Origin of the sequence: Georgenia sp. 311, assembly GCF_006151955.1 — a bacterium.
Taxonomy (GTDB): domain Bacteria; phylum Actinomycetota; class Actinomycetes; order Actinomycetales; family Actinomycetaceae; genus Oceanitalea; species Oceanitalea wutianyii.
This window is the reverse complement of record NZ_VDFS01000044.1, coordinates 12,873-66,180: the sequence shown is the minus strand read 5'-3', so window position 1 is coordinate 66,180 and position 53,308 is coordinate 12,873. Positions and strand designations below refer to the sequence as shown.

47 protein-coding genes, 2 tRNA genes and 1 pseudogene are annotated in these 53,308 nt (G+C 72.9%); 20 read left to right on the top strand and 30 right to left on the bottom strand.

Annotated elements, in window-relative coordinates; translation table 11 throughout:
* Positions 1 to 104: 104 nt before the first annotated feature.
* The 5 genes and pseudogenes from FHE66_RS09500 to FHE66_RS09480 form a co-directional block, all read right to left on the bottom strand.
* Positions 105 to 791, bottom strand: a complete 687-nt coding sequence (locus FHE66_RS09500; protein WP_139072718.1) for an HAD family phosphatase — start codon at positions 789 to 791, stop codon at positions 105 to 107.
* Positions 788 to 1,246, bottom strand: a complete 459-nt coding sequence (locus FHE66_RS09495; protein WP_139072717.1) for a PTS glucose transporter subunit IIA — start codon at positions 1,244 to 1,246, stop codon at positions 788 to 790. The genes FHE66_RS09500 and FHE66_RS09495 overlap by 4 nt, the downstream gene beginning before the upstream one ends.
* Positions 1,243 to 1,503: pseudogene (locus FHE66_RS09490) on the bottom strand (glucose PTS transporter subunit EIIB); the annotation flags it as partial. The pseudogene FHE66_RS09490 and the gene FHE66_RS09495, both read right to left, overlap by 4 nt.
* A gap of 76 nt (positions 1,504 to 1,579) precedes the next feature.
* A complete protein-coding gene (locus tag FHE66_RS09485; RefSeq protein WP_139072715.1) occupies positions 1,580 to 1,831 on the bottom strand; it encodes a PTS transporter subunit EIIB in 252 nt (83 codons plus the stop codon).
* Positions 1,828 to 2,601: a GntR family transcriptional regulator gene (locus FHE66_RS09480; RefSeq protein ID WP_139072714.1), complete on the bottom strand. Its 774-nt coding sequence runs from the start codon at positions 2,599 to 2,601 to the stop codon at positions 1,828 to 1,830. Before FHE66_RS09480 ends, FHE66_RS09485 begins: the two co-directional genes overlap by 4 nt.
* Before the next feature lie 205 nt (positions 2,602 to 2,806).
* On the opposite strand from FHE66_RS09480, the gene FHE66_RS09475 reads away from it, so the two are divergent.
* Positions 2,807 to 4,198 carry a PTS transporter subunit EIIC gene (locus FHE66_RS09475; RefSeq protein WP_255303674.1) on the top strand — a complete coding sequence of 464 codons (1,392 nt, stop codon included), beginning with the start codon at positions 2,807 to 2,809 and terminating at the stop codon, positions 4,196 to 4,198.
* Positions 4,199 to 4,491: 293 nt separating this feature from the next.
* Here FHE66_RS09475 and malQ read toward each other — a convergent pair whose 3' ends face one another.
* Complete coding sequence (malQ, locus tag FHE66_RS09470; RefSeq protein ID WP_255303673.1) at positions 4,492 to 6,636, bottom strand: 4-alpha-glucanotransferase; 2,145 nt, start codon at positions 6,634 to 6,636, stop codon at positions 4,492 to 4,494.
* Between the two features lie 299 nt (positions 6,637 to 6,935).
* Here malQ and ptsP point away from each other — a divergent pair, with 299 nt between their 5' ends.
* The 5 genes from ptsP to FHE66_RS09445 are packed head-to-tail and all read left to right on the top strand — an operon-like array spanning position 6,936 to position 13,012.
* Positions 6,936 to 8,588 carry a phosphoenolpyruvate--protein phosphotransferase gene (gene ptsP / locus FHE66_RS09465; protein ID WP_255303672.1) on the top strand — a complete coding sequence of 551 codons (1,653 nt, stop codon included), beginning with the start codon at positions 6,936 to 6,938 and terminating at the stop codon, positions 8,586 to 8,588.
* A 32-nt stretch (positions 8,589 to 8,620) separates the two neighbouring features.
* Complete coding sequence (locus tag FHE66_RS09460; protein ID WP_139072723.1) at positions 8,621 to 8,980, top strand: globin; 360 nt, start codon at positions 8,621 to 8,623, stop codon at positions 8,978 to 8,980.
* Positions 8,977 to 9,885, top strand: coding sequence for an acyl-CoA thioesterase II (locus FHE66_RS09455; RefSeq protein ID WP_139072711.1), 909 nt, complete (start codon positions 8,977 to 8,979; stop codon positions 9,883 to 9,885). Before FHE66_RS09460 ends, FHE66_RS09455 begins: the two co-directional genes overlap by 4 nt.
* 57 nt (positions 9,886 to 9,942) lie before the next feature.
* A complete protein-coding gene (locus FHE66_RS09450) occupies positions 9,943 to 10,944 on the top strand; it encodes a DNA topoisomerase IB (RefSeq protein ID WP_139072710.1) in 1,002 nt (333 codons plus the stop codon).
* 40 nt (positions 10,945 to 10,984) lie between these two features.
* Positions 10,985 to 13,012: a hypothetical protein gene (locus FHE66_RS09445; RefSeq protein WP_139072709.1), complete on the top strand. Its 2,028-nt coding sequence runs from the start codon at positions 10,985 to 10,987 to the stop codon at positions 13,010 to 13,012.
* 273 nt (positions 13,013 to 13,285) lie between these two features.
* Here FHE66_RS09445 and FHE66_RS09440 read toward each other — a convergent pair whose 3' ends face one another.
* The 5 genes from FHE66_RS09440 to FHE66_RS09420 form a co-directional block, all read right to left on the bottom strand.
* On the bottom strand, positions 13,286 to 13,750 hold the full coding sequence (locus FHE66_RS09440) for a thioesterase family protein (RefSeq protein ID WP_139072708.1): 465 nt from the start codon (positions 13,748 to 13,750) through the stop codon (positions 13,286 to 13,288).
* The gene (ettA, locus tag FHE66_RS09435; RefSeq protein ID WP_139072707.1) at positions 13,750 to 15,432 is read right to left on the bottom strand and encodes an energy-dependent translational throttle protein EttA; all 1,683 of its coding nucleotides are present in this window, start codon (positions 15,430 to 15,432) and stop codon (positions 13,750 to 13,752) included. Before ettA ends, FHE66_RS09440 begins: the two co-directional genes overlap by 1 nt.
* A 127-nt stretch (positions 15,433 to 15,559) precedes the next feature.
* Positions 15,560 to 16,075 (bottom strand): single-stranded DNA-binding protein, encoded by a 516-nt coding sequence (locus FHE66_RS09430; protein WP_139072706.1) that lies wholly within the window; start codon positions 16,073 to 16,075, stop codon positions 15,560 to 15,562.
* A 111-nt stretch (positions 16,076 to 16,186) separates the two neighbouring features.
* Positions 16,187 to 17,704, bottom strand: a complete 1,518-nt coding sequence (locus FHE66_RS09425; RefSeq protein WP_139072705.1) for a GTPase — start codon at positions 17,702 to 17,704, stop codon at positions 16,187 to 16,189.
* Positions 17,701 to 19,308: a GTPase domain-containing protein gene (locus FHE66_RS09420; RefSeq protein ID WP_139072704.1), complete on the bottom strand. Its 1,608-nt coding sequence runs from the start codon at positions 19,306 to 19,308 to the stop codon at positions 17,701 to 17,703. The genes FHE66_RS09425 and FHE66_RS09420 overlap by 4 nt, the downstream gene beginning before the upstream one ends.
* 113 nt (positions 19,309 to 19,421) lie before the next feature.
* Here FHE66_RS09420 and FHE66_RS09415 point away from each other — a divergent pair.
* A tRNA-Arg gene (locus FHE66_RS09415) sits at positions 19,422 to 19,494 on the top strand.
* Positions 19,495 to 19,625: 131 nt separating this feature from the next.
* Positions 19,626 to 21,140, top strand: coding sequence for a SulP family inorganic anion transporter (locus FHE66_RS09410; RefSeq protein WP_218013676.1), 1,515 nt, complete (start codon positions 19,626 to 19,628; stop codon positions 21,138 to 21,140).
* Here the strand turns inward: FHE66_RS09410 and FHE66_RS09405 are convergent, their stop codons facing one another.
* The gene (locus tag FHE66_RS09405) at positions 21,141 to 22,556 is read right to left on the bottom strand and encodes an MFS transporter (RefSeq protein WP_255303669.1); all 1,416 of its coding nucleotides are present in this window, start codon (positions 22,554 to 22,556) and stop codon (positions 21,141 to 21,143) included. It abuts the gene before it with no gap.
* Positions 22,557 to 22,677: 121 nt separating this feature from the next.
* Between FHE66_RS09405 and FHE66_RS09400 the strand changes: the two genes are divergently transcribed.
* The gene (locus FHE66_RS09400; RefSeq protein WP_176554725.1) at positions 22,678 to 24,051 is read left to right on the top strand and encodes a nitrate/nitrite transporter; all 1,374 of its coding nucleotides are present in this window, start codon (positions 22,678 to 22,680) and stop codon (positions 24,049 to 24,051) included.
* 28 nt (positions 24,052 to 24,079) lie between these two features.
* Here the strand turns inward: FHE66_RS09400 and FHE66_RS09395 are convergent, their stop codons facing one another.
* The 3 genes from FHE66_RS09395 to FHE66_RS09385 are packed head-to-tail and all read right to left on the bottom strand — an operon-like array spanning position 24,080 to position 27,320.
* Positions 24,080 to 25,717 carry an ABC transporter permease gene (locus FHE66_RS09395; RefSeq protein WP_255303667.1) on the bottom strand — a complete coding sequence of 546 codons (1,638 nt, stop codon included), beginning with the start codon at positions 25,715 to 25,717 and terminating at the stop codon, positions 24,080 to 24,082.
* A gap of 8 nt (positions 25,718 to 25,725) precedes the next feature.
* A complete protein-coding gene (locus FHE66_RS09390; protein WP_139072700.1) occupies positions 25,726 to 26,649 on the bottom strand; it encodes an ABC transporter ATP-binding protein in 924 nt (307 codons plus the stop codon).
* A 14-nt stretch (positions 26,650 to 26,663) separates the two neighbouring features.
* On the bottom strand, positions 26,664 to 27,320 hold the full coding sequence (locus FHE66_RS09385) for a TetR/AcrR family transcriptional regulator (protein ID WP_139072699.1): 657 nt from the start codon (positions 27,318 to 27,320) through the stop codon (positions 26,664 to 26,666).
* 692 nt (positions 27,321 to 28,012) lie between these two features.
* On the opposite strand from FHE66_RS09385, the gene FHE66_RS09380 reads away from it, so the two are divergent.
* Positions 28,013 to 29,776 carry a family 43 glycosylhydrolase gene (locus FHE66_RS09380; protein WP_176554724.1) on the top strand — a complete coding sequence of 588 codons (1,764 nt, stop codon included), beginning with the start codon at positions 28,013 to 28,015 and terminating at the stop codon, positions 29,774 to 29,776.
* 419 nt (positions 29,777 to 30,195) lie between these two features.
* Here FHE66_RS09380 and FHE66_RS09375 read toward each other — a convergent pair whose 3' ends face one another.
* From FHE66_RS09375 to FHE66_RS09355, 5 genes are all read right to left on the bottom strand, one after another.
* A complete protein-coding gene (locus tag FHE66_RS09375; protein WP_139072697.1) occupies positions 30,196 to 31,356 on the bottom strand; it encodes a hypothetical protein in 1,161 nt (386 codons plus the stop codon).
* Between the two features lie 427 nt (positions 31,357 to 31,783).
* Entirely contained in the window at positions 31,784 to 32,464 is a 681-nt protein-coding gene (locus tag FHE66_RS09370) for a hypothetical protein (RefSeq protein ID WP_139072696.1), read from the bottom strand.
* 360 nt (positions 32,465 to 32,824) lie between these two features.
* Positions 32,825 to 33,472 (bottom strand): DUF6226 family protein, encoded by a 648-nt coding sequence (locus FHE66_RS09365; RefSeq protein ID WP_139072695.1) that lies wholly within the window; start codon positions 33,470 to 33,472, stop codon positions 32,825 to 32,827.
* 391 nt (positions 33,473 to 33,863) lie between these two features.
* Positions 33,864 to 34,595 carry a class I SAM-dependent methyltransferase gene (locus FHE66_RS09360; RefSeq protein ID WP_139072694.1) on the bottom strand — a complete coding sequence of 244 codons (732 nt, stop codon included), beginning with the start codon at positions 34,593 to 34,595 and terminating at the stop codon, positions 33,864 to 33,866.
* 71 nt (positions 34,596 to 34,666) lie between these two features.
* The gene (locus FHE66_RS09355; protein WP_139072693.1) at positions 34,667 to 34,966 is read right to left on the bottom strand and encodes a hypothetical protein; all 300 of its coding nucleotides are present in this window, start codon (positions 34,964 to 34,966) and stop codon (positions 34,667 to 34,669) included.
* 314 nt (positions 34,967 to 35,280) lie between these two features.
* Here FHE66_RS09355 and FHE66_RS09350 point away from each other — a divergent pair, with 314 nt between their 5' ends.
* Both FHE66_RS09350 and FHE66_RS09345 read left to right on the top strand, forming a co-directional pair.
* Positions 35,281 to 35,844 (top strand): DUF6817 domain-containing protein, encoded by a 564-nt coding sequence (locus FHE66_RS09350; RefSeq protein ID WP_176554723.1) that lies wholly within the window; start codon positions 35,281 to 35,283, stop codon positions 35,842 to 35,844.
* Between the two features lie 270 nt (positions 35,845 to 36,114).
* Entirely contained in the window at positions 36,115 to 36,390 is a 276-nt protein-coding gene (locus FHE66_RS09345) for a hypothetical protein (RefSeq protein ID WP_139072692.1), read from the top strand.
* Between the two features lie 12 nt (positions 36,391 to 36,402).
* On the opposite strand, the gene FHE66_RS09340 is transcribed toward FHE66_RS09345, so the two are convergent.
* The 4 genes from FHE66_RS09340 to FHE66_RS15535 are packed head-to-tail and all read right to left on the bottom strand — an operon-like array spanning position 36,403 to position 40,959.
* Positions 36,403 to 37,626 (bottom strand): ABC transporter permease, encoded by a 1,224-nt coding sequence (locus tag FHE66_RS09340; RefSeq protein WP_369692762.1) that lies wholly within the window; start codon positions 37,624 to 37,626, stop codon positions 36,403 to 36,405.
* A complete protein-coding gene (locus tag FHE66_RS09335; protein WP_139072691.1) occupies positions 37,623 to 38,342 on the bottom strand; it encodes an ABC transporter ATP-binding protein in 720 nt (239 codons plus the stop codon). Before FHE66_RS09335 ends, FHE66_RS09340 begins: the two co-directional genes overlap by 4 nt.
* Positions 38,339 to 39,892 carry a hypothetical protein gene (locus FHE66_RS15540; protein WP_255303666.1) on the bottom strand — a complete coding sequence of 518 codons (1,554 nt, stop codon included), beginning with the start codon at positions 39,890 to 39,892 and terminating at the stop codon, positions 38,339 to 38,341. The genes FHE66_RS09335 and FHE66_RS15540 overlap by 4 nt, the downstream gene beginning before the upstream one ends.
* Positions 39,893 to 39,912: 20 nt before the next feature.
* The gene (locus FHE66_RS15535; protein ID WP_176554722.1) at positions 39,913 to 40,959 is read right to left on the bottom strand and encodes a hypothetical protein; all 1,047 of its coding nucleotides are present in this window, start codon (positions 40,957 to 40,959) and stop codon (positions 39,913 to 39,915) included.
* A gap of 162 nt (positions 40,960 to 41,121) precedes the next feature.
* Between FHE66_RS15535 and orn the strand changes: the two genes are divergently transcribed.
* From orn to ribA, 4 genes are all read left to right on the top strand, one after another.
* The gene (gene orn, locus FHE66_RS09320) at positions 41,122 to 41,799 is read left to right on the top strand and encodes an oligoribonuclease (RefSeq protein WP_139072690.1); all 678 of its coding nucleotides are present in this window, start codon (positions 41,122 to 41,124) and stop codon (positions 41,797 to 41,799) included.
* A gap of 74 nt (positions 41,800 to 41,873) precedes the next feature.
* A tRNA-His gene (locus FHE66_RS09315) sits at positions 41,874 to 41,949 on the top strand.
* 78 nt (positions 41,950 to 42,027) lie between these two features.
* Entirely contained in the window at positions 42,028 to 42,705 is a 678-nt protein-coding gene (locus FHE66_RS09310) for an HAD family hydrolase (RefSeq protein ID WP_176554721.1), read from the top strand.
* 46 nt (positions 42,706 to 42,751) lie between these two features.
* Positions 42,752 to 44,152 (top strand): GTP cyclohydrolase II, encoded by a 1,401-nt coding sequence (gene ribA / locus FHE66_RS09305; RefSeq protein WP_139072688.1) that lies wholly within the window; start codon positions 42,752 to 42,754, stop codon positions 44,150 to 44,152.
* Here ribA and FHE66_RS09300 read toward each other — a convergent pair.
* The 3 genes from FHE66_RS09300 to FHE66_RS09290 are packed head-to-tail and all read right to left on the bottom strand — an operon-like array spanning position 44,129 to position 46,549.
* Positions 44,129 to 45,184 carry a glycosyltransferase family 4 protein gene (locus tag FHE66_RS09300; RefSeq protein ID WP_139072687.1) on the bottom strand — a complete coding sequence of 352 codons (1,056 nt, stop codon included), beginning with the start codon at positions 45,182 to 45,184 and terminating at the stop codon, positions 44,129 to 44,131. The genes ribA and FHE66_RS09300 overlap by 24 nt on opposite strands.
* Positions 45,185 to 45,571, bottom strand: coding sequence for a 6-carboxytetrahydropterin synthase (locus FHE66_RS09295; RefSeq protein ID WP_139072686.1), 387 nt, complete (start codon positions 45,569 to 45,571; stop codon positions 45,185 to 45,187).
* Positions 45,572 to 46,549, bottom strand: coding sequence for a zinc-binding alcohol dehydrogenase (locus FHE66_RS09290; protein ID WP_139072685.1), 978 nt, complete (start codon positions 46,547 to 46,549; stop codon positions 45,572 to 45,574).
* Positions 46,550 to 47,109: 560 nt separating this feature from the next.
* Between FHE66_RS09290 and FHE66_RS09285 the strand changes: the two genes are divergently transcribed.
* Positions 47,110 to 48,060, top strand: a complete 951-nt coding sequence (locus FHE66_RS09285; protein WP_139072684.1) for a DUF808 domain-containing protein — start codon at positions 47,110 to 47,112, stop codon at positions 48,058 to 48,060.
* 195 nt (positions 48,061 to 48,255) lie between these two features.
* Here FHE66_RS09285 and nadE read toward each other — a convergent pair whose 3' ends face one another.
* Positions 48,256 to 49,098 (bottom strand): ammonia-dependent NAD(+) synthetase, encoded by an 843-nt coding sequence (gene nadE / locus FHE66_RS09280; protein WP_139072683.1) that lies wholly within the window; start codon positions 49,096 to 49,098, stop codon positions 48,256 to 48,258.
* 148 nt (positions 49,099 to 49,246) lie between these two features.
* On the opposite strand from nadE, the gene FHE66_RS09275 reads away from it, so the two are divergent.
* Positions 49,247 to 50,779 carry an SDR family oxidoreductase gene (locus FHE66_RS09275; protein ID WP_139072682.1) on the top strand — a complete coding sequence of 511 codons (1,533 nt, stop codon included), beginning with the start codon at positions 49,247 to 49,249 and terminating at the stop codon, positions 50,777 to 50,779.
* A 16-nt stretch (positions 50,780 to 50,795) separates the two neighbouring features.
* On the opposite strand, the gene FHE66_RS09270 is transcribed toward FHE66_RS09275, so the two are convergent.
* Positions 50,796 to 51,266: an SRPBCC domain-containing protein gene (locus FHE66_RS09270; protein ID WP_139072681.1), complete on the bottom strand. Its 471-nt coding sequence runs from the start codon at positions 51,264 to 51,266 to the stop codon at positions 50,796 to 50,798.
* A 16-nt stretch (positions 51,267 to 51,282) separates the two neighbouring features.
* Between FHE66_RS09270 and FHE66_RS09265 the strand changes: the two genes are divergently transcribed.
* Together FHE66_RS09265 and FHE66_RS09260 are read left to right on the top strand one after the other, a co-directional pair.
* Entirely contained in the window at positions 51,283 to 51,627 is a 345-nt protein-coding gene (locus FHE66_RS09265) for a helix-turn-helix transcriptional regulator (RefSeq protein ID WP_139072680.1), read from the top strand.
* Positions 51,628 to 51,689: 62 nt separating this feature from the next.
* Positions 51,690 to 52,223 (top strand): DUF488 family protein, encoded by a 534-nt coding sequence (locus FHE66_RS09260; protein ID WP_139072679.1) that lies wholly within the window; start codon positions 51,690 to 51,692, stop codon positions 52,221 to 52,223.
* Between the two features lie 10 nt (positions 52,224 to 52,233).
* Here the strand turns inward: FHE66_RS09260 and FHE66_RS09255 are convergent, their stop codons facing one another.
* Positions 52,234 to 53,148, bottom strand: a complete 915-nt coding sequence (locus FHE66_RS09255; RefSeq protein WP_139072678.1) for a RimK family alpha-L-glutamate ligase — start codon at positions 53,146 to 53,148, stop codon at positions 52,234 to 52,236.
* Positions 53,149 to 53,308 lie beyond the last annotated feature (160 nt).

The window sequence follows — 53,308 nt, the reverse complement described above, 5'->3', positions numbered from 1 at the left end:
CAACTCCGCTGTCGCGCGGAAGTCGGCTCTCGCACACAACTCCGCTGTCGCGCGCTAATCCGCTGTCGTGCGGAAGTCGGCTCTCGCGGGAGGGGTGGGGTGGGTCAGGGGGTGGGTGCGAGGAGGGTGAGGTCGGGGACGACGGCGTCGGCTCCGGCCTGGGCAAGGACGTCGTGGCCCAGGCTCGTCGTCACGCCGACGACGAACCCGACGCCGGCGCCACGGGCGGAGGCGATCCCGGCGACCGAGTCCTCGGCGGCCAGGCAGTCGGCCGGGTCGACCCCGAGCCGTTCGGCGCCCAGGAGGAACGGCGCGGGCTGCGGCTTGCCGACGGGCGTGTCCTCCGCCGTGACGAGCCGGACCCCGAGGTCGGCGACGCCGAGCAGCTCGAGCGCCTCCTCGGCCCACGAGCGGAACGCCGAGGTCACGAGCGAGACCGGGAGGCCGGCTGCCCGCCACCCGCGAATGGCCTCCGCGGCGCCCGGGACGGCGACCGGCGGGTTGGCCTCGTGGTCGAGGTGGGAGAGCACGGCAGCGGTGAGCTCCCGCGGGTCCTCCCCGCGCCACGGCCCGTCGATGGCGCCGAAGGACTCGTGCCCTCGCCGCCCCATGAACTGGCCCACGACCTCATGGCCGACGTCCCAGCCCCGGGAGGCGAAGTAGGCGTGGAAGGCAGCGCGCTGCATCGGCTCGGAGTCGACGAGCGTGCCGTCGAGGTCGAGCAGCACGGCGGCACCGGGCCGGCGCAGGAAGGTGCCGACCCGGAGCCGCAGGTCCTCGACGGTCCTCACTCCCAGGTGAACAGGTCGTCTCCGGCCGCGACGTGCGCGCCGGGCTCGACCGCGAGCGTGAGGGAGTCCGCCGCGCCCTCGAGCGCGACGACGGGGCTCACCGGAGACCGACCGCCGGCCTTGACCTCCGCGGGGCTCCAGCTGACGAGCAGCTGTCCCTCGCTGACGGTGTCCTTCTCCTGGGCGTGCAGGATGAACCCCTCGCCCTCGAGCTGGACGGTGTCCAGGCCGAGGTGGACCAGGACGCCCTTGCCCTCCGCGGTGAGGATGACGAAGGCGTGCGGGTGAAGCTTGACGATGGTGCCGGCGACGGGGGCCAGGACGTCGACCTGACCGTCCCCCTCGGGCTCGACCGCGATGCCGGGGCCGACGATCGAGCCCGCGAAGACGGGGTCGGGCACGTCGGACATGGCGACGACGGTGCCCGCGACCGGCGCGAGGACGCGCACCGTCACCGAAGGTCCTCGATGTCCTCGACGATGTTGTCGGCCTCGGGGCCCACGACGACCTGGATGGCGTTGCCCTGCTGGACGACGCCGAAGGCCCCGGCGGCGCGCAGCGCGGCCTCGTCGACCTTGCTCGAGTCCTCGACCTCGACACGGATCCGGGTGATGCACGCCTCGAGGTCGACGATGTTCTCGTCGCCACCGAGGGCCGCGAGGATGGACTCTGCCTTGCTCATTGTGTGCTCCTCATCCACGGCCGCGGCCGTGTGTCGATGACTGACGCGCCATGCGTCGTCGCGTAGGGAAACCTTAACTGGTCCAGACGTGTGCGGCGTCGTGACCTCAGGCGTCGTCGGAGCGGCGCCACGCCTCCTCGCTCAGGTCCCCGAGGAGGGCGTCGAGCTCGGGGCCGACGACGACCTGGACGACGCGCCCCCGCTGGAGCGAGCCGTGCGCCCCGGCCGCACGCAGCGCGTCGGGGTCGACCTGCTGGGGGTCCTCGACCTCGACGCGAAGGCGGGTGATACAGGACTCGAGCTCGCGAATGTTGTCGATGCCGCCCAGGCCGGCGAGGATCGCGTGGATGTCCTTCACGCCAGTCCTTCCTTCGGGTTCGGTTCGTCCCGGGTACCGACCACCGCGGCGAGACGACGCCGGGAGGGCACCAGGGTGGGACCGGGCGCGCTGACCGGGACCCACAGCGAGTATCGGTCACCGCGGTAGACCGACACGCCGTAGTCCACGGCCAGATCCCCGGAGAAGGTGCGGCGGCGGATCTGCAGCCCGGCGGCGCCGGGGCTGATCCCGAGGTGCCCGGCAACCTCCTCGTCCAGCTGGACCGCCTCGATGACGTCCTCTCCCCACGTCGGGGCGAGCTCGCGCTCGGCGAGCGCGTCGTAGACGCTCGACGCGGGCTCGGGCTCGAGGAGGTCGGGCACGAGCGCGGCGGGCACCCAGTTCTGCTCCACCGCCATCGGCAGCCCGTCGGCCAGCCGCAGGCGGCGCAGGTAGTAGACGTCGGCCCCGACGGGCAGCTCGAGCGCCGCGGCCAGCTGGGGGGTCGCGGCGGTGAGCTCGGCGGCGAGCACGCGCAGGTCCGGCTCCATGCCCCGGCGCCGCATCTCCTCGGGGAAGGAGGCGAGCCGGAGCTGAAGGTCGACCTTGGGCTGGGCGACGAAGGTCCCACGCCCCTGGACGCGTTCGAGGAGACCCTCGACGACGAGGGCGTCCACAGCCTGGCGGACGGTCATTCGGGAGACCCCGAACTGCCCGCACAGCTCACGCTCGGAGGGGATGGCGTCACCGACGCCGAGCTCCTCGGCGATGAGCGAGCGCAGGTGTTCCCGCACCGTCAGGTACTTCATGGCCGTCCTTCCGACAGCGGATCGGACGTGCCTTCTGCGGCGCGCCCTACCGACGCTTGACACGCACGATCTTAGGGCGCTCTAGTATGCACAACTGGTCCAGACATCCTTCACGAGATGTCTACGACCCCGCCCGGGTAACCCTCCCGGAACGTAAGAAATCCCGACGGTTCCCCCACCGTCGCCCCTCGATGAGGAGCCTGACGTGACAGCAGCAACCGCCGGCGCCGCCGCGGCCCCGGCCAAGAAGGTAAAGAAGCCGATCCCCGGCTTCGCCCAGCTCCAGCGTGTGGGTCGCTCCCTCATGCTGCCCATCGCTGCCCTCCCGGCAGCCGGCCTCCTGCTCCGGCTTGGCCAGCCGGACCTGCTCGGTGTCGACGGCGTCGCCGGCTGGGCAGGCATGGGCTGGATGGAGCCGGTCGCAGCCGTCTTCGCCGCGGCCGGTAACGCCCTCTTCTCCAACCTCCCCCTCCTCTTCGCCGTCGGTGTCGCCGTCGGCTTCGCCCGCAAGTCCGACGGCTCGACGGCGCTGGCCGCCGTCGTCGGCTACCTCGTCCTCACCAACGTGCTCGGCGCGCTCGCGCCGATGGAGGCCCCGTGGGGCGGCACGTTCGGCGGTGGCGAGGCCGGCGCCGAGACCATCAACTACGGCGTCCTCGGCGGCATCATCATCGGCATCATCGCCGCGGTGCTCTACCAGAAGTACTACCGGATCAAGCTGCCGACCTACCTCGCGTTCTTCGGTGGGCGTCGCTTCGTCCCGATCGTCACGGCCGTCGCGGCGATCGTCGCGGCCGTCGTCCTCGCCTTCCTCTACCCGGTGTTCGACACCGTCATCACGGGCTTCGGCGACTGGGTCACCGACCCGGGCAACTCGGTTCTCGGCGGCTTCGTCTTCGGTACCGTCAACCGCCTGCTCATCCCGTTCGGCCTGCACCACCTGCTGAACAACCTGCCGTGGTTCCAGTTCGGCTCCTTCGAGAACGCGGCCGGCGAGGTCGTCCACGGCGACATCGCCCGCTTCTTCGCGGGCGACCCGACCGCTGGTGTCTTCATGACCGGCTTCTTCCCGATCATGATGTTCGCCCTGCCGGCCGCCGCCCTGGCGATCTGGCACACCGCCAAGCCGTCGCGCCGCAAGATCACCGGCGGCATCATGCTCTCGGTTGCTCTCACCGCCTTCCTCACCGGTATCACCGAGCCCCTCGAGTTCGCGTTCGCCTACGTCGCCTTCCCGCTGTACGTCGTGCACGCGCTGCTCACCGGTAGCTCGCTGGCGCTGATGAACGCGCTGGAGTACCGCAGCGGGTTCTCCTTCTCGGCCGGCTTCTTCGACTACGCGCTCAACTTCAACATCGCGACCGGGCCGCTGATGATCCTCGTCTTCGGCCTCATCTACGGCGCGATCTACTACGTCCTGTTCCGCTTCGCCATCACCAAGTTCAACCTCCGCACCCCGGGGCGTGAGGACGACGGCGAGGACGGCGCCGCGACGCCGTCGGTCTTCGACGAGGCCCAGGAGGCCGCCGCCGTCTCGACCGGCAAGCGCGACGCCGAGCCTGGGGCCGCCGGCGCCGAGCCGAGCAGCAACAGCTAGCCACGCGCAGCACGAAGGGCCCGGCACCGCGAGGTGCCGGGCCCTTTCGCGTGCCCGGGGACAACGCCGACGCCCCCGGACCGGGTCAGGCACCCACGAGAAGCCCCGGCACCTGCCACGGGCGGCGCCCACGACGGCGCCGGAACTCGCGCCGGGCACGACGGCGCGCGCCCACGCCGACGACGCCCGCACGCACCCCAGGCCACGGCGGCACCCACGCCCGCTCCGGCACCGGCGGCCACGCACGCGAAGGGCCCGGCACCGAGTGGTGCCGGGCCCTTAGAGCGCGAGCGTCAGTCGCGCGCGATCTCCTCGCGGACGACGTCGAGCAGGGAGCGCAGACGGGCGTTCTCGGCGAGGTCCTCGACGAGGACGACGTGCTCCGATCCGTCGGCCAGCGGCAGCTTCCAGTTCGGGTACTCCTCGTCGGTCCCGGGCTGGTTCTGGGCGCGCCGCTCCCCCACCGCGTCGACGAGCGCGACGCCGACCATGCGCGAGGGCGTACGGGTGACGTAGGCGTGCAGCGCCTCGACGAGCTGGCGCTCGGTCGGCTTCTCGGGCAGCAGCCCGTACTCACGCAGCCGGGCCACCATCCGGTCGCGCTCACGCCGCGCCTCGGCGCGGACGACCGGCACCGGCTCGGTGAGCAGACCCAGGCGCTCGCGCAGGTCGACGTGCTCCTCGGCGAGGTAGCCCGCCGTCGGCGGCAGGTCGTGGGTGTTGACGGTGGCGAGCACGAGCTCGCGGTAGTGCTCGGGCCGCAGCGGCCCGCCGTCGTCGGTCTTCTCGAACCACAGGACCGAGGTGCCGAGCACGCCGCGCTCGGCGAGGTAGTCGCGCACCCACGGCTCGACGGTGCCGAGGTCCTCACCGATGACGACGGCGCCGACGCGCTGCGCCTCCAGGAGCAGGACGCCGACCATCGCCTCGTGGTCGTAGCGGACGTAGGTGCCCTCGGCGGCGCCGTGGCCGTCCGGGATCCACCACAGCCGGAACAGGCCGAGGATGTGGTCGACGCGGATCGCCCCGGCGTGCCGCAGGACCGTGCGCAGCATGTCGCGGAACGCGGCGTAGCCCGTGCGGGCGAGCGCGTCGGGACGCATCGGCGGCTGGGACCAGTTCTGCCCCTGCTGGTTGTACATGTCCGGCGGCGCACCGACGCCGATGCCGCGCGCGAGGACGTCCTTCATCGTCCACGCGTCGGCCCCGCCCGGGTGCACGCCGACGGCGAGGTCGTGCATGACGCCGAGCGCCATCCCCGCCTCGGTGGCCGTGCGCTGGGCGTCGGCGAGCTGGGTGTCGGCCACCCACTGGAGCCACACGTAGTAGTCGATCCGGTCGGCGAGCTCGACGCGTGCCTTGTAGAGGGCGGGCGAGGAGAGGTCGTCCAGGCCCTCGGGCCACTCCTTGCCCTCGTAGCGCTCGGTGAGGGCGCACCAGAGGGCGAAGTCCTCCAGACCCTGCCCCTGCGCGGCGCGGAAGGCGTCCAGACGGCGCTGGCGGGCCGGTGAGCGGCCGGCGGCGTAGATGACCTCCAGCGCCTGGCGCTTGGCGGCCCACGCGGCGTCGCGGTCGATGGGGCTGGGGTCGCTGACGGAGCCGCGGACCTCCTCGGCCGCCCACTCGACGAGCGCGCGCTGCGGGCCCGGCAGGTAGGCGCACTCGCGGATGTCCTCGGGGCGGATGTACAGCGGGTTGACGAACCGCCGGGTCACCGGGAGGTAGGGCGAGGGAGTCATCGGGCCGACCGGCTCGGCGGCGTGGAGGGGGTTGATGAGCAGGAAGTCCGCGCCCTGGTCCCCGAAGAAGCTGCCGAGCTCGGCGAGGTCGGCGAGGTCGCCGACGCCCCACGACGCGCGCGAGCGCACCGAGTACAGCTGGGCCATGACGCCCCACGTGCGCTCGGGCAGCCCGGCCGGCGGGGTGAGCGCGTCCGGGGACACGGCGAGCGTGCAGCGGGCCAGCTCCTCCTCGCCGACGACGGCGACGACCTCGTGCCAGCCGAGCGGCAGCCCGGCGGGGATGCGGAAGGTGGCACGCCCGGTGCGCACGCCGTCGACGTCGCGCGGCTCGACCCACACCGGGAGCTGCTCGAGGTCCCGGCGCTGCCCGTCCTCGAGCGCCACGTGCACGGTCACGGGGGTCCCGTCCGGGACGTGGACGGCCAGCTCGTGGTCCCGGCTCTGCCGCAGCACGAGGCTGGGGGGCAGGACGGAGCGCCACGGCGCGAGCTCGACGTCGGACAGCGCGGTGGCGACGTCGTCCTCGCTGTCGACGACGACGCCGAGCGCCGCCAGCACTGCGCGGATGGTCGTCGCGGAGACGGTGCGGTGGTGACCGGTGAAGTCCCAGAAGTCGGTCGCGACGCCGTAGGCGGCCGCCAGCCGCTGGAGGTCGCCGCTCGGCAGGTCAGGTGCCGTCGGGGTTGCGGTGTTCACGTGCTCAGCTGCTCCTTGCCATGGTCCTCGGCACGCTGTCGATCTTGCCAGACTGGCACCCCGGTAGTCCCCCGGGACGGCACGCATCACACTTTCGGGCGATAAGGTCGACCGTACGGCGGGCCGGGCGGCGAGCCCGTCGAGACGCTCCGTCAGGGAGAATGTGACCCGGCACCGGCCCGTACCGGCACCTGCGACCACACCCCGCCAGGGGCGCACAATAAGCACAGCATGCACCACGCGACGGGAGCACGATCTTGAGCACTGAGCACGCCCGCACAAAGGTCCGGGGTATCGGCGTGAGCCCGGGGCGTGCCGCCGGCCCGGTGGCTCAGCTCGCCGGGGCGATCCCCGCCCCGGACGCGGCGGAGCGGCTGCCCGCGGAGGCGGACGTCGAGGCCGCGGCGGCGCAGGTCGCCGAGCACGCCACGAAGGTCGCCGACACCCTCAACGCGTCGGCCGCCGCCGCCCACGGCGAGGCCGCCGAGATCCTCGCGACGACGGCGCAGATGGCCGCCGACCCGACCCTCGTCACCGCCGCGCAGGCCAAGGTGCGCGACGAGCGCAAGACCCCGGCCCTGGCGGTGTGGGAGGCGGCCAACGGCGTCGCCGACCAGCTCAGCGCCCTCGGCGGGTACATGGCCGAGCGCGCGCGGGACGTCCGCGACGTCCGCGACCGCATCGTCGCCGGGCTCCAGGGCCTGCCGATGCCGGGCATCCCTCAGCTCGAGGAGCCGTTCGTGCTCGTGGCGCTCGACCTCGCGCCGGCCGACACCGCGCTGCTCGACCCGGCCAGGGTCCGCGCGATCGTCACCGCCGAGGGCGGCCCGACGTCCCACACGGCGATCCTCGCCCGCTCGCTCGGCATCCCCGCCGTCGTCGGCGCGGCCGGCGCGGTCGAGACGCTCGAGGACGGCCGCCTCGTTCTCGTCGACGGCGCCGCCGGCACCGCCGTCCTCGACCCGAGCCCCGAGGAGGTCGCTGCCGCCGAGGCACTCGCCGCGCAGGTGCGGACCTTCGACGGCCACGGGCGCACGAGCGACGGCCACCACGTCCAGCTGCTCGCGAACGTCGGCGAGCCTGCCGGCGCCGCCAAGGCCGCCGAGGCCGGGGCGGAGGGCGTGGGCCTGTTCCGCACCGAGTTCTGCTTCCTCGACCGCGCCGAGGAGCCGAGCATCGCCGAGCAGGTCAAGGAGTACCGCAAGGTGCTCTCGGCGTTCCCCGGCAAGAAGGTCGTCGTGCGCACCCTCGACGCCGGTGCCGACAAGCCGATGCCGTTCCTCACCGACACCGCCGAGCCCAACCCGGCGCTCGGCGTACGCGGCCTGCGCACCTCGTGGCGCAACCCGCGCATCCTGGACCACCAGCTCATCGCGATCGCCGAGGCCGCGTCCGCGGAGAGCGCCGAGGTCTGGGTCATGGCCCCGATGGTCGCCACCGTCGAGGACGCGGAGGACTTCGTCGCCGCCTGCGCCAAGCACGGCCTGGAGACCGCCGGCGTCATGGTCGAGGTGCCGAGCGCCGCGCTCATGTCCGGGCCGATCCTCGCCCGCGCCGCCTTCGCCTCCATCGGCACCAACGACCTCACCCAGTACACGATGGCCGCCGACCGGCTGCTCGGCTCCCTCGCCTCGCTGTCGGACTCCTTCCAGCCCGCCGTCCTGCGGATGATCGACGCCACCTGCCGCGGCGGCGACCAGCAGGGCCGGCCGGTCGGGGTGTGCGGCGAGGCCGCGGCGGACCCCGCGATGGCGGTCGTCCTCGTCGGCCTCGGTGTCTCCTCGCTGTCGATGTCGCCGCGCTCGCTGCCCGACGTCGCCGCCGTCCTCGCCGCGACGAGCCTGGAGCGCTGCCGTGAGCTCGCCCAGCTCGCCCTCGGCGCGGACTCCGCCGAGCACGCGCGGGCCCTGGTCCGCGGCCAGCTGCCGGTGCTCGACGAGCTGGGGCTGTGAGCGCCGCCGACCAGGTGACGGTCTACCAGGCCATGGGCGGGCGCCCGACCTTCGAGCGCCTCGTCCGCCGCTTCTACGAGGGCGTGCGCACCGACGACGTCCTGGCCCCGATGTACCCCGAGGACGACCTCGAGGGCGCCGTCGAGCGTCTGACGATGTTCCTCGAGCAGTACTGGGGCGGGCCGAGCACCTACTCCGACACCCGTGGCCACCCGCGGCTGCGGATGCGGCACGCGCCCTACGCCGTCACGCCGCTGGCGCGGGACCGCTGGCTGCAGCACATGCGCGACGGGGTCGACGAGCTCGGTCTGCCGGCCGACCTCGAGGCGCTCCTGTGGGACTACCTCCAGCGCGCCGCCTTCTCCCTCGTCAACACCATGGAGGCACCGTGAGCCCCGCCGAGGCCGACGTCCCGGACGCCGGTGAGCCCACCGAGGCGCTGGAGGCCGTCCTCGGTCTCCTGCGCCTGGAGCGCACCGGCCACGACCAGTGCACGGGCGGGTCGCTGGACCACCTGAGCGGCCGGGTCTACGGCGGTCAGGTGCTCGCCCAGGCAATCGTCGCCGCCGGCCAGACGGTCGCCGACGCCGGGCTGCCGGCCGAGCGGCTGCCGCACTCGGTGCACGGCTACTTCCTGCGCCCCGGCAAGCTCGACCGGCCGATCACCTTCGAGGTCGAGCGGCTGCGCGACGGCGGGTCGTTCAGCGCGCGGCGCACCCACGCGATCCAGGACGGCCTGCCGATCCTCTCCATGATCACCTCCTTCCAGGAGCGCCAGCCCGGCCTGGAGCACGCCGAGGAGCCGCCCGAGGTCCCCGGCCCGGAGGGGCTGGAGAGCTCGGCGGACCTGTTCGCGCGCTACGACCACCCGGCGGCGCGCTTCTTCGCCCGGCACGGCGCCTTCGACATCCGCCACGTCGAGGGCTCGATCTACGTGCCGCGGGGACGCTCGCCGCTCAGCCGCCAGGCGCTGTGGATGCGCTCGCGCGGCCGCGTCGACGGTGACCAGCTCCTCCACCGGGCGCTGCTCGCCTACGCGTGCGACCAGGTGATGCTCGAGCCGGTGCTGCGCCGCCACGAGCTCGTGTGGACCTCCCCCGGGCTGTCCGTCGCGAGCCTCGACCACGCGATGTGGTGGCACCGCGACGTGCGGGCCGACGAGTGGCTGCTCTACGTCCAGGACGCCCCGAGCGCCCAGGGCGGGCGGGGCCTGGGGCTGGCCAAGGTCTACAACCGGTCCGGCGCGCTCGTCGCCTCCCTCGCCCAGGAGGGCATGGTCCGCGTCCACGCGGCGTGAGTCGGCCCGGCGAGCGCGTCCTCGCCGGGACTCGCACAATGGCGCCGTGATGAACGCATGAGACTGCGTAAGGTCAGCGTCGACTCCCCCGGCCTCGGCCGCCGTCGGGCGGGCCGGGGCTTCGTCTACCTCGACCACGAGGGCCGCCGCGTCGAGGACCCCGAGATCCTCGACCGCTGCAAGAGGCTCGTCATCCCGCCGGCCTGGCGGGAGGTGTGGATCTGCCCCGACCCCGCCGGTCACATCCAGGCGGTGGGCCTCGACGACGCCGGGCGCCGCCAGTACCTCTACCACGAGGTGTGGCGGGCGCGGCGGGAGCGGGCCAAGCACCGGCACGTGCTCGAGGTCGCGGGGCGGCTGGCCGACGCGCGGGCGCAGGTCGCCGAGCACCTCGCCCTGCCCCGGCTCTCCCGGGACCAGGCGCTGGCCATCGCCTTCCGGCTGCTGGACCGCGGCGCCTTCCGCATCGGCGGGGAGACCTACGCCGCCCGGCACGAGACCTACGGGCTGGCGACGCTGCGCAAGGACCACCTGCGGATCCGCTCCGACGGCACGCTGACCTTCGAGTACACCGCCAAGTCCGGGATGCCCCGCTCCCTGTCGCTGCAGGACGAGGACCTCACCGCCCCGCTCACCACCCTGCGCCGGCGCCGCGGCGGTGGGGAGGAGCTGCTCGCCTACCGCAACGGGCGCGGCTGGGCCGATCTCACCTCCTCCGACGTCAACGCCTACATCAAGGACCTCCTCGGCCCGGACGCGAGCGCCAAGGACTTCCGCACGTGGCGCGGGACGGTCCTCGCCGCCGTCACCCTCGCGCGGGCCCAGGACGTCGCCACCGCGCGCAAGCGGCAGGCAGCCGTCACCACGGCGGTCAAACGGGTGGCCGAGGACCTCGGCAACACCCCGGCAGTGAGCCGGGCGTCCTACATCGACCCGCAGGTCATCGACGCCTTCGAGCGCGGCCACACGATCCCGCCGGACGCCCTGACCCCGGGTGAGGCCGCGGTGCGGACAGGACTCGCCCCGGCGGAGCAGGCGGTCCTCGAGCTGCTGTCCTGAGGCGCTTGGACGGCGTCGGCGCCACCCGTAGGGTTGGCCGGTGACGACGCGTCGACGACTGCTCCTCGCCGCACTCGCCGGCGCCGTCGCCGTCGTGTCGTGGGGCGTGCCGGCGGCTGCCGTCCCGGCCCACGAGTCCCAGCCGGAGCACACCGACGCGCTCTTCTCCCTGCGCGGTGAGGACCACGCCGCCGCGCAGACGTTCATCCCCTCCGGCGCCTCGCTGGGGGCGGTGGGCGCGTGGGTGGTCAGCCGCTCGAGCGGCGGGCAGCTCACCGCGTCGGTCCGCACCGACGTCGCCGACCAGACGACGGAGGTGGCCGCCGCGTCGGTGGACCTCGGGCCGGGCGAGGGCTGGCTCGAGCTCGACCTCGGCGGAGCGCCCGTCGTCCCCGGCGAGGAGTACGCCGTTGTCCTCCAGGCGCACGGGACCGACGACGCCGTCGAGTGGTGGGGCACCCGCACCGGCGACCCGGGCGAGCCGGCGAGCTGGAACTACGACCGTGCGCACTGGGGCGGCTGGGCGCGGTACGGCGCCGGGGCCGCGGCGGACTTCGGCGGCTGGCGCCTGGCGTTCTACGTCGGGGAGCCCGGGCGCTGCGCGGCGGACAACTCGTGCTGGCGCCACCTGCCCGCGCAGACGCTCGGTGTCCAGCCCGCCGGACTCGTCGGCACCGAGGGCCGACCGTACGCCCTCACCGCCTTCGAGGTCGCCGGGGCCCGGTACCTGCCCGGCTCGAGCGTCCTGGAGCTCGCCGACGGGAGCTGGCTCCACCTGCCCGGTGCGGCTGCAGGCCCGGCCGTCGTGCCCGCCGGGAGCCCGGAGGCGCTGGCGCAGGTCGAGGAGAGCCGGGCGTGGCTGGCTGCCGGGACGGTCCCGGGACGGACCTCGGCGGAACGGGAGATGGCCGAGCGGGCGCTGCTCGACATGCGCCTGCTGCTCCAGGACAACGGCGCGGTCGCCGCCGCCTGGCACACGATCTGGAAGTACTCGTGGCCGCGCGACTCGGCCTTCACCGCCGTCGCCTTCGCCCGCGCGGGCTTCACCGAGGAGGCCTACCGGATCCTGCGGTACAACGCCGAGACCCAGCGGGCCGACGGCACGTGGGAGGCACGCACGCTGCTCGACGGGTCCGGCCCGCCCGACGCCCGCCCGTGGCAGCTGGACGCCAACGGCTGGCTGCCGTGGGCGACCTGGCAGTACCTCCAGGTGGCCTCGCCGGCCGAGCGCGAGGAGGCGCTGGCCGAGCTCTACCCGATGGTCCGGGCCGCCGCGGACCACGCCGCCGCGAGCCTCGACGAGAACGGCATCCCACCCGCCCGGCCCGACTACTGGGAGAGTGCCTACCCGGCGCCCAACCTCGGCACCGCGGCGCCGCTGCTCGCCGGCCTGCGCGCCGCGGGGGCGATCGCCGAGCAGGCCGGGCAGGCGCTCGACGCGGCCCGCTGGTTCCGGGCGGCGGACCGCCTCGCGATCGGCATCGAGCTGTCCTTCGGATCCATCGGCTACCAGCGCACGATCCTCGACGGCAGCGGCAAGGACTCCGCGGTCGCCTGGCTCGCACCGCCGTTCAACGCGATGACCGAGGAGGTGCGCGCCGAGCTCGACACGACGTGGGACGTCATCGTCCAGGACACCGGCGGGGTGCAACCCGGGGAGCGGTGGGGCGACGACATGACGTGGACCCCGGAGACGATGTTCTTCGCCCTCGCCTGGGCCACCGACGGGCAGCGGGCCAAGGCCGACGCGCTCGTCGAGTGGATGGACGACCACCGCACCGCCGTCGGCGCATTCCCGGAGAAGGTCGACCCGCAGGGCCGGCCCGCGGCCGTGTCGACGCTGGGGTGGACGGCCTCGCTCACCGTGCTCACCCTCGCCGCGCTCGACGAACCGCTGCCGGTCCCGCCGACCGCGCCGTCGGCCGACACCCTGGGTGCCGCGGCCGAGGGCGCCGCACCGCCCCTCACCGTCGAGGCGCCCGGCTCGGCGATGGCGTGGCTGGCTCTCGCCGCCTTCCTCGCCCTCGCCGCCCTCACCCTGCGCCACCACAAGACCCGCCGCCGGTAACCCGCGACAGCCGAGTTCCGCACGCAACGACGCCGCCGCCGCTCGCGCAACTCCGCTCTCGCGCAAAAGTCCGCTGTCACGCAAAAGTCGGCTCTCGCCCAAAAGTCGGCTGTCACCCAAAAGTCGGCTGTCACGCGAAAGTCGGCTGTCACGCAAAACTCCGCTCTCGCGGGAAGGCAGTACCCCCTCCCGCGAGAGCGGAGTTGTGCGCGAGAGCGGAGTTTTGCGCGAGAGCGGAGTTGGTCGCGAGAGCGGAGTTCTGGTCGCCGCCTGTCAGCGGGAGAGGGAGCGGCGGAAGCGGACGGGCTCCTCGACGAGGTGGGCCCAGGCGGCCCGCTCCTCCGCGGTGATGCGGCGCGGGCGGCCGGTGGCCGGGTCGACGAGGACGAGCGTCGTCATCGCGCGCACGGCGACGCCCTGCGCGCCCGGCACCTCGTAGCAGACGTCGAGGCTCGCCCCGCCCATGCGGGCGAGCCAGAGCTCCACCTGGAGCGGCGTGGTCGAGTACTCCAGCGGCGCGGCGTACTCGATCTCCTGGTGGGCGATGAACGTCGCGGTGTCCGCGCCGGGGCCGGAGGCGAGGATCCTGCCTCCGGCACCGGCGTCGTCGTCCGCGCCCGCCCAGAACACCGCGATGCGTGCCTCCTCGAGGAGGGTGAGCACCGCGGCGTTGTTGACGTGCCCGTACCCGTCGATGTCCGACCAGCGGAGCCTGACGGGGACGGTCAGCCGCGTCATCAGCCGCGGGTGAGCTTGCGGTAGGTCATCCGGTGCGGGCGCGCCGCGTCGGGACCGAGCCGCTCGACCTTGTTCTCCTCGTAGGAGGCGAAGTTGCCCTCGAACCAGTACCAGCTCGCCGGGTTCTCGTCGGTGCCCTCCCACGCGAGGATGTGGGTGGCGACGCGGTCGAGGAACCAGCGGTCGTGCGAGACGACGACGGCGCAGCCCGGGAAGTCGAGCAGCGCGTTCTCCAGCGAGCCGAGGGTCTCGACGTCGAGGTCGTTGGTCGGCTCGTCGAGCAGGAGCAGGTTGCCGCCCTGCTTGAGGGTGAGCGCGAGGTTGAGGCGGTTGCGCTCACCGCCGGAGAGCACCCCGGCCGGCTTCTGCTGGTCGGCGCCCTTGAAGCCGAACTGGGAGACGTAGGCGCGCGAGGGGATCTCGACGTTGCCGACCTGGATGAAGTCCAGGCCGTCGGAGACGACCTCCCACAGCGTCTTCTTGGGGTCCAGGCCGCCGCGGCTCTGGTCGACGTAGGAGATCTTGACCGTCTCACCGATCTTGAGGTCCCCGGCGTCGAGCGGCTCGAGGCCGACGATCGTCTTGAACAGCGTCGTCTTGCCGACGCCGTTGGGGCCGATGACGCCGACGATGCCGTTGGGCGGCAGGGAGAAGGACAGGCCGTCGATGAGCTTGCGGTCCCCGAAGCCCTTCTCCAGGTCCTTCGCCTCGATGACGACCGAGCCCAGGCGCGGGCCCGGCGGGATCTGGATCTCCTCGAAGTCGAGCTTGCGGGTGCGCTCTGCCTCGGCGGCCATCTCCTCGTAGCGGGCGAGGCGGGCCTTGGACTTGGCCTGGCGGCCCTTGGCCGAGGACCGCACCCACTCCAGCTCCTCCTTGAGGCGCTTCTGGAGCTTGGCGTCCTTCTTGCCCTGGACCTGCAGACGGGCGGCCTTCTTCTCCAGGTAGGTGGAGTAGTTGCCCTCGTAGGGGTAGAGGCGGCCGCGGTCGACCTCGGCGATCCACTCGGCGACGTGGTCGAGGAAGTACCGGTCGTGGGTGATGGCGATGACGGCGCCGGGGTACTTGGACAGGTGCTGCTCGAGCCACTGGACGGACTCGGCGTCGAGGTGGTTGGTGGGCTCGTCGAGGAGCAGGAGGTCCGGCGCCTCGAGGAGGAGCTTGCACAGCGCGACGCGGCGGCGCTCACCACCGGAGAGGACCGAGACGTCGGCGTCGCCCGGGGGCAGGCGCAGGGCGTCCATCGCCTGCTCGAGCTGGGAGTCGAGGTCCCACGCGTTCGCGGCGTCGATCTCCGTCTGGAGCTTGCCCATCTCCTCCATGAGTGCGTCGAAGTCGGCGTCGGGGCTCGCCATCTCCTCGCCGATCTGGTTGAACCGGTCGAGCTTGCCCTTGATCTCCGCGACGCCGTCCTGGACGTTCTCCAGGACCGTCTTGGACTCGTCGAGCGGGGGCTCCTGGAGGAGGATGCCGACGGTGTAGCCGGGGCTCAGCCGCGCCTCACCGTTGGAGGGCTGCTCGAGCCCGGCCATGATCTTGAGGATGGTCGACTTACCGGCACCGTTGGGACCGACCATGCCGATCTTCGCGCCGGGAAGGAAGGACATGGAGACGTCGTCGAGGATGACCTTGTCGCCGTGTGCCTTGCGCGCCCTGACCATCGAGTAGATGTACTCGGCCACTTCACTCCCAGTGCTTCGAGGATTGCCGGCCGGGAGAGCCCCGGCCGCCTGCAATCCTCCAGGGTAGGCCACGGCGGGCGCGCGGGCGCACGACGACGACGCACGCTTCGCTCCCGGCGATCGGCCGCTACACCTCGGCCCTGGCCCACTCGTCCCGCTCGACGGCGAGCTCCGCGGCCTCCTCCGGCGACGCCCCCTCCTCCTCGGGGTCCTCGAGCCCGGGCGGCTCCTCGGCCGGCGGGCCGTCGACGACGGCGGGGACGGCCTCCGGGGGCCCGATGCGGGTGACCTTGTTGAAGGTGACGAGCCCGTACCTCACCTCGACGGCGACGGTGGTGGCCGTGATGACGTTGGTGTGCTGGTTGCGGTCGTCCCCGGAGATCCACTCCTCCGTGCTGAGCACGCCCTGGACGACGACCGGCATGCCGCGGTGGAGGGACTGGCTCACCGCGTCGCTCGCTCCGCCCCACACCTTGACGGTGAACCACTCCGTGGGGTGGTCGCGCCACTCCCCCGCGGTGTCGCGGTAGCCGCGGGTGGAACCGAGCCGGAACTTGGTCACCTGCCTGCCGCTGGGGGTGATGGTGATGTCGGGCTCGGTGCCGACCCTGCCGCGCACGGTGATCTGGTTGGTGTCGCTCATCGGGTGCTCCCCTGCTCGCGGCCGGCCCGGTGGCCGGCGTTGGCACGACGATGCCCGCGCGCCCCCACCGCCCGTCACCAGCAGGGTCCGGGTTGGGGAGGGCGTGGTCGCTCAGCCGCGCTGTGGGGCAGTCCCCGCGACGGCCTCGCGCAACGTGCGGTGCCGCGCGAGCACGGAGCTCGTCGGCTCGGCGAGCGCGGTGCGCACGACGTCCCGCACCCGCGCGGTCACGTCCTCGCGGTACCCGGCCGCCACCCGCTCACCGTGGGAGCCACGCCAGAGCCGGGAGCCGACGACGGCGCCCACGCCGAGCGCGACCAGCCCACCGCCCACGCCGAGCAGCAGCCCGCCGGGCAGGTCCGTGCCGAGCACCCCCGTGAGGCCGAGCACGAGCCCGACGACGCCGAGGACGGCGAGCACCAGGCCGGCGACGTGCAGCGCGATCGCCCCGGGCTGCCGCGCCTCGGGCAGCGGCACGCTCCCGACCGCCTTCCCCACCGCCGCGCGCAGGTCCTTGCTCGGGGAGACATCGCTCTCCACCGCCTGACGCCAGCGGGCCGGCAGCCCGTCGGTCACGGACGCGAGCCAGCGGCCGCGCACGGCCTCGACCGTGCCCGCAGCGGGCAGCTCGGGCCGGGCCGGGGCGCTGGGCCGTACCCGGGTGGCGGCCGAGCGCAGCGACTCGGCGACGGCGTCGGTCCCGGCGGCCCGGGTGAGCTCGTCGGTCGCGGCCGCCACCTGCGCCTCACCGGCCGGCGGCTCACCCGGCCCGACGGCGACGGCGAGGCGGCGCGCGACCGCCTCGACCTCCGCCTCGGCCGTGCGCGCGGCGGCGGAGTGGCCGGCCACGGTCCGGGCGAGCACCTCGCGGACGTCGTCGACGCCCTCCCCGGTGCTCGCCGAGGTTGTGAGGACCTCGACGTCGTCCAAGCCGTCGGCGCGCAGGAGGCTGCGCACGGAGTCGACGACGCGTGGCACGGCCGCCCGCGGGATCGTGTCGACCTGGTTGACGAGGACGAGCATCGCGGCCTGCCGGTCGGCGAGCCCGCGCAGGTAGCGGGCGTGCAGCACGTTGTCGGCGTACTTCTGCGGGTCGACCACCCAGACGAGGAGGTCGACGAGCGGGAGCAGCCGGTCGACCTGGCCGGCGTGCGCCTCGGCGACGGAGTCGTGGTCGGGCATGTCGAGGAGGACCAGCCCGTGCAGCACGCGCTCGTGGTCGGCGTCGAGCATGCTCTCGCGCTCGATGCGCCGGTGGGGCCCGACGGAGAGGAAGTCGAGGAGCTCGGTGGCCTGCCCGCCCCACACGCACGCGGCGGCGCGGTCGGTGGTCGGGCGGATGGCCCCGACGTCGGCGAAGCTCAGCCCGGAGATCGCGTTGAACAGGGAGGACTTGCCCGAGCCGGTGCCCCCGACGAGCGCCGCGACGGTCCAGCCCACCCCGAGCCGCAGCCGCTCCTCCACCCGGGCGATGTCCGCGAGGGACGCCTCGACGAGAGCAGGGTCGACCTGGTCCCCGGCGATCTCCAGCGCCTCGGCGATCACCTGGACGCGCGCGGTGAGGCGGGCGTCGTCGTCGGTGACGGGCGCGACGTGCGCGCCGTGCCGGCGGGTGGCGGTCTGGCTCATCGGTGCCCCTTCAGCTCACTGGCCCGCAGGCGCAGGCCGGCCCCGGCGTCGCTGCGCAGCCCGAGCGCGGCGAGCCGGTCGAGCGCGGGGCCCGCCTCCTCGCCGACGACGGCGCGCGCGGTCTCGTGCAGGTCGGCGGTCACGCGCGCGACGGCGTCCTGCCCAGGCGCGACGGCGCGCGTGGCTCGGGCGGCACCGTCCAGGCCCGCGGCGGCGGCCTGGAGCAGCCCGCTGAGGCCGGCGGCGGTGAGGACACGGGGGTCGGCGCCGATGAGCTCGGCGGCGAGCGCGTCGCTGCGCGCGGCCCACGCGGCCACGGCCTCCTCGGCGCGCGTGTCGCGGCCGGCGGCCCACGCGGGGTCGTGCTCGAGGAGCGCGGCGCCACCACGCTCGGACCAGGCGCGGTCCAGCTCGGCCGCGGCGCTCGTGGCGGCGGCGGCGGTGAGCGTGACGAGCGAGCGGCGCACCTCGGCGCCGAGGGCCTCGGCGGCCTCGGTGCGGGCCCGCAGCCCGCCCCCGCGCCAGCCGCGGCGCACGCGGGAGACGTCCCCGGTGAGCGGGGCGAGGACCCCGCCGGTGCTCGCCGCCGCGAGCCAGCGGGTGGTCGGGGCGCCCTGGGCGGCGGCGCCGGCGCGCAGCCGGGCGACGAGCGCGTCACCCGCGCCGGCCACCGCCTGCTCGGCGCACGAGCGCAGCGCGCCGGCGGCCATCGCCTGGGCGGTGATGCCGTCGGAGAGGCGCAGCAGCTCCTCGCGCAGCGTCCCCCACACGCCCTGGGTGGTGCGACGGACGACGCCGCGCGCGGTGTTTCGCCCGCCGAGGAGGGTGAGCCACGTGCGCACGGGCTCGACGACCTCCTCGGGCAGCAGGCCCTCGTGGGGGCCGACGTCGGGGACGACGAACAGCGGCGCCTCCCCCATCCCGAGGTCGGTCATCCGGCGCATGAGGTCGCCGCGCACCTCGGCGAGCACGCGGCGCGGGACCCGGTTGAGGACGACGGCGACGGTGATCCCCCGCTCCTGCGCCTGGCGCAGCACCCGCCACGGCACGGCGTCGCCGTAGCGCGCGGCGGTGGTGACGAAGAGCCAGAGGTCGGCGGTCTCGAGCAGGAGGTTGGCCAGCGCGCGGTTGCCCTCGAGGACGGAGTCGAGGTCGGGGGCGTCGAGCAGCGCGAGGCCGGCGGGCACGCGGTCGTCGGCGACGACGTCGGCGAGGCGGGCGATCGGGTGCTCGGCGACGAGCCAGGTGTCCTCCTCGCGCACGACGAGGAGGGGCTCGGTGGTCGTCGGGCGGATGACGCCGGCCTGGGTGACCTCCCGGCCCACGACGGAGTTGACGAGCGTCGACTTGCCCGCGCCGGTCGAGCCGCCGAGGACGACGACGGCGGGCCCGGCCTCGCGCTTGAGGCGCGGCAGCAGGTGGGCACCGATCTGCGTCTCGATCCGGTCCCGCAGCTCGGTGAGCTCCGGGGCGCCGGGCAGGTCGAGGGGGAAGCGGGCGGCGGCGACGTCCTCGTGCAGGTCGACGACGACGTCGAGGATCGGCGACCTGCCCCGGACGTGACGACTCGGCCCGCCGTCGCGTCGTCGGAGGTCGGTGGTCACGGGCCCATCCTCCCTGGTCAGAGGGGACCCTCCAAGCATGTCGGCCCCGTGTCGGCATCTGGTTCTCCGGGGAGGCACTACCGTTGTTCCCAGGGCCTCCGTCCGGTGGCGCTGCCCCCGTAGCTCAATGGATAGAGCAACGGCCTTCTAATCCGTAGGTTGCAGGTTCGAGTCCTGCCGGGGGCGCTCCGGAAGGCGGCGCCCGGCGGACTAAGGTGTGGGGTGGAGCGCCCGGGTGCCACCCGGCTCTCCCCGGCTCGACGACGCGCCCCTCCGGACCTCTCGGCGCGTGCCGCCGTCGACCCACGGGAGACCTCGTGCCCTCACCTCTCGCCGACCGCCGGCGCCGCGCCGAGCGCGCCCACGACGTCACCTCGGTGCGGGCGGCGCTGCGCGACCCGCGCCGGCTGCGCACCGAGGTGCTGGCCGGGCTCGTCGTCGCGCTCGCGCTCATCCCCGAGGCGATCTCGTTCTCGATCATCGCCGGCGTGGACCCGCGGGTGGGCCTGTTCGCCTCCTTCACGATGGCCGTGTCCATCGCCTTCCTCGGCGGGCGCCCGGCGATGATCTCCGCGGCGACGGGCGCGGTCGCGCTCGTCATCGCCCCGGTGATGCGCGAGCACGGCATGGACTACCTCATCGCCACCGTCATCCTCGCCGGGCTCGTCCAGGTGCTGCTGGCGGTGCTCGGCGTGGCCCGGCTCGTGCGGTTCATCCCGCGCAGCGTCATGGTCGGCTTCGTCAACGCGCTGGCGATCCTCGTGCTGCTCGCCCAGCTGCCCTACCTCACCGACGTCACGTGGCACGTGTACGCCATGGTCGCGGTCGGCGTCGCGCTCATCGCGCTGCTCCCCCGGCTCACCACGGCCGTGCCGGCCCCGCTCGTCGCGATCGTCGTCCTCACGACGGCGAGCGTCGTCCTCGGGCTCGACGTGCCCGACGTCGCCGACCAGGGCGAGCTGCCCGACTCGCTGCCCTCGCTGTTCCTGCCCGACGTCCCGCTCACGCTCGAGACGCTGCGGATCATCGGCCCCTTCGCCGTCGGGATGGCGCTCGTCGGGCTCATGGAGTCCCTCATGACCGCCAAGCTCGTCGACGACGTCACCGACACGCACTCCGACAAGACCCGTGAGGCGTGGGGGCAGGGCGCCGCGAACGTCGTCACCGGCCTCCTCGGCGGGATGGGCGGCTGCGCGATGATCGGCCAGACGATGATCAACACGAAGGTCTCCGGCGCGCGCACCCGGATCTCCACGTTCCTCGCCGGGGTGTTCCTCCTCGTCCTCGTCGTCGGGTTCGGTGACCCGATCGGCCGGATCCCGATGGCCGCGCTCGTCGCCGTCATGGTCATGGTGTGCGTCGCGACGTTCGACTGGCACTCGGTGCGGCCGGCGACGCTGCGCCGCATGCCGCTCAGCGAGACGGCGGTCATGCTCGCGACCGTCGTCGTCACCGTCGCCACCGAGAACCTCGCCTACGGCGTCGTCACCGGCGTGCTCGTCGCGGCCCTCATGTTCGTGCGCCGCGTCGCACACGTCACCGAGGTCGTCGAGGTCGCCCACCCCGACGAGGACACCCGGGTCTACGCCGTCGTCGGGGAGCTGCTGTGGGCCTCGTCCAACGACCTCGTGTACCAGTTCGACTACAGCGGGGACCCGCAGAACGTCGTCATCGACCTGTCCCGCTCGCACATCTGGGACGCCTCGACGGTCGCGGCGCTCGACGCGATCACGACGAAGTACGCCGCTCGCGGCAAGAACGTGACGATCATCGGTCTTGACGAGGCGAGCGCCGCGCGTCACGCCCGCCTCGCGGGGCACCTCGGCGGGTAGTCAGCGCCCGCGGCGCGCGCCGCGCAGGTCGAGGACCGCGACGGCGAGGGTGACCGCCAGCGCGCCGGTGACCGCGAGGAACCCGGCGGTCACCGCCACCGCCCAGGTCGACTCCTCGAGCACGGCGAAGGCCACGGCGGTGATGACCGCCAGTCCCATCGCCGTGCCGATGCGCTGGGCGGTCTGCAGGACGCCGCCCGCCGCACCGGAGTACTCCAGCGGCACCTGCCCGAGCGTGATCGTCTGGTTCGGGGTGATGACCATGCCCTGCGCGGCCCCGACGAAGGCGAGGGTGAGGAGCATCCACCACACGCTCGCGCGGTCCGCGGCGACGAGCTGGACGACGAGCACGCTGAGCAGCAGCCCGACCATCGCGCTCACCAGCCCGGCGACGACGATGCGACGCCCGCGAGCGCCGACGTGCCGGCCCGCCCAGTTCGAGGTGACGGCCGAGACGAGCGCGGCGGGCAGCCCGACGAGCCCGGCCTCCAGCGCGCTGCGGCCCAGGCCGTTCTGCACGTAGAGCGCGACGATCACCCACACGCTCGTGACGCCGAGGAAGTAGAGCCCGGCGATGACGGTGCCGACGGAGAAGCTGCGCAGCCGGAAGAGCGAGAGGTCGACCATGGGGGCGCGCCCGCGCCGCCGGTAGTGCAGCTCCCAGGCCACCCACAGCGCGAGGAGCGCGGCCCCGCCGGGCAGCAGCAGCCACCCCCACGAGCCCAGGCTGCGCTCGACGAACGGCAGGAGCAGGGCGAGGACCGCGACGGCGAGGAGCACCGTGCCGACGGGGTCGAGGTCGTGGGAGCCGGTCCGCGCGGCGCGCGGCACACGCATCGGACGCGGGAACCAGCGCAGCGCGAGGACGACGGCGAGGACGCCCACGGGCACGTTGACGAGGAACGTCCAGCGCCACCCGTCCGCCTCGCCGGCGAGCTGGATGATGAGCCCGCCGAGCACCGGCCCGACGGCCACCGAGACGCCGATGACGCTGCCCAGCGCACCGTAGGCGCGGCCGCGCTCGGGGCCCCGGAAGTACTGCTGGATCATCCCCACGGCCTGCGGGTTGAGCAGGCCGGAGCCGAGCCCCTGGACCACCCGGGAGAGGTTGAGGCTCAGCGGGTCGGGTGCGAGGCCGCCCCACACCGAGGAGAGGGTGAACAGGACGACGCCGGCGATGAACAGCGGCCCGCGCCCGAGGAGGTCACCGGCCCGGCCCGCCCCGACGAGGACGACGCCGAAGGTGAGGGCGTAGCCGGTGAGGACCCACTGGAGGTCGGAGTCCGAGGCGCCCAGGCCGCGCTGCACGGAGGGGAGGACGACGTTGATGATGCTCACGCTGACGAGCGACATGAAGATGGCGACGAGCAGGACCGCGAGGATGCGCCAGCGGCGCGGGTCCGGGACGTCGTCCACGTCGGGGGAGCTCAGGGTGACCGCCTCTCGTCGATGCTGCCCGATGCTAACGACACCCGGCGCGCGGCGCCCCGCACCGTCCGCCGCGGTGGTGGTGGTGGTGGTGGGAGCATGGGCCATCGTGACCTTCTCTCCGCGCCGCATCGGCCACCGGGCGGCCCGCTCGGCGTGGCTCGTGTGGCTGGTCGGGGCCGGCGCCTACTTCCTCGCCTACCTGCACCGCGCCTCGCTCGGCGTCGCCGGGCCCACCGCCGTCGAGCGGCTCGACATCTCGGCGACCGAGCTCGGCTCCTTCGTCATGGTCCAGCTCGGGCTGTACGCGCTCATGCAGGTGCCGGCGGGGGTGGCGATCGACCGGTGGGGCGCGCGCAAGGTGCTCCTCGCCTCGACGCTCGTCATGGGCGCCGCCCAGCTCCTCTTCGCCTTCGCGACGAGCTTCCCGGTGGCGCTCGCCGCTCGCGCGCTGCTCGGGGTGGGCGACGCGGCGGTGTTCATCGCCGTCCTGCGGCTCGCGGCGATGTGGTTCCCTCACCGCCGTTACGCCGTGCTCACCTCGCTCACCGGGCTCGTCGGCATGCTCGGCAACCTCGTCGCGACCGTCCCGCTCGTCCTCGCCCTCGACGCGCTCGGCTGGACGCGGACCTTCGCCCTCACCGCCGTCGCCTCCCTCGGCTACGCCCTCCTGCTGCTGCGTCCGACCGTCGCCGCCCCCTTCCGTCAGCTCGCCCCGGTGGAGCCGGACGGCTCCCCCGCCCGCCGGCCCGCCCTGCGCGGCATCGGGGCGACGTGGGGACGCCGGGAGACGCGGCTGGGGTTCTGGACCCACCAGGCGACGATGGCGCCGGGCGTCGTCGTCGCGCTCGTGTGGGGCTACCCCTACCTCACCGAGGCGCTCGGCTACCCGGACGCGCGCGCCGCCTCCCTGCTGTCCCTCTACGTGCTCGCGACGGTCGCGTTCAGCTTCCTCGTCGGCCCGCTCGCGGGGCGTCGTCCGACGTGGCGGGCGCCGATGGCGGTGGGCATCTCGCTCGCCGGGGTGCTCGCCGTCGCCCTGCTCGTCCTGTGGCCGGGCGGTCGTCCGCCGTCGGCGGTGGTGACGGCCGTGTTCGTCGTCTTCGCCATCGGCGGGCCGGGCTCCCAGATCGGCTTCCACATCGCCCGCGACTACAACCCGGCCGCCCGGATCTCGACGGCGACCGGCCTGGTCAACGCGGGCGGGTTCGCCGGGGCGATGGTCGCCGCCGTCGCCGTCGGCATGGTGCTCGACGCGCGGTCCGGCTCGGCCGCGCCGAGCCTGCTCGACTACCGCTGGGCGGTCTCCGTCATCGGCGTCATCGCCGTCGTCTCGACGCTCGCGATGGTCCTCACCCTCCTCGGGGTGCGCGCCGACGTCCGCGACCGGATGGACCGGGAGGAGCCGGTCGTCGTCCCGGTGACCGAACGCTGGTGGGACCGGGCCTACCGGCGCCTGGCCAGGCGGCCGCGGCTCGCCTGACCCCCGCGCACCGGTGCCGCCGGCCCGGTCAGGCAGTGCCGACGTCGCGGCGGCGCAGGCCCAGGAGCCCGGCCGCCGCGAGCCCCAGGGCGAGGACCGTCATGACGGCGAGCGGGCCCGCCGTGAGCGCGGCTCCCGGGACCAGCGGGGTGTGGGTGAGCGGGGAGAGGTCCCGCGCCCAGGACGGCAGGCCGAGCAGCTCCCCGAGAAAGACGACGAGCGCTGCCCACACGACGGGCACCCACGCGAGGGAGGCGAGCCGGGGCGCCAGCCCGACCAGCGCGACCGCCACGCCGCCGAGGAGCAGGACGGCCGGCAGGTAGGCGAGCGACGCCGCCGTGAGCTCCCCGACCCACGCGACCTCCCCCGTCCCGGCGCTCACCCCCAGGCCCGCGCCGATGCCGAGCAGCACCTGGACGAGCGCGGACTCGACGGCGACGACGAGCGCCCACCGCCCGAGCACCCCGGTCCGCGAGCTGCCGGACGCGAGCACCCCCTCCAGTCGGCCCTCGCGCTCCTCGGCCCGCAGCCGCAGGACGCCGGACACGGCGAGCGCGGCCGGGCAGAGGGCGAGGAAGGAGAGGATGACGGCCGCGAAGGACCGGGTGAGGTCGTCGAGGTCGAGCTCGATCCACTCCCCCATCGCGGGGATGTCGGCGATGACGTCGTCCAGGGAGCTGGCCAGGGCACCGAAGGCGAGGGCGAAGAGGAACATCGCGACCGCCCAGGCGACGAACGTGCCCGAGACGAGCCGGCGGGCGAGGCCGGCCGGGGCCATGAGCGCGCGCGACGCCTGCGCCGGGCCGGGGCGTGCCGCGCGCAGCCCCGCGCCGAGGTCCCGGCGGCGGGCGAGCGAGGCGGCGAGGAGGAGGAGCACGAGCGTCGTGCCGGCGGACAGGGCGAGCGGCCACCACCGCAGGTCGACGAACACGCGCGTCTGCTGCGCCCAGGCGAGCGGGGAGAACCAGGAGAGCCACGAGCCCGTCCGCTCGATGACGTCCCCGACCCCGCGGACGAGGAACGCCGCCGCGAGCGCCCCGAGTGCCAGGCCGGAGGCGGTGCGGGCGTGCTCGGTGACCTGGGCGGTGACGGCGGCGACCGCGCCGAACACGAGTCCGGTGAGCGCCGTCGCGAGCCCCAGGGCCAGGGAGTCCGCCGCGGGCATGCCGGTGATGACGAGGCCGGCGGTGGTCGCGGCCCCGACGGCGACGTCGGCCAGTGCCACGGTGAGCATCGCCGCGACGGCGGGCGCGTACCGCCCGACCGGCAGGGACCGCAGCAGCTCCAGGCGCCCGGACTCCTCCTCGGCGCGGGTGTGGCGCACGGCGAGCAGGACGCTCATGATCGCGGCGGGCAGCAGCAGCCACAGGGAGAGCTCGTTGGCGATCATCGCCCCGAACGTGTAGTCCTCCAGCGCGAACGCCGGGCCGGTCATCATCACGGCCGCGGGGCTCTCGAGGAGCATCGCCCGGGCCTGCAGCGCCGCGGCGTCGGGGTAGGTCTCCTCGAGCGCGACGACCGAGAGGGCGACGAGGGCGAGGAAGGCGAGCGCCCAGATGGCGATCTGCCGGCGGGACAGCCGGAGGAACAGTCGCAGGAGGTCCCCGGTGCCGGTGAGCTCACCGCCGGTGGCGGCGGGGGCCGGGGCCGTGGTCGGGGGGCGCACCGTCGCGGTCATCGCCGGCCCCCGGCGTTCTCGGGCACGAGGTCCTCGCCGTAGTGGCGCAGGAACAGCTCCTCGAGCGAGGGCGGGGTGACGGTGAGGTGGCGCGCCCCGAGGTCGGCGAGCACGGGCAGGACGCGTGGGAGCGCGGCGTCGTCGACGCCGAAGGTCAGCCGCCCGTCGCCGGTGACGGCGAGGTCGTGGACGCCGGGGACGCGCGCGAGCGGCGCCGGGTCCACCGCCGTCGTCGCGGAGACCGTCGAGCGGGTGAGGTGGCGCAGGTCGGCGAGCGTCCCGCTCTCGACGTCGCGGCCGGCGCGGATGATCGTCACAACGTCGCAGAGCTTCTCGACCTCGGCGAGGATGTGGCTGGACAGCAGCACGGTGCGCCCGGCCTCGCGCAGGCGCCGGACCTCCTCGGTGAAGACGAGCTCCATGAGCGGGTCCAGGCCCGAGGTCGGCTCGTCGAGCAGGTAGAGGTCGACGTCGCGGGACAGTGCCGCGACGAGCGCGACCTTCTGCCGGTTGCCCTTGGAGTAGGTGCGGGTCCTGCGCGTGGGGTCGAGCTCGAAGCGCTCGAGGAGCTCGGCCCTGCGGCGGCGGTGCGCGGCGCCGGTCTCGTGCCGGGTGAGGACGTCGATCGCCTCCCCGCCGGTGAGGCCGGGCCACAGGCTCGTGTCCCCGGGGACGTAGGCGAGTCGGCGGTGGACCTCGACGGCGTCGTGCCACGGGTCGCGGCCGAGGACCTCGACGGTGCCGGAGTCGGCGCGCAGCATGCCGAGCAGGACGCGGATCGTCGTCGACTTCCCCGAGCCGTTGGGCCCGAGGAAGCCGGTGACCTGGCCCGCGGGGACGGTGAGGGAGAAGCCGTCGAGCGCGCGGGTGGGTCCGAAGGTCTTGGTGAGGTCGCGGGCGGAGACGGCAGGGCGGGACATCGGGGCTCCCGGGTTCAGGGTGGGGACGGTCGGGACTCGCGGTCGGCGAGGTAGGCGTCGAGCAGCGTGCGGTCGGCGAGCACGCCCTCGGTGTAGACCTCGAGCAGCGGCCCGACGATGCGCTCGGGGTAGGACCGGAGCCAGCCGGGCAGCTCGTCGAGGTCGAGGTGGTCCTGCTGGGCGGGCAGCTGGAGCAGGAGCGCGCCGAGCGCCTGCTCGGTGAGGACGCGCGCGCGGGCCGCGGGGTCCCGGCTCGGGCGCACGACGCCGGCCGCCTCCCCCTGCGCGAGGTACTCGACGGCGTCGGTGACGAACCCGTCGACGAGGGTGGCGGCGAGCTCGCCGCCGGCCTGGAGCCGGCGCAGGACGTACCCGACGACCGGGGCGTAGCCCTCGATCTCGGCGAGCTGGGCGAGCATGGCCCCGGCGCCGACCGAGCGGGTGAACACGCGCTGCTTGTTGGTCCGGACGACGTCGAGGACGTGCTCGTCGCACGCGGCGCGCAGCCCGTCGGCGGAGCCGAAGTGATGGATGATCAGGCCGGCGCTGACGCCCGCGTCGGCCGCGATCGTCCGCAGCGGGGCGGACATGCCGTCGGCCGCGAACCGCCGCACCGCGGCGCGGACGATCCGCGCCCGGGCGGTGAGCTCCTCAGCCATGGCTGAACTCATGTTCAGAAGCCTAAACCCGCGTTCAGCCTGTGTCGAGACCCTCCCCCTCGCGAGCGATGACCTACGCCCCGAGAGGTCACACCAAGACCTTCGCAGGACACGCGCTCGCGATCGCTCAAGGGAATTCCTACTAAAGAACCACCCGCACGAGTGGCGGTTTCGGATTGAAAGCAGAAATACCCGGCGAGCACACTTCCGCAATTCGGACCGATGGGTTGACAGGTGTTATGACCTGACTCAGACTCGACATCGGGCCCAATGATGTGAGCGTTAACGCTGTCCAACTCGCCGGTTCAGAGATCCAGGAGATCGGGACCGTGCGGGATTCTGCAAAGTCGCAGGACGGAGATCCAGTGATGACCGAAGAGACAGCCCGAAAAGACCGACGCAGCCGGCGAGGCATGGCGCAAACCTCAGCAGCCCTCGCTGCCGCAGGGGCTTTGATCGCCGCGAGCCTCGTCGCGGCCGGGGGTGCAGCCGGGGCGCCGGCTCGAGCTCCCATGGCGGTCGGTACCGCCGTAGGGGCCGAGGAGCCGACGCCGTGGGGAAGCCCTGCCGCCAGGGTGCCCCTGCCCGGCGTCGACATGGACCTGACCTACACGAACCCGATCGACCTGCCTGACATGGAAGTCGACAGTAATCCGATTGCGATGGCGCCGACGGATGAGGGCATCGCGAATGTGTCTCCCAGGATGTTGGAGATCTTGGCGAAGCCGGAGTGGACATCGGCGGACGGGCGGAACCTCTCAGGCCTGTCGAAGGCGGGCTTCACCGCCCCGGGCGAGAACTTCTCGACCGTGGGCGAGAACGCCTTCCGCACGGCCGCGGACTTCAGCGCCCTGAACGTCGACGGAACCATGTACCTGTACGCGTCCGGTGGCCTGGGGAACGACGTCAACAGCCGCGTCGCCTGGTCCACGACCGACTACCTCACCTGGACCCCCCACGAGATGAACCTGGGTCTCACGGCGCCGTCCGTCGTCCAGGTCGGCGACAAGTTCTACATGGGGGGCAACTGGACGCCGTTCTACGTCGCGGACTCCCCCACCGGTCCGTGGACCGAGCTCGGGTGGCCCAGGCACCTGAACGGCCGGACCCTCTCGGCCGGTGACGTCCAGTTCTTCCTCGACACGGACGGCCGTCTCTACCTGGTCTACAACCTCGGCGCGCCGATCATGGGCGTCGAGCTCGATCCGACGGATCCGACCAAGGTGCTGACCGAGCCCGTCGTGCTCTTCGACTACGACCCGGCCCAGGAGTGGCAGCACATCGGTGAGAACAAGCAGGGCTTCACCCACGGGTACATGGAGGGAGGGCAGATGTTCAAGGTGGGTGACACGTACTACGTGCAGGTCGTGGCAGGCGGGTCGGAGCACACGGGCTACTCCGCCGGAGTCATGTCGTCCCAGAGCCCACTCGGGGAGTACAGCCTGCCGGAGGGGCAGGTGAACCCGATCGGCTACGGCCCGCAGAGCAACTACCCGAGCGCGCTGTACCCCAACGCGGGGCACGGGTCCTTCGTGGTCGACGACGCGGGCAACATCATCTTCTTCTACACCTACGTCATCGCCTACGAGACGGGCTTCGAGCGGCGGCTGGGGATGGACACGTGCGAGGTCGGGCCCACGGGTGCGCTGAGCTGCGACCTGTCCAACACGCCCCAGCTGGCCCCGGGACACGAGATCGACGGCCAGCGGGACGTCGGGCTGTACAACGTCAGCACGCTCACCTCGGCGTACTGGACGAGCAGCTACGCCCCCGGACGCACGCCGTACTACGCGGCGGACCGATCGCTCGGGACCTGGTGGCAGCCCGCCGAGGACGATGAGGACCCGACCTACATCAGTGGCTTCGGGAACCCGTTCTACATCTCCGCGGCGCAGATCAACTGGAAGGAGACCGGGCACGGGCACACGAAGGACAACGCGGTGCAGTACACCCTGGAGTACCGCGACATCGAGTCGAACTCGTGGCAGCCGCTGGTCGACAGGAGCGAGAACACCACTCCGCACACCGCTGAGTACGTCACGTTCGACCGGGTGCTCACCCACGCCGTGCGCCTGAAGATCACCGGCACGACGGAGGACGTCACGGTGGGGATCGCCGAGCTCAACGTCTTCGGGGAGAACCACACGCTCGTCGTCGAGAAGGGCATGCTCCCGCCGGACGGCGTGGACGAGGTCTCGGTGGACGTGCAGGCTCAGGCGCGCTGCCTCGCGGGGCGCGCCTATGTCGCGGTGCGCGCGCTCAACACCGACGAGGCCCCGGCGGCCATCGAGCTGTCGACGGCCTACGGCAGCCGCCAGTTCGACGACGTCGCCGTCGGGAACAACGCCTTCCACACATTCAGCACGCGGCAGAACGCGCTGGAGGCCGGCACTGTGAGCGTCAGCGCGCGGATCGATGAGCGCGCCTCGACCACCGAGGCGGCATTCGAGGCGGTGAGCTGCGGATAGGCGCACGCTCCCCTGCTGGTCGATAGTGCCGGGTCGGGGCCGTCACCACACGGCGCCGACCCGGCACTGCCGGGACTTCAGCACTCCCGGCACGGTCGTCTTCATCGGCGCGCCGTGCGCCGGGCGCGTAGTCGGGCGCCGAAACGTCAAGTACGCCGCCCCTGCGCTCTGCACCTGGCGATGCCCATTTGGATCTGCCGAGCAAGACGCTGATAGATGTCGAGCCCGCAGGCCCGACAGCGGAAAGCCGCTCCACAGCAAAGAGGCCTTCCCGCGGTTGCATGTCGGCCGCATACCGGACACCCCGCCCCGCTAGCCGATCCATCACCGGGACGTGCGGCGACTTCGCCGCCATGAGCGGAAACTCGTCTAGGCTGCCTGCCCAAGACTCCGACGAACTCTGTTGCCTCGACGGCCGGTCAGGTCTTCGGTGTGTCCGGCTCCGTCAGCCTGAGCGCCTTGGTCGCTTCCTTGACGAGCGCTGGCAACTCCGCGGTGTTGATTTCTCCGGCGTGCCTGGCGGCGTCGCGATGCGCGAATCGAGAGAGGACGTTCTTCACCAGGACGGCATCACCGACCTGCACCCTCGCGGCCAGGCGGATCTCATCTTCAGAGTTCGCATAGAAGGGCGCAAGGGCCTTCAGCGAGAGTGCAACGTCCTCCGCGGTATCGGCCTCCCGGAAGTGCCTCCCGGACTCCCGGAGAAGGAGAGCACCGAACGCGCCCACAACGATCGCGACTGCAGACCTCAAAATGCCGTCGCCCACGGTAAGATCGAAATTGTTGCGGATCGCTTCGGTCACTATGAACCAGCCGATCGCGCCAGCAAGCACGAATACGAAGGCCGCTCCAGCCCGCATCCATTGGGCGGCCCTCCGCTCACGCTTCGACCGGCCGTACCAGTCAGTCGCGCTGAGGCTGCCCGCCGCGTGCTCCGCTAGCGACTCCCCCGCCTTGGCGGTGGCCGCCAGAGTGGCGATGTGTGTGACGGCCTCGACGTCGCGGCCTGAGTCGACCTTCTCGCGCTCCTGCTTCCAGGCTCCCAACGCCGCATCCCATTCGGACCTAATCGTGTTCTCTGCCGATTCGCGGACCGCAGCGATCGACTCGTGCCCGCTCTGGATCTCGGCCCGCAGTGCATCGACGCGCTGGGTGACCTCCGCTAGTGCGTCGAGTCGGTCCTGAAGAGCAGCCTCTGTATCAGAGACCTTCGCTTCTAACTGATCAAGCCGTTTGGTTCGAACCTCGACTTCTCTGTCCAGAAGTTCGACGTATGAGTCTTTGAGGTCCTTCGGCGCCGGCAGAGGGAGGGCACGTAGCGCAACCTCGAGATTACCCACGGCAGGCGTTCGGTTGTAAGCAGCGTTGACGCCGACGTACTGCTTGAACTCGTCGGTGGTGACAGGCAACGCGTTGAGAGCTTCGCTCAGTTCGTCCAACGTCTTAAGGTACAACGCTGGCTGCTGGGCGGTTCTTGTCTTCTTCGCCTCCGTGAGCCACTCAACGATATCCGTGCGCCACTGCTCGCTCTTAGGGTCGTCGAAGCGGGCCGCTGCGAGGGAGTCCCGCTTCAGTTCCAACGTCTCCCAGACCTTGTGACTGCGATAGCGCTGACTGCCCGTTGCCATGTTTCGAGGGAGTCCTTCCGTCCCAAAATACCCGGTCGGCGCTGTCACTCCACGGTCAGATGCGTCGCTGCGCCGCTGTCATCATACGAGCGTATCCGTGGGTATCGGGCCGAACGATGTGGGGTCCGTCTGAGTCCGATGGCGCGCACCCCGTAGATTCCATCGGTGGCCAATAGGTTGCAACGCGGTCAGCTGCCAGCGGAGGTCTCCGTACCTGCTTACGACTTCGACCAGCCTTCTCCTTCCAACGGGTAGGAACCCATCCACCGTTACCCTGAAGCGTCGGCGATCGGGGTCTTGGTATGACCATGGCCCCTAGCCCTTGAATCCGTCCCGCATGAGGAACCTTTTACGCCCACGAGCCGATACTCCGGGTCTGTTACCTCCCGACGTGCCACAAGAGCTGGTCGAACGTCAGCAGGTCCATCCCCGTCTCAGCCGCCGCCGCACGGGCGACTGTGAGGATCGCGTGCTCCCCACGAGGGACATGGAAGCCCAAGTCCCGCAGCGCCCGCCGTACCCGGACATCAGGTTTGATCGCCGACGCCCCCGCACGCATCCGCATGTACGAGAACAGCGCCAGACCGATTCCCGACACCTCACCCACGACGGGGTCCAGCTCATAGCCATGCTCCAGACCCTCGGTGCCGTCGGCCCACCGCCGGCAGATCTCATCCTCGTCGTCGAGTCCAGCCTGGGCGCCGTAGGACAGCAAGTTCTGGGCGACCGTCACGATGGTGACCGGCTCCGCCGTCCGCAGCCCCAGTTCCTCAAGGCTCGTCGGTGTCGCCACCAGGGCCTCGAGCGTCGGCGCCGACACGCGCGCCTTCCACCGCTCCACCATCGGCAGCACGCGCTCGACATACTTGCGCTGCCGAGACGCCACGACATCCAGGACCATGGCGCCCCGCCCCCCGGCGTACCGAGCGACATACCCCTGCGCGTCGGCAGCAGACTCCTGCCTGCGGGCATTGGCCAACTCCCTCAACCGGGCAACGGCCTCAGCCCACTCGGGCCGCTGAGCCAGGACAGAATGGGCTGGACGGCTGATCGGCGACATCGGCAAGCTCCCTAAAGTAGGCAACGGTCACGCCAGGCGGCCGCCGTCGGTCAGCACGGGCCACGACGTGCTCGCCAGGCACCAAGGCCACCATTTCAGACATGGCCTCCGCAGCGACGGTGTTCCGACCTTCCTCGCCCTTGGGTCTTAAGCCCCAGTCCAGGGACACGGAAATCGTGCGGGTCACCTTCGCCGACACCGCCACGTCGCACCCCAATCACCAAGTCCCCTCGTCGGACGTGCGAATGTGGACCAGGGAGTCGCTGGCGCTGAGATCCTGCGAGGCACGGAACAGGCGCCGCGGGCTCGCGAGCGGTGCGCTGACGTTCCGCTGGGGATCGCGAGCCGGAACAAGTGCTCTCAGGAGCCCGAGGATCTCTGTGGCCAGGAGGCCCACCCTTCAGTGAGGTCGCAGAGGATGGGCTTGGCCGCTTCGAATCGCTCTGCCGGGATCTCCTCGGCGCGGGATCTTCCGGAGTTTGCACCGTCGGGGTAGGTGAACGCGTACTCGACCCAAGGCTGGGGTCCGTCTTCGATGCCCTCCCGGTAGTGTCCGGTGACGACCGCGAGCACTTGCTGCTCCAGTAGGTCGGCTTCAGTGGTCCAGTTGGAGTCGCACGCGTCGCAGCCGCATACCGGATAGTGGAAGTCGTGCAGCAAACCGGCGTGCAGAAAGATGCCGGGGTAGGCAGTGAACACGAACGTCAGCGCGGCGCATGCCGGGTCGTTGGGCTGGATGCGCACCGCGCGTAGGAATTCAGGAGCTGGGCGGAGCAGATCTCCCGCGGTCCCCTCACCCTCGGTGAGTCGGACGTCGTAGGTAGCGCGCAGATGTGCGATGAGGGCATCAGCCACTGTGTGGAGTGGTGCGAAGCGCTCGGGATGGGTGTCGACCGAGTAAGTCTCTTCCGGCGGTGACCCGCTCCACCGGTTCCCGTAGTCGATGATCTGGCCGTCTGCGTCATGGAAGACCGGTGCAACGACCGAGGGCCGGTTATACGAGCTCACCTCCTCATCCTCCCGCACCCGAGCGCGAAGGACGTCTTTTCGATCACTCCCCACGCCACGGCGCGCTAGTGATCCGGTTCTCCCGCAGCTCAGGGCGGGGGCTACGGTCAAACACCTCCGCGTGTCCGCCGTGGGATTCAGGTCGAGACTGCCTCGACGGTGGACACCGTCCCGTGTGAGGAACAGCGACTGGGACCGAGTCCCCCCACCGCCATGCCTGAAGATCACGGTCGCGGGAACGCCACCGTATGACCCGTCCGGTGGCGTTCCCGGTGAGGGCACCCTTTCCACAAACCCGAGCGAGGAGGACTTGCCGCGCCCGTAGCTGCCCGGCGCGCGCCGGGCACTCGGTAGCGCGTTGCCCGGTCGACGTTCAGAGAAGGACCGCTACCTATCCGGCGGGGAGGGGTGCACGTGCCTCGGGCTTCTCCGCCACGAGGAAGAGGAAGCACAGGAAGGCGCTGCGCTCGCCGCTGGCGATCCGCGGCGGCATCAGCTCGGGCGGGGTCTCGGCGGAGGGCGGGGGTTCGTCGAGCACGCGCAGGCGAAGGTCGGCGTCGAGGACGGCCCGGACCACCTCGCGCAGAGGGCGGTGCCAGAAGGTCAGGGTGGTAATCCGCCCGTCGAGGTCGACCTCCTCCCCGTACTCGCGGGTGGCGAAGTAGTCCTCGTGCATGGCGTTGATCTGCCGGGCGAACGGGTGGTTGACGCTCGCCACCAGTCGTCCGCCCGGCTTGAGGACGCGCCTGATCTCGGCGAGTGGTGTGTCCCAGTCCTGGAGGTAGTGCAGGACGAGGGACGCGACGACGTCGTCGAAGCTCTCGTCCTCGTAGGGCAGGGGCAGGCTGAGGTCGTGCACCGTCAGCGGCACCGTGTGGCCGAGGCGGCGGCGCGCGAGCTCGATCATGGCAGGGCTGCCGTCGAAGCCTGTGACGTGCGCACCCCGGCTGACGAGCTCGGCTGCCAGCGGCCCGGAGCCACAGCCCGCGTCGAGGATCCGCCGGCCACCCACGTCCCCGAGCAGGCGTAGCACCGCCGGCCACTCGTAGTGCGCGTTCAGCAGGCTGTTGGCGTTCTCCGCGTCGTACTCGACCGCGAAGTCGTCGTAGTCGTCGGCGCTCATCCCATCTCCTTCGGCTGGTGAGGTCCGCCGGGACGACGACGGCTCCTGGCGCGTGTGCCCCGGCGTGCCGGCTACGGGGCCGGCTGTCTGGCCGTCAGGAGCGTGGAGACCGACTGGATGACGACGGCAGCGCCGACGAACGCCGCTCCAAGGGGCATCAGGGCGAGCCGGAGGATGTTGAGCACGAGCGAGACGGCGTGCAGGCCGGGTTCAGCACTCGCGCCTGCCAGGTTGGTCAGCCACAGGTAGGCATCCGTTCCGTAGGCCACGACGATCGCTCCTGCGAGCAGGATGACGATGCCGGCTGTCAGCGACCTCTTCGCCGGGGGAATCAACTGGGTGCACCTCTCCAGGTCCGTCTCGATGCCCATGACGCCCCCGAAACCCGGTGGTACGCCGCAGCGACGTCGTTGCGTCGTCCACGACGCTATCGAACCTCGCCCTCAGACATCGACGATTCCTCGGTGAGGATCGCGGCGCGGAAAGCGGCTTGCTGGGTTCTACTCCGAGGACGCACCGTCGCAACCCTGCTATCGGGGAATGGAGGAGGCTGGAGATTCCTCGAACAGACTCCGACGCCATCTGGGACGATGGCGCTCTCTAGCTCGATCTGCATTCTTCGAAGCCAGGAACCTGGAAGCATCGTTCAGCGTCGAGCGTCGCCGCGCCCGAAGGAGGGGTACTCATGACTTTCCACTCAAGGGTCGCAGCCGCTGAGGATCTGCTGCGCGCACGCGGAGCCGCTGAGGTCCCCCATCCCGGTGGCACGCTGCTGGACCATCTTCGGCGCGTCCGGATCGAGCTCGCGGCATGGGACGCACCACCGGAGGTCCAGCTCGCCGGCCTGTGCCATGCCAGCTACGGAACTGACGGTTTCGACACGGCACTGCTCGACCTGGCCGAGCGGCCGGTGCTCACCGAAGCCATCGGCGCCGAGGCCGAGAGCCTCGTGTACCTGTACGGCAGCTGCGTCCGCGCGCACGTCTATCCGCAGCTCGGTCAGGAGGAGGTCGAGTTCGTCGACCGATTCACTGACGTGCTCCGCACTCCTGACCGCGCGTCGCTGTCGGCGTTCATGGAGATCACCGCGGCGAATGAGCTCGACGTCGTCCGACACAACCCGGCGATAGCCGCCGAGCACGGACCTGCCCTGCATGAGCTGGTTGTCCGGGCCTCTCGCCACCTGAGCGACAAGGCGCGACGGGCATGGACCGACCAGGCAGCACGGACCGGCGTGGCAGCGGAATAGCACCACGAGGGATCGGGACGCCGGGCACAGAGAACCCCCGCCGTCAAGGAGTGCGGGCCAACGAGGGAGTCGGGGATGCGAGGTCGGCTGAGAAGGATCGGTGCCCGCCGGACGTCAGCGCTGGTGCTTTCAGTGGCGTGCGTGGCGGCCTGCGGCGGATCCGCCGTCGGCGCCGTGGACGGGCCGGTCCTGACCTCCCCTCCTGCGTCCGGTGACAGCGGCTTTGACGCCGTCGTGGGCGGGACCGTGGAGATGCGGGGGGACTGCCTGGTGCTCGCGAACACCGTCGACTACCCGGGCGCGCCTGCCCACCCGGTCATCTGGCCGGCGGGGACGACCTGGCAGGCGGACCCGGCCGCCGTCGTGCTCGCGGATGGGCAGGTCGTGGAGCTCGGCACGGAGGTCCGCGGCGGTGGCGGTTACTTCCCGCGTGACGGCATCAAGGAGAGTGTGGCCCCCGCAGTGGCCGACGCGTTGGACAGCTGCCGGGGTGAGAGCAGCGAGATCGCCGTCTTCAACGCGGGCAGCGACATCGAGGTCCCCTGATCGGCGGGCTCGTCACAGTCCGCCGCGAAGGGCCGTCACGGGCTCGAGCGAGGCGGCCTTGAGGGCCGGGTAGGCGCCGGCGACGAGGCCGATGACCCCGCCGAGCAGCGCCGAGCCGCCGACGAGCCGCAGGTCGAGGATCGGGGTCCACTCCTGGACGACGCTGATGGCGACGACGGCGAACGAGCCGACCGCGGCCCCGAGCAGCCCGCCGAGCAGGCCGATCGTCACCGACTCCACGACGAACTGGGCCGCGATCTGCCGCCGGGTCGCACCGAGCGCGCGCCGCAGCCCGATCTCCCCCACCCGCTCGATGACCCCGAGCAGGGTGACGTTGGCGATGCCCAGCCCACCGACGAGCAGCGCCACCGCGCCCAGCGCGAGGAACACGGCGTTGATGTCGCCCTGGACGCTCTCGCGCAGCCGGTTGCCCAGCGCCGGTGCCTGGACGGTGATGTTCTCCGGGGTGTTCGGGGACAGCGCGAGTGGCGCCTGCTCGACCAGCAGCGGTCCCGCCCCGACGGCGATCTTCACCTGCGCCTCGGTGGCAGAGGCGAGGCCGAGGTCCGCACGGGCGGTGCCGAGCGGGAGGACGACGGCGTCGAGCACGTCGCGCCGGCGGGCGACGTCCCCGACGATCCCGATGACCGTGTAGGCCTCCTCGCCGATGAAGATCGAGGGCTGGGAGTCCACCCGGTTGACCCCGAGCCGCTGGGCCGCGCCGGCGCCCAGCACCACCACCCGGTCGGCGCGGGCGTCGTGGCCCGAGTCGAACATCCGCCCGGTGGTGAGCGTGCCGCGCAGCGCCTCGAGCAGCTCCGGGGAGCTCGCGACGAGGGCCGGCTGCACCTGCGCGGCGGCGGCCGGGTCGATGAGTGGGACGGAGGTGATGCGCCGGTCGCCGGCGTCGAGGTCGGCGAGCAGGGCGGCGGCCTCCACCCCGTTGAGACGTCCGAGGCGTTCGGGGGTGTCCCACGGCAGGGCCGCGCGCGAGCGGCTGGAGCCGTCGGCCCCCTCGGTGGTCCCGGGCTGGATGACGGCTTGGGTGGCGGCGACGGCGTCGAACTGGCGGGCGATCTGCCCTCCGCCGGTCTGCGCCATGCCGATGGTGACGACGAGCGCCGCGATCCCGAGGACGGTGCCGAGGATGGTGAGGGCGAGCTTGCCGGGCCGGGCGCCGATGCCGTGCCCGGCCTCGCGCACGAGGTCGCGCATCCCGAACTGGTTGCGGCTCACGCGATCTCCTGCAGCACGCCGTCGGTGATCCGCACCCGGCGCCCGGCGCGGGCGGCGACGGCGTCGTCGTGGGTGATGACGAGCAGGGTGAGGCCGTCGGCGTGGAGCTCGTCGAACAGGTCGAGCACCTCACCGGACGTCGTCGTGTCGAGGTTGCCGGTCGGCTCGTCCGCGAGGAGCAGCCGCGGGCCGGTGACGACGGCGCGGGCCACCGCCACCCGCTGACGCTCCCCGCCGGACAGGGTGGTGGGCCGGAACCCGATGCGGTGCTCGAGCCCGACGCGGCGCAGCGCCTCGTAGGACCGCCGCAGCCGCTCCTCACGGGGCAGCCCGGAGTACATCGTCGCGAGGAGCACGTTGTCCAGGACGGTGCGGTGGGGCAGCAGGTGGAAGGCCTGGAAGACGAACCCGATGAGGCCGCCGCGCAGGGCGGTGCGCTGCCGCTCCCCCGCCGCGTGGGTGGCGGTGCCGTCGAGCCAGTACTCCCCCGTGGTCGGCCGGTCGAGCAGGCCGAGCACGTTGAGCAGCGTCGACTTGCCCGAGCCGGACGGCCCGACGATCGACAGGTACTCCCCGCGCGCCACCCGCAGCGTCACCGGGTGCAGGGCGGTCACCGGCGGCGGACCGGGGAAGGAGCGCGTGACGCCCCGGAGGTCGACGACGGCCGGCTGGTCCCCGGCGTCCACGCCGCGCGCGGCCACGACGGGCGAGCTCATCGGCCCACGACGACGAGGTCCCCGGCGGCCAGACCCTCGGCGCTCACCTCGACGTAGCCGCCGGCGGTGAGGCCGGTCTCGACGACGACCACCTCGGTCGTGCCGCCGCGGTCGATCTCGACCCGGCTCTCCCCGCCGGGGCCGGCGGTGAGCGCGGCGACGGGCACGGCGAGCACCTCCTCGCCGGTCGACTCGAGCGGGATGCTCACCCGCACGTTGGTCCCGACGACGGCGGCGCGCTGCTCCTCGGTGATCTCCAGCGGCACGAGGACGACCTCGCGGCGGTCACCGCCGCTGCCGGAGTCCCCACCGTCCTCGCCGTCACCCGACCGGCGGGCGGGTGCGCGGACCTCCTCGACCCGCGCCTCGACCTCCTCGTCCCCGACCATGAGGTAGGCGGTCGCGCCCTCGCTCACGAGGGCGGCGTCGGCAGACGAGACGCTCGCGAGGACCTCGAGGGTGGCGCCCGAGATCGTCAGGGCCACACCCCCTACGGTCGCGCCCCGGGTCACCATCACCGAGTCGATCCGGCGGGGCAGGGTGTCGACGTAGACGACCTCGGCGGCGGGCAGCGGGGTGCGCGCGGCGCGCCACGCCTCGTCCAGGGCCGTGCGCGCGTCGGCGACACCACGCTCGGCGGCGTCGCGCAGGGAGCGCTCGGGGGTGAGGTCCCGCGGCGCGAGCGCCTCCTCCCGCTCGGCGCGGACGACGGCGACGTCCTCCCGCGCCTGGGTGACGACCTCGGCAGGCTCCCCGGCGTCGATCGCCGCCTGCACCGCCCGCTCCGCGCGGGCGACGGCGGTGTCCAGACGCAGCCGCTCCGAGCGCGGCGGTCCCTCCGCGGCGCGGGCGAGCTCGCCTCGTGCCTGCGCGAGCGCCTCCTCGGCCGCGCGCAGGGCCTCCTGCGCGGCGGCGACCGACTCCTCGGCGCCCTCCTCGGCGACCGGGGAGGGGTAGCCGACCCGCGCGTAGAGCGCGTCGACGCCGGCGGAGGTCGCGGCGTCGTACACGTCCGACCCGGCGTCGCCGGCCTCGATGCCGAGCGTCTCCAGCGACTCCTTGAGCTGGAGGACGTCGGGGCCGGTGGAGCCCATCCGCAGCGAGCGGTAGACGGGCAGCTCACCGGGCAGCACGATGACCGGCCGGCCGGCGACCTCGAGGACCACCTGCCCGGCCTCGACCAGCCCGCCGACCTCGGGCACGCGCCCGGTGACGACGGCACCCCCGCCGCCCTCGGGCGCCTCGAGGCTCACCGGCACGGGGTCGTCGTAGAGCGCGTCGCCGCGCAGGGTGAGGTCGGTGGACAGCTCGCGCCGCTCGACGGGCACGGTGATGAGCCCGGGCTCGGGCGGCGCGGCCTCCGCCGCGCGCTGGGCGGGTGAGACGACGAGCTGGCTCAGCGCCACGCCGGCGGCGAGGCTCGCGACCGCGGTGACCGCGACGACGACGATGGTGCGGTTGGCACGGGGCGGACGGACGCCGTCGGGCAGGGTGTCCTCTGCAGGCACGGCGAGCGCCTCGACGCCGGCCTCCGGCTCCACTGCACTCACGCGGCGGCGCGAGGGGAGCCTCACGACTCCTGCCCGTAGGTGGCGATGATCGCGTCGATGTCGGACTGGTAGGTCTCGACGACCTCCTCCTCCAGCTCGAACTGGATCTCCATGAGGCGGGCCTCGACGTCGGCCTCCTCCCGGCACGCGAGGTCGGCGACCGCCTGGGCGATCTCCCGCTCGCGCAGCTCGGCCAGGCCCTGCTCCTCCATGAGGTCGCGCATCGGGTCGGCACCCTCCGGCAGCGACTCCCAGTCGATGCTCTCCCAGTCGATCTCGGCGTCGGCCTTCTCCATGAGCCGGTCGTACTCCGTGTAGATCGCCTCCTGGGCGAGGTCCGGTGAGGTCATGCCGGTGATGCCGGCCGCCTCCATGCACTCGGCCCACTCGAGGTTGACCGCGATGGTGCGCGGGTCGCGCGCGGCGTCCTCCCACACCTTCTCGGTCGCGGCGAAGAACTCGGTGAACGCGGGGTCCTCCCACATCTGCATCGCAGGGTCGGACTCCTCGTAGACCGTGTGCTGGGCGCTGCCGTAGCACCCGGCGTCCTCCCAGTCGTACTCCGGCTCCGGGTCACCCTCGACCCAGTCCTCCTCGAGCATCGGAGCGCCGTGCAGCGCCTCGTAGTAGGCGTCCTGCTCCGACGGCGACATCGCCTCGACGTACTCCTGGTTGGGGTCGACCCACTCCTCCTCCGGCTCCACGGGCTGCTCGTCGAGCCAGGGGTCGGTGGTGATGCCGTAGCCGTACTGCGCCGTCCACTCCTCACTGCCCCAGTCGTCGTCCTCGTCGATGACGACGCTGGACCCGCCGTCGTAGACGGCCGGGGTGTACTCGAAGCCCTCCTCGGCCATGCACGCGGCGACGGCCTCCTCGACCTGCCGCTGCCGCTCGGCCTCCTCGCGCTCCCACTCCTCGGGGTCCTGGTCGAGCCCCCAGACGTCGCCGAGGGCCACGGCGAGCGGACTGTCCTCCCAGGTGAGCTCCTGGGCGGACTCACCTCCCTGGCCGCAGGCGGCGAGCAGGGCGATGGTGCACGTGACGGCGAGGACGTGACGGGCGCGCATGGCGACCCCTTCCGGCAGGGCTCGCCACCCCGTCGGCGAGCGTTTGGCGCTCACGGTAGTGACGGACGAGCGGCGCGGGCCTATAACAGAGGACGAACATTGCGCAACACGAGTCACTGTTGGGTAACGGCGCGAGCGCCCGCGACCACATACAGTGGAACGATGCCTGCTCAACTGAAGGACCCGATCGTCTGGATCGACTGCGAGATGACCGGCCTGGACCTCGGCACGGACGCGCTCATCGAGGTGGCCGTCGTCGTCACCGACTCCGAGCTCCGGCCGGTCGACGCCGGGATCGACCTCGTCATCGCCCCGCCCCCGGGTGCGCTGGAGCAGATGGGGGACGTCGTGCGCGAGATGCACACGACCTCCGGCCTGCTCGACGTGCTCGACGAGGGCCTGACGATGGAGGAGGCGCAGGAGCGGGTGCTGCAGTACGTGCGCCGCTGGGTGCCCGAGGCCCGCAAGGCGCCCCTCGCCGGCAACTCGGTGGGCACCGACCGCGCGTTCCTCGAGCGGGACATGCCCGAGCTCGTCGAGCACCTGCACTACCGGATCATCGACGTGTCCTCGGTCAAGGAGCTCGCCCGCCGCTGGTACCCGAGGGCGTACTTCCACTCTCCCAGCAAGAACGGCGGGCACCGCGCGCTGGCCGACATCCTGGAGAGCATCGACGAGCTGCGTTACTACCGCGCCGCCCTGTGGCCGGCGGGCGAGGGCCCCGACACCCCGACGGTCAAGGCCGCCGCGCAGGCCGTCAAGGCGGACTCGACGGCGTCCCAGGTCGCCGCGCTCGCGGCCCGCGCGTCGGCGAGTGAGACAGGAGTCACCGCCTCCTGAGGCGCGCGGATTCCACACCGGGGCGGGCGAGCGGCTAGAGTGTGACACTGCCGCGCCCCACAAGGGCGCGCATGGTGGGTGTAGCTCAGCTGGTAGAGCGCCGCGTTGTGGTCGCGGATGTCGCGGGTTCAAGTCCCGTCACTCACCCCAGTAGTGGAACGGCCCCGGCTCCTGCCGGGGCCGTTTCTCGTCCCCCGCGCTCGCGGTGCCGCCCGTAGCATCGGGCGGATGACCGAGGACCCCGGCGCCGCGCGGGCGCTGCTGCACACCCGCCGGCTCGTCGTGCTCGACTTCGACGGCCCGGTCACCCGCCTCCTGCCCGGCGAGGAGTTCCTCCGGGTGTCGGCCGGGGCGCTCGACCTCGCCGTCGCCCTCGGCCTCGCGCCCGACGACGAGCTCACCGGGCAGACCGACCACGTCCAGCTCCTGCGCCTGCTCTCCCGACGCGACCCGGCGGTCGCCCGCGAGGTCGAGCGGTGGTGCACCGCCCAGGAGGTCGCGGCCGCCCGCTCGGCCCGGCCGGTCGAGGCGGCGGCGTCCTTCGTCGCGCGGTGCCGGGAGCGGGGCACGGCCGTCGCCGTCGTGACGAACAACGCCCCCGAGGCGGTGCGCGCCGTCCTCGCCCACGGTGGTCCGCTGCTCGCCGACCTCGCCGTCCACGGGCGCGACCCTGCGGCCCCGGAACGGCTCAAGCCGGCGCCGGACATGCTGCTCGCGGCGGCCCGTGACGCCGGGGTCCACCCCGACGAGGCCGTCATGGTCGGTGACAGCACCTCCGACGTCGAGGCGGCGACGGCGGCCGGCATGCCGTGCATCGGACTCTCGGACAGCGCCGAGCGGCGCGCCGAGCTGCTCGCCGCCGGGGCCGTCGCCGTCGTGGCGGACCTCACAGCGCTGGCCGGGTGACCCGTTCCGAGTGGCCGAACCGCGCGTCCCCGGAAGAATCTCCCCTATGTCTCAGCTCGAGGAACGCGCCCCCAACGACATCGCCCTGCCCGTCGTCGAGCGGGAGGTGGAGACGGTCCTGCCCACCCGGCACGGCCCTTTCCGGATGATCGGCTACCGCGAGGGCAACGGCACGACACACGTCGCGCTCGTCCGCGGTCTCACCGGGCCGCCGGCCACTGCCCCGCTCGTGCGGGTCCACTCCGAGTGCCTCACCGGCGACGCGTTCGGGTCGTGGCGGTGCGACTGCGGTGAACAGCTCGACGCCGCCCTCGCGGCGGTCGCTGCCGAGGGCGAGGGCGCGGTCATCTACGTCCGCGGCCACGAGGGACGCGGCATCGGCCTGCTGGAGAAGCTGCGCGCCTACGCGTTGCAGGACGCCGGGGCGGACACCGTCGACGCCAACCTCGCCCTCGGGCACAGCGCCGACGCCCGGAGCTACGACCAGTCCGCGGACATCCTGCGCGACCTCGGCGTGCAGCAGGTGCGCCTGCTGTCCTCCAACCCCGCGAAGGCGGAGGCGCTCACCGACCTCGGCATCGAGGTCACCCAGCGAGTGAGCCTCATCATCCCCCCGCACCCGCAGAACGAGTTCTACCTCACCACCAAGCGCGAGCGGATGCGGCACGACCGGCCCGCCGCCGACGACTCGTGGCAGTCGCTGCTCGGAGGGACGGTGCCGGCGAGCGGCCCGCACGACGCCGACCAGGAGCTCGTCGACCGGTACGGCCCGCTCGTCGCGCTCGGTACGGACTACGTCATCGGCCAGCTCGGACAGAGCCTGGACGGCTTCATCGCCTCGCGCACCGGTGACGCGGAGTTCGTCACCGGCGACGCCGACCGTGAGCACCTGCACCGGCTGCGGGCGCTGGTCGACGCCGTCGTCGTCGGGGTGGGGACGGTGACGGCTGACGATCCGCGCCTCACCGTCCGGGCGGTGCCCGGGCACAACCCGGTGCGCGTCGTCCTCGACCCCTCCGCCCGCACGCCGCTCACCTCCCACGTGCTCACCGACGGCGCCGCGCCCACGCTCTGGCTCGTCGGCCCCTCGGCGACGGTGCCGCGCGACCTCGCGGCGCACGTCGACGTCGTCCGGCTCGACGACGACGGCCCGGCCGTTCCGGACCGCGTGCTCACGCTCCTGCGCGAGCGAGGGCTGGGCCGGGTGCTCGTCGAGGGCGGGGGCCGGGTGGTCTCGGCGTTCCTCGCCGCCGGCGTGCTCGACCGCCTCTACCTCACCGTCGCGCCGGTGCTCATCGGCGACGGCGTCCCCGGCCTGCGGTTCGTCGGCTCGGACCTGCTGGCCGACGCGATCCGCACCCGCTCGCGCCGCTTCCTCCTCGGGGAGGACGTGTGCACCGAGCTGGACCTGCGGGCGCTGCGGTCAGCCGAACAGCCCGCGTCGTAGGTCCGCGGCGGTGTCCGCCCACGTCCGCAGCCGCGCGCGGCGGGCGTGGGCGGCGGCCCGCCAGTCCTCCCGCAGCGGCGCGGAGGTGAGCCAGCGGCGCAGCACCCGCTCCCACGCCGCCGGGTCGGTCGGGTCGACGGCGGTTCCCGGGGCGTCCGGCCCGCACGTCTCCCCGGCGGCGCCGGTGAGCGCCTCGACGGCCCCGGTCCCGGCGGGGATGAGGGCCGGCAGGCCGTGGGCGAGCGCCTCGGTGACCACCAGCCCGTAGGTCTCCACGAGCGAGGGCAGGAGCAGGAGGTCGGTCCGCCGCCACAGCTCCGCCAGCCCGTCCCCGACGACGGCGCCGGGCAGCGCCACCCGGTCGGACAGGCCCGCGTCCGCGAGCGCGCGCACCAGGTCCCGGGCCACGTCCGGCTGGGCACCGGGCGGGCCGGCGAACGTCGCCTGCCAGGGCAGGTCCCGCAACGCCGCGAGCGCCTGGACGAGGACGGTCTGGTTCTTCACCGCGGTGAGCGCCCCGAGCGCGAGCAGGTGGGGCGGGCGGCTGCCCTCGGCGAGGGGCGCCTGCTCGGCCCCGGGGACGGCGACGACGACGTCGCGGCGCCCGTAGCGGCGTTCGAGGTCGCGTGCCGCCCACGTGCTCGTCGCGACGACGTCGGAGGCCGCGCGCACGGCGGCCGCCTCGAGCTCGGCGAGCCGCGCGGCCTCCTCGGCCGGCAGCCCGGCCTCGGCGGGCAGCGGGAGGTGGACGAGCAGCACCACCCGGGTGCCGCCGTCGACGGCGCGCTCGACCTCGCGCGGGCAGGCACTGCCGACGAGCCCGTCGAGGACGACGGTGTCGGGGGTCCGCAGGGCCAGGCCCAGGGCGCGGCGCTCCGCGGGTCCGGGACGTGGCCAGCCGCCGGGCAGCGCGAGGACGTGGGAGTGGCCGTGCACGCCGTCCCAGGCGCGGGCGAGCCGGGCGTCGTAGACGTCACCGCCGCTCGGCCCGGCGGCGCCACGGGCCGGGACGACGAAGCGCAGCCCTGGCACCTACCGGCCGGGGAGCTCGAGACGGTAGGTGGCCCACGCGTCGGGGTGCTCGTGGAGCCTGACCTCGACGGCCGTGAACGGGGTGGTGTCCAGGCCCTCGACCACCCGGTGCGCCACGTGCCGGGCGACGACCTCGGTGGTCGTCACCATGCCGGCGAAGTCGTCGAGGTCGTCGAGGTTGCGGTAGCGCAGCGCACCGGTGACCTCACCGAGCCGCTGGGTGGCGGCGCCGATGTCGATGACCACGCCGTGCTCGTCCAGCTCGGGCCGGAAGAAGGTGAGCTCGACGACGTAGGTGACGCCGTGAAGACCCTGGGCGGGCCCGAAGAACGGGTCGGGCAGGGAGTGGGCGACCATCATGTGGTCCCGGACGGTCACGCTGAACACTTAGCTCTCCTCGGGGTAGCGGATGACGTGGCACAGGGCGGGACGGCGGCCGGAGGCGATCGCGTCCATGGTCTCGGGCAGGTCGGCGAAGTCGCTGGTCCCGCTGAGCAGGGCGTCGAAGCGCGGGTCGCGCAGCGCGTCGAGGGCGGTGCGCAGCCGGTCGGTGGTGGTGCGGCGGGCGCGGCGGGCGGCGCTCACCGCCCCGACCTGGCTGCCCCGCAGGGTGAGGCGGCGGGCGTGGAACGCCTCCCCGAGCGGGGCGCGCGGGGCGTCGGTGCCGTACCAGGACAGCTCGACCACCTCCGCCTCCTCCCCCGCCAGGCGCAGCGCGGTGGCGAGCCCGGCCTCGCTCGCCGAGCAGTGGACGACGACGTCGCAGTCCCCGGCGGCGGTCTCGGGCGTGACGAGCTCGAGCCCGAGCCGGTCGGCCAGCTCCTGGCGGCTCGGGTCGGTGTCGACGACCTGGAGCCGGGCGAGCGGGAAGCCGGTGAGCAGAGTGGCGACGGACGCCCCGATCATCCCCAGGCCGACGACAGCGACGCGGTCCCCGAGCCGCGGTCCGGCGTCCCACAGGGCGTTGACGGCGGTCTCCACGGCCCCGGCGAGCAGGGCGCGCTCGCTCGGGACGTCGTCGGGCACGGGCACGACGGCGGTGGCGGGCACGACGTAACGGGTCTGGTGGGGGTGGAGGGAGAACACGCGGCGCCCGCGCAGCTCGTCCGGCCCCTCCTCGACGACACCGACGGACAGGTAGCCGTACTTCACCGGCCCGGGCAGGTCGCCCTCCTGGAAGGGCGCGCGCATGAGCGGGCGGACCGACTCGGGCACCGCGTGGCGGTGGACGAGGGTCTCGGTGCCGCGGCTGATCCCGGAGCACAGGGTGCGCACGAGCACCTCACCGGGACCGGGCGGGTGGAGGGGCGTCTGCCGGATCTGTCCTTGTCCCGGACCGACCGTCCAGTACGCCTCTGCTGTCACGGCCCCATCCTGCCCCGGCCCCCCGCGCCCCCGCACCCGGAGACAGGGCGAATGTCATCACCTGCCGCGAACCCCCTCCCCACCGACAGCCGACTTCCGCCCGACAACCGACTTCCGCCCGACAGCCGACTTCCGCCCGACAGCGGAGTTCCGCCCGACAGCCGACTTCCGCCCGACAGCGGAGTTCCGCCCGACAGCCGACTTCCGCCCGACAGCCGACTTGGTGCCCACAGCCGACTTCCGCACGAGAGCCGACTTCCGCCCGACAGCCGACTTCCGCACGAGAGCCGACTTCCGCACGACAGCCGACTTCCGCCCGAGAGCCGACTTCCGCCCGACAGCGGAGTTCTGCCTGACGGGGTCGGTCCGCGACGCATAGAGCCACCACCACTTGGGGCGGAGTGCGAGATCCAGCGCTCGACGGGGATGCGCGCAGGCGCAGGGCGACAGCCCGCTGGGTGCGACTCGGGGTGGACGTCGCGCCCGGGTGGGGTGGCACGCTCTATGCTCTGCGCCTACCCGGCAGCACGGGCCGCCGGGACGGACGAGAGTGAGATCCCATGGCCGGTGGCCTAGCCGCCCTGCTCGACGACATCGCGGCGCTGGCGAAGCTCGCCGCGGCCTCGGTCGACGACATCAGCGCCGCCGCGGGGCGAGCGAGCGCCAAGGCTGTCGGCGTCGTCATCGACGACACGGCGGTGACGCCCCGCTACGTCCACGGCTTCACGGCGGACCGCGAGCTGCCGATCATCCGGAAGATCGCCACCGGGTCGCTGCGCAACAAGCTCCTGTTCATCCTCCCGGCCATCCTCCTGCTCAGCCAGTTCCTCCCGTGGCTCCTCACCCCGATCCTCATGGTCGGCGGGCTCTACCTCAGCTACGAGGGCGCCGAGAAGCTCTACGAGTACGTCACCGGGCACCATGCCGAAGCCACCGCCCGGCCGGCGGCCACGCAGGGGGTGGACCACGAGAAGACGATGGTGAGCGGCGCGGTCCGCACCGACTTCATCCTCTCCGCGGAGATCATGGTCATCGCGCTCAACGAGGTCGCCCAGGAGCCGCTGCTCAACCGGGCACTCATCCTCGTCGTCGTCGCCCTCGGGATCACCGCGCTCGTCTACGGCGTCGTCGCCCTCATCGTCAAGATGGACGACATCGGCCTGCGCCTGGCCGAGCGCCAGGCGGCCTTCTCCCAGCGCGTCGGGCTTCTCCTCGTCCGCGGGATGCCGAAGGTGCTCGCGGTGCTCTCCGTCGTCGGCGTCGTCGCGATGCTCTGGGTCGGCGGGCACATCCTGCTCGTCGGGGTGGACGACCTCGGCTGGCACGCTCCCTACGAGCTCGTGCACCACCTCGAGGAGGCGGTCGCCGGCGGGCTCGGGGCGCTGAGCGGTTTCGTCACGTGGCTGGTGAACACGCTCGCCTCTGCCGTCGTCGGCCTGGTGGTCGGCGGCCTGGTCGTCGCCGTGCTCCACCTCGTACCGCGCCGCGGGAACAAGGCCAAGGCGCACTGACGAACTCCGCTCTCGAGCGGAACTCCGCTGTCGGCACGAACTCGGCTGTCGCGTGGAAGTCGGCTCTCGCGCGGAAGTCGGCTCTCGAGCGGAACTCCGCTGTCGGCACGAACTCGGCTCTCGCGCGGAAGTCGGTTCTCGCGCGGAAGTCGGCTGTCGCGCGGAAGTCGGCTCTCGCGCGGGAGTGGGGGTGGGTCAGGGGCGACCGAGGTAGCCGTCGGGGGTCACGGGCAGGGCGCGCTTGTGCGCGGTGCGCCGGTACCAGCCGACGATCGTCGCCTCGTCCTGCTCGGCGACCTCCTTGCCCTCGAGGTAGTCGTCGACGACGTCGTAGCGCACGCCGAGCGCCTCCTCGTCGGGCAGCAGCGGCTTGTCGGACTCCAGGTCGGCCGTGGGCACCTTGTTCACCAGCGACTCGGGGGTGCCCAGGTGCACGCCGATCTCGCGCACCCGGCGCTTGGGGAGGCCGAACATCGGGGTGACGTCGGCCGCGCCGTCGCCGAACTTCGTGTAGAAGCCGACGACCGCCTCTGCCGCCTGGTCCGTGCCGACGACGAGCATGCCGCGAGCGCCGGCGATCGCGTACTGCGCGGTCATCCGCATCCGGGCCTTGACGTTGCCCTTGTGGTAGTCGTCCTTGGCGTCGGTGACCGGGGTGCGTGAGGCGAGCACCTGGTCCCACATGCCGTCGGTGGCCGGGCCGATGTCGATGGTCTCCAGGACGTCCGGAGCGATGAACTCGACGGCCGCGGCGGCGTCCTCCTCGTCCTTCTGGACCCGGTAGGGCAGGCGCACCGCGACGAACTGGGCGTCGCCGCCGGCCTCGCGCACGCGCTCGCAGGCGAGCTGGCACAGCCGCCCGGCCACGGTGGAGTCCACCCCGCCGCTGATCCCGAGGACCAGTCCGCGGGCGCCGGTCTCCTGGAGGTAGCGGGTGAGGAACTCGATGCGGCGCTCGGCCTGCGCGGCGGCGTCGAACGTCTCCGGGTCGATGACCTCGAGAGCAGCGATGATCTCCGACTGCAGCTGGGTGTCCATTCCGCAGAATCTACTGCTGTCGTGTGACGCCGTCATTACGTGGCAGACCGCGGCGGCGGCCGCTGCACGGGGTGGGTGCGCGCACGTCGGCGCCGGGCGCGACCCCGCTCGCCGGGTGCCCTTGGCCGCGCGGCTCTAGCGTGGCCGGATGAGTGACCGACCGGCCTCCCCGCTCCAGATCTCCCTGCCCGAGGGGCGCGGACGCCGCGTGCTCGTCACCGGGGCGAGCGGCTACGTCGGCGGGCGGCTCGTCCCCGAGCTCGTCGCCGCCGGCTTCACGGTGCGGGCGGGCGCGCGGGACCCCTCCCGGCTGGAGACGCGCTCGTGGGCGCGCGACGTCGAGCTCGTCGAGGCGGACCTCGAGTCACCGGAGCAGGTGCGCGAGGCGATGCGCGACGTCCACACGGTGCTCTACCTCGTCCACTCGATGGGCACCGGGCGCGGCTTCCGGGACCGCGAGGCGCAGATCGCCCGGAACGTGGCCGACGCCGCCGCCGCGACGGGCGTGCAGCAGATCGTCTACCTGGGCGGGCTGCACCCCGACAAGGAGCTCGAGGAGCTCTCGGACCACATGCGCTCGCGCGAGCAGGTGGCCCGGATCCTCCTCGAGTCCCCGGTCCCGACGCTCGTCCTGCGCGCCGGGGTGGTCATCGGCTCGGGGTCGGCGTCCTTCGAGATGATCCGCCACCTCACCGAGCGGCTGCCGGTCATGCCCGGGCCGCGCTGGCTGGACAACCTCGTCGAGCCGATCGCGATCCGCGACGTCCTGTACTACCTCGCCCAGGCGTGCGCGCTGCCCGAGCCGGTGCAGGCGTCCTTCGACATCGGCAGCGGCCGCCCGCAGCGGTTCAAGGAGCTGCTCTCGGACTACGCGCTCGTCGCCGGGCTGCGGCCACGGCGGATCTGGGCGCTGCCCGTGCCCGCCCCGCGCCTGTCCGGCTTCTGGATCGGGTTCACCACCCCGATCCCGCGCGGGTTGGCGATGCCGCTCGCCGCCTCGATGGCCGAGGACGCCGTCGCCCGCGACCACGACGTCGCGGCGCTCGTCCCCGACCCGCCCGGCGGCCTCACCTCCTACCGCGACGCGTGCCGCCTGGCGCTGGGCCGCCAGCTGTCCGGGCAGGTGACGGCCACCTGGGACGACGACGTCACCGCGGGCGCCGACCCCGCCGACCCGCTGCCCTCGGACCCGGAGTGGGCCGGCCACACGGTCTACACCGACGTGCGCGAGCGCGACGGCGCCGCCCCGCCCGAGGCGGTGTGGCGGGTGATCGAGGGGATCGGCGGGGAGAACGGCTGGTACTCCGCGCCGCTGCTGTGGCGCATCCGGGGCAAGCTGGACCAGGCCGCCGGCGGGTACGGGCTGGCGCGCGGACGCAGCCGCCCGGACACCGTCCAGGTCGGTGACCACGTCGACTTCTGGCGGGTGGAGTCGGTCGAGCCAGGTCGGCGGCTCACCCTGCGGGCGGAGATGCGGGCGGGCGGGCGGGCCTGGCTCGAGCTCTCGGTGGACCCTCGCCCCGACGGCGGGTCGCGCTACCGGCAGCGGGCCATCTTCTTCCCGCGCGGGATCGTCGGGCGGCTGTACTGGCTGGCGGTCCTGCCCTTCCACGTGCTCATCTTCCCGACGATGGCGCGCAACATCCTCGCCGCCGCCGAGGCCGGTCCCCCGCGCCGCTGAGCTGCCGCGGCGAGTCCTACCGGTAGAAGCCCTCGCGCAGGTTGATGCCGTGCTCGAGCCAGGCGCGCAGCGCGGCGAGCATGCTCGTCCAGCCCTCACAGTTGCCGAATGCGCTGCGCGCGCCGTCCGGGGTGGCCTGCCACGAGGACTCGGTGATGGTGACGAGGGTGCGGGCGCCGTCGTCGATCGGCTCTAGCTCGAAGGTCGTGCGCGTCGTCTCGCGGGTGCCGTGGTCGGCGGCCCACTCGATGACGATGCGGCTGGGCTCGTGCGCCTCGAGGACCCGGACCGGGAAGGCACCGGGGTGGTCGGCGAACTCCCAGGTCACCTCGGCGCCGGTGGTGAGCCGGCCGCGGGCGCCGCCGGTGGTGAAGTAGCGCGAGAGCTGGGCGGGGTCGGCGATGGCCTCGTAGACCTCCGCGACGGGGCGCGCGACGCGCCCGGAGATGGTGAATCCGAGGTCGGTCAGCTGCTCGGGTGCGTTCATGTGATATTTTTACAACATGTCAGCCGGTGAGGTCAATGGGTCCGACGACGACCTCGTCTTCAAGGCCCTCGCCTCCCCCACCCGCCGCCGGCTCCTCGACCTGCTGCGGGCGGCGCCGCGCACGACCGGCGAGCTGTGCGACGCGGTGCCCGACCTCGACCGCACCACCGTGCTCCAGCACCTTCGCGTCCTCGAGCGCGCAGGCCTCGTCACCGGGCGCAAGGTCGGCCGCGAGCGCCACCTGTCCCTCGCGCCCCTGCCCATCAAGCGCATCCACGACCGCTGGATCAGCGGCTACATGGCCGCCGCCGTCGACCTCCTCGAGCGGCTCGACGACGGCCCAGAGCACACCCCTCGCTGACAGCCCCGGCCCGCAGCCCGGCGACGGGTGCGCGCCCGTCGGCGGCGGCACAGAATGACCCGATGCCCCTGCTCACCGTCGGTCACGGCGCACTCGACCGCACCGGGCTCACCGCCCTGCTCGGCGGTCGGCGGGTCGCGGCGGTCGTCGACGTCCGCAGGTTCCCCGGCAGCCGGCACAACCCCGACGTCACCCGCGACGCGCTGGAGGAGTGGCTGCCCGAGGCGGGCGTGCCCTACCGGTGGGAGCAGCGCCTGGGTGGGCGGCGCCACCTGCGCAAGGGGACGCCGTCGCCGGACACCTGGTGGCAGGTCGACTCCTTCCGCGCGTATGCCGGCTGGACGCGCACCGAGGAGTTCGCCGCCGCCCTCGCCGAGGTCGCCGACGAGGCACGCGGGGAGGAGCGCGTCGCGGTCATGTGCTCCGAGGCGGTGTGGTGGCGCTGCCACCGGCGGCTGATCGCAGACGTCGCCACCCTCGCGCTCGACCTCCCGGTCCACCACCTCATGCCGGGCGGCGAGGTGCGGCTGCACGAGCCCTCCGCCGGCGCGCGGCTGAGCGACGGCGTCGTCGTCTGGGACGGGCCGCCGGGCTGAGCGGCCGGGTCTACCAGAAGACGCGCGAGGCGATGGCGTCGGCGAAATCGTCCAGGGCGCCGTCGACGGCGCCGAGGTAGAGCGAGGCGTCGGTGAGCGAGACCTCGAGGACGTGGTGGATGCCGTCGTCGCCCTCGACCATGTCGATCCGGCAGAAGAGCAGCTGGGCGTCACGGCCCAGCCGCGACTTCATGTAGCCGTGGATGGCCGCGCGCGCCTGCTCGCCGGTGCGCAGCTCGGCCTCGCTCGCGAGGCGGGGGACGGCGACCTCCTCGGGGACGGCGTCCGGGCCGGACAGCGGGCCGAGGAGCATCGCCTGCTTCTCCACGACGTGGGAGAGCACGCCGTTGAGGTAGATGAGGGCGGTCTCACCGCGCTCGTCCACGGACTTGACGTAGCGCTGGACCATGACGGCGCGGCCGTCCTGGAGCAGCCGGTAGGCGTGCTGGATCGCATCCATCCGCGAGCGTGCGTCGCGCGCGGTGTAGCGGCCGGTGTCCCGCGCGCCGGAGGAGACCGCCGGCTTGACGACGAAGTCACCCTGGGACGGGAAGCGGGTGTGCACCTGGTGCTTGGTGAGGCCGTCCTCGGGCTCGAGCCACACGGTGTCGATCGTCGGCATCCCGCGGGCGCCGAGCTCCTGGAGGTAGTGCTTGTCAGTGTTCCACTCGACGACGTCGGCGGGGTTGAGCAGCTTGCGGATGCTGCGCGTCCACCCGAGGAAGTCCTCGCGCCGGGGGGCGTAGTTGTGGACCGCCCGCAGCACGACGACCCCGGCCTGCGACCAGTCGACCGACTCGTCGTCCCAGGCGGCGACCTGCGGATCGATCCCACGCGCGGCGAGCGCGTCGAGCAGGCCCTCCTCACCGGGGTCCAGCTCCGGGTGGTCCAGGCAGGTCGCAAGGGTGACGCGTGGCTTCGACACGCCCCCAAATCTATCCGAAACCCCGATGCGCGGTGTTCCCCTCGCGGGCGCCCGGCGGTGCGGTGATACTCGTCACGAGAAGCCCTTCCAGGGTGCTCACGCCCCGCAGGCGGTGGTAATGTTCAGGACTGCTGGCCCGCGCCATTAGCTCAATTGGCAG

Excerpts from the sequence above, each read along its gene's own strand:
- FHE66_RS09450 (WP_139072710.1), top strand. The coding sequence starts at position 9,943 with ATGAGACTGCGTAAGGTCAGCGTCGACTCCCCCGGCCTCGGCCGCCGT.
- FHE66_RS09430 (WP_139072706.1), bottom strand. The coding sequence starts at position 16,075 with ATGAGCGACACCAACCAGATCACCGTGCGCGGCAGGGTCGGCACCGAG.
- FHE66_RS09360 (WP_139072694.1), bottom strand. The coding sequence starts at position 34,595 with ATGAGCGCCGACGACTACGACGACTTCGCGGTCGAGTACGACGCGGAG.
- FHE66_RS09350 (WP_176554723.1), top strand. The coding sequence starts at position 35,281 with ATGACTTTCCACTCAAGGGTCGCAGCCGCTGAGGATCTGCTGCGCGCA.
- FHE66_RS09335 (WP_139072691.1), bottom strand. The coding sequence starts at position 38,342 with ATGAGCTCGCCCGTCGTGGCCGCGCGCGGCGTGGACGCCGGGGACCAG.
- FHE66_RS09310 (WP_176554721.1), top strand. The coding sequence starts at position 42,028 with ATGACCGAGGACCCCGGCGCCGCGCGGGCGCTGCTGCACACCCGCCGG.
- FHE66_RS09270 (WP_139072681.1), bottom strand. The coding sequence starts at position 51,266 with ATGAACGCACCCGAGCAGCTGACCGACCTCGGATTCACCATCTCCGGG.
- FHE66_RS09385 (WP_139072699.1), bottom strand. The coding sequence starts at position 27,320 with ATGAGTTCAGCCATGGCTGAGGAGCTCACCGCCCGGGCGCGGATCGTC.
- FHE66_RS15535 (WP_176554722.1), bottom strand. The coding sequence starts at position 40,959 with ATGCGCGCCCGTCACGTCCTCGCCGTCACGTGCACCATCGCCCTGCTC.
- FHE66_RS09460 (WP_139072723.1), top strand. The coding sequence starts at position 8,621 with ATGGGCGGGCGCCCGACCTTCGAGCGCCTCGTCCGCCGCTTCTACGAG.
- FHE66_RS09275 (WP_139072682.1), top strand. The coding sequence starts at position 49,247 with ATGAGTGACCGACCGGCCTCCCCGCTCCAGATCTCCCTGCCCGAGGGG.
- FHE66_RS09440 (WP_139072708.1), bottom strand. The coding sequence starts at position 13,750 with ATGACGCGGCTGACCGTCCCCGTCAGGCTCCGCTGGTCGGACATCGAC.
- orn (WP_139072690.1), top strand. The coding sequence starts at position 41,122 with ATGCCTGCTCAACTGAAGGACCCGATCGTCTGGATCGACTGCGAGATG.
- ribA (WP_139072688.1), top strand. The coding sequence starts at position 42,752 with ATGTCTCAGCTCGAGGAACGCGCCCCCAACGACATCGCCCTGCCCGTC.
- nadE (WP_139072683.1), bottom strand. The coding sequence starts at position 49,098 with ATGGACACCCAGCTGCAGTCGGAGATCATCGCTGCTCTCGAGGTCATC.
- FHE66_RS09355 (WP_139072693.1), bottom strand. The coding sequence starts at position 34,966 with ATGGGCATCGAGACGGACCTGGAGAGGTGCACCCAGTTGATTCCCCCG.
- FHE66_RS09370 (WP_139072696.1), bottom strand. The coding sequence starts at position 32,464 with ATGTCGCCGATCAGCCGTCCAGCCCATTCTGTCCTGGCTCAGCGGCCC.
- FHE66_RS09480 (WP_139072714.1), bottom strand. The coding sequence starts at position 2,601 with ATGAAGTACCTGACGGTGCGGGAACACCTGCGCTCGCTCATCGCCGAG.
- FHE66_RS09380 (WP_176554724.1), top strand. The coding sequence starts at position 28,013 with ATGTTGGAGATCTTGGCGAAGCCGGAGTGGACATCGGCGGACGGGCGG.
- FHE66_RS09425 (WP_139072705.1), bottom strand. The coding sequence starts at position 17,704 with ATGAGCCAGACCGCCACCCGCCGGCACGGCGCGCACGTCGCGCCCGTC.
- FHE66_RS09285 (WP_139072684.1), top strand. The coding sequence starts at position 47,110 with ATGGCCGGTGGCCTAGCCGCCCTGCTCGACGACATCGCGGCGCTGGCG.
- FHE66_RS09260 (WP_139072679.1), top strand. The coding sequence starts at position 51,690 with ATGCCCCTGCTCACCGTCGGTCACGGCGCACTCGACCGCACCGGGCTC.
- FHE66_RS09390 (WP_139072700.1), bottom strand. The coding sequence starts at position 26,649 with ATGTCCCGCCCTGCCGTCTCCGCCCGCGACCTCACCAAGACCTTCGGA.
- FHE66_RS09265 (WP_139072680.1), top strand. The coding sequence starts at position 51,283 with ATGTCAGCCGGTGAGGTCAATGGGTCCGACGACGACCTCGTCTTCAAG.